The following is a 54552-nucleotide window of genomic DNA, read 5'->3' on the forward strand; positions in this document are numbered from 1 at the left end:
CTGCGCGACGAAGCGCAGTCCGGGCCCCGTGGCCTGTCCAGATCGTCCAAGGAGTCCAGGAACTGATGAAGACCATCGACGAACTTCTCGCCGAAGGGGTCGCGGGCAAGCGGGTATTCGTCCGCGCCGATCTCAATGTGCCGCTCTCCGGCACCACCATCACCGACGACGGCCGGATCCGCGCCGTCCAGCCGACCGTGGCCAAGCTCGCGGAGGCCGGCGCGCGTGTCGTCGTCGCCTCGCACCTGGGCCGCCCGAAGGGCGCCCCCGACCCGGCGTTCTCGCTCGCCCCCGCCGCGGCGCGCCTCGGTGAACTCCTCGGCGCCGACGTCGCGTTCGCCACCGACACGGTCGGCGATTCCGCCAGGGCCACGGTGGCCGCCCTCGCCGACGGCCAGGTCGCCGTCATCGAGAACCTCCGCTTCAACGCCGGTGAGACCTCGAAGGACGACGCCGAGCGCGGCGCCTTCGCCGATCAGCTCGCGGAGCTGGCCGACCTCTACGTCGGTGACGGCTTCGGCGCCGTGCACCGCAAGCACGCCTCGGTCTATGACCTCCCGGCGCGCCTGCCGCACGCCGCCGGCTACCTCATCGCCACCGAGGTCGCCGTACTCAAGAAGCTGACGTCCGACGTCAAGCGCCCGTACGCCGTGGTACTCGGCGGCGCCAAGGTCTCCGACAAGCTCGGCGTCATCGACCACCTCCTGGAGCGCGCCGACCGCATCCTCATCGGCGGCGGCATGGCGTACACCTTCCTCAAGGCCCAGGGCCACGAGGTCGGCAGCTCCCTCCTCCAGGAGGACCAGATCCCGGTGGTCCAGGAGTATCTGGAGCGCGCCAAGGCCAAGGGCGTGGAGTTCGTGCTCCCCGTCGACGTCGTGGTCTCCGCGCAGTTCCCCGACCTCAAGGCCAAGGAGCCGACGCACCCCGAGACCGTTCCGGCGGACGCGATCCCGGCCGGGCAGATGGGCCTGGACAACGGCCCCGAGACCAACAAGCTCTACGCATCGAAGCTCGCCGACGCGGCCACCGTCTTCTGGAACGGCCCGATGGGCGTCTTCGAGCACCCCGACTACGCCGACGGCACCCGCGCCGTCGCGCAGGCGCTCCTCGACAGCCCTGCCTTCACGGTCGTCGGCGGCGGCGACTCCGCCGCCGCGGTCCGTATTCTGGGCTTCGACGAGAACAAGTTCGGACACATCTCGACCGGTGGCGGCGCCAGCCTCGAATACCTCGAAGGCAAGACGCTTCCCGGCCTCGCCGCACTGGAGAACTGACAAACCTCATGACACAGACCCGCACCCCGCTGATGGCGGGCAACTGGAAGATGAACCTCAACCACCTGGAGGCCATCGCCCACGTCCAGAAGCTCTCCTTCGCGCTCTCCGACAAGGACTACGACGCCGTCGAGGTGGCGGTCCTGCCGCCCTTCGTCGACCTGCGCTCCGTCCAGACCCTCGTCGACGGCGACAAGCTGAAGATCAAGTACGGCGCCCAGGACATCTCGGCGCACGACTCCGGTGCCTACACCGGTGAGGTCTCCGGGCCGATGCTGGCCAAGCTGAAGTGCTCCTACGTGGCCGTCGGGCACAGCGAGCGCCGCCAGTACCACGCCGAGACCGACGAGGTCTGCAACGCCAAGGTGAAGGCCGCCTACAAGCACGGCATCACCCCGATCCTCTGCGTCGGCGAGGGCCTGGACATCCGCAAGGCCGGCCAGCAGGTCGCGTACACGCTCAGCCAGCTCGACGGCGGGCTCAAGGACGTCCCGGCCGACGACGCCGAGTCGGTCGTGATCGCGTACGAGCCGGTGTGGGCCATCGGGACCGGCGAGGTCGCCACCCCCGAGGACGCCCAGGAGGTCTGCGGGGCGATCCGCGGCCGGCTGGCCGAGCTGTACTCGCAGGAGCTGGCCGACAAGGTCCGCATCCAGTACGGCGGCTCCGTCAAGTCCGGGAACGTCGCCGCGATCATGGCGCAGCCCGATGTGGACGGTGCGCTGATCGGCGGCGCCGCCCTCGACGCCGACGAGTTCGTCAAGATCGTCCGCTTCCGCGACCAGTGAGTATGCGCTAGCGCGGATCCGTCGTACCCTTGCGGGGCCGAGACGGCTGGCAGCAGCCGTCCGGCCCCTTCGTCCGTTATGAGTTCCGAGGAAGTTGGTCCAGCCGTGATTCTGGGGTTCTCGATCGCCCTGATCGTCTTCAGCCTGCTGCTGATGCTGCTGGTGCTGATGCACAAGGGGAAGGGCGGCGGCCTCTCCGACATGTTCGGTGGCGGCATGCAGTCGTCCGTCGGCGGCTCCTCGGTCGCCGAGCGCAACCTCGACCGCATCACCGTGGTGCTCGCCCTGCTCTGGTTCGCGTGCATCGTCGTGCTCGGTCTGCTGATGAAGCTCAAGAACTGACCCTCGGTGTCCGCGCACTCCCCGCGTGTCGCCGGCGATTCGGTGCGGGGTGTAACTCCAATCACTGGACGCGCGTTGGGCCTTACGTAGACTGGGGCACCTTCGAGCACCATCACGCAGGGAGTTACGACCGTGGCAAGTGGCAACGCGATCCGGGGAAGCCGGGTCGGAGCGGGGCCGATGGGGGAGGCCGAGCGGGGCGAGTCCGCACCGCGGCTGCGCATCTCCTTCTGGTGCTCGAACGGGCACGAGACGCAGCCGAGCTTCGCCCACGACGCACAGGTCCCGGAGACCTGGGACTGCCCGCGCTGCGGGTTCCCGGCAGGTCAGGACAGCGACAACCCCCCGGACCCACCGCGCACCGAGCCGTACAAGACCCACCTCGCGTATGTGCGCGAGCGCCGCAGCGACGAGGACGGCGAGGCGATCCTCGCCGAGGCCCTGGCGAAGCTGCGGGGCGAGATCTAGCACCGTGATATTCCGGCCGGAACCCACTCGGGTGTCCGGCCGGACTGCGTAGCGCCACCGGCCCGTGCGCCCGAGAGCGCTGGTCGCCGCACTCGTCCGCCCGATCAATTAGGTTGGACGGAGCGGGGCATGTACGCAGGTACGAGAAGAATGGACTGATGTCCGAGATGAACGCAGCAGGCCGTACCAGGCTCAACCAGATGCCCGAGTGGACCGCTCTGGGCAAGCACCGGGAGCAGCTGGGCGACACGCGCCTCAGGGAGCTGTTCGACCGGGACCCGGAGCGGGGGAGCAGCTACACGCTCCGGGCCGGCGATCTGTATCTGGACTACTCCAAGCATCTGGTGACCGACGAGACGCTCGGCCTGCTCCGTGAGCTGGCCGACGCCGCCGGGGTGGCCGGGCTGCGCGACGCCATGTTCCGCGGCGAGAAGATCAACACCACCGAGGACCGCGCGGTGCTGCACACCGCGCTCCGCGCCCCGCGCGGAGCGGTCATCGAGGTGGACGGGGAGAACGTCGTGCCCGCCGTGCACGCCGTGCTCGACAAGATGGCCGCCTTCTCCGGCAAGGTCAGGTCGGGGGAGTGGACCGGCCACACCGGCAAGCGCATCAAGAACGTCGTCAACATCGGTATCGGCGGCTCCGATCTGGGCCCGGCGATGGCGTACGAGGCGCTGCGCTCCTTCACCGACCGCGAGCTGACGGTCCGCTTCGTCTCCAATGTCGACGGGGCCGATCTGCACGAGGCCGTAAGGGACTTGGACCCGGCGGAGACGCTCTTCATCATCGCCTCCAAGACCTTCACCACCATCGAGACCATCACCAACGCGACCTCCGCGCGCAATTGGCTGCTGACCGGCCTGAGGGCCGGTCAGGACGCCGTGGCCAAGCACTTCGTGGCGCTGTCGACGAATGCCGAGAAGGTCGAGGACTTCGGTATCGACACGGCCAACATGTTCGAGTTCTGGGACTGGGTCGGCGGCCGCTACTCCTACGACTCGGCGATCGGCCTCTCGCTGATGATCGCGATCGGCCCGGAACGCTTCCGCGAGATGCTCGACGGCTTCCACCTGATCGACGAGCACTTCCGCACCGCGCCGCCCGAGGAGAACATCCCGCTCCTGCTCGGCCTGCTGGGCGTCTGGTACGGCGCGTTCTTCGACGCCCAGTCGCACGCGGTCCTGCCGTACTCGCACTACCTCTCCAAGTTCACCGCGTACCTCCAGCAGCTGGACATGGAGTCCAACGGCAAGTCCGTCGACCGTGACGGCAATCCGGTCGACTGGCAGACGGGCCCGGTCGTCTGGGGGACGCCCGGCACCAACGGCCAGCACGCGTACTACCAGTTGCTGCACCAGGGCACCAAGGTCGTCCCGGCGGACTTCATCGGCTTCGCCAGGCCCGTCGAGGACCTGACGGCCGGTCTGGAGGCCCAGCACGACCTGCTGATGGCGAACTTCTTCGCCCAGACCCAGGCCCTGGCCTTCGGTAAGACACCCGACGAGGTACGGGCCGAGGGCGTCGCCGAAGAGCTGGTCCCGCACAAGACGTTCCGGGGCAACCACCCGACGTCCACGATCCTCGCCGGCACGCTCACCCCGTCCGTGCTGGGACAGCTGATCGCGCTCTACGAGCACAAGGTCTTCGTCCAGGGCGCCATCTGGAACATCGACTCCTTCGACCAGTGGGGCGTGGAGCTCGGCAAGGTGCTCGCCAAGAAGATCGAGCCGCTCCTCACCGGCGGCCGGGACGGCGCCGACCTGGACAGCTCCACCGCCACGCTGATCGACACCTACCGCACGCTGCGGGCCAGGCAGTAGCGGTACGGGGACAGAAGAGGACCGGCCCGCACTCCCTGCCGAGGGGGTGCGAGCCGGTCCTGTTCCGTGCGGTGCCGTACGGTCAGGCGGTGGCCGGCCGGTAGAGCTGCGGCGGCAGCTGAGAGGCGGCCGCCGTGTCCAGCAGCCACAGCGTCCTGCTGAGGCCCCGGGCGCCCGCAGCGGGCGCCTGGATCTCCCCGGTCCCGGAGAGGGCGAGAGCGGCGGCCCCCGCCTTGTCCTCGCCGGCCGCGAGCAGCCACACCTCGTGTGCGGCCCGGATCGCGGGCAGCGTCAGCGACAGCCGGACGGGGGGCGGCTTGGGCGCGCCGTGCACACCGACGACGGTGCGTACGGTCTCCCGTACGCCCGGCAGCTCGGGGAAGAGCGAGGCCACATGGGCGTCCGGGCCCACCCCCAGCATCAGCACGTCGAACGACGGCACATCGCCGTGGTCCCCGGGCCCCGCGGCTGCGGCGAGTTCCGCCGCGTACGCGGCCGCGGCCGCCTCCACGTCGTTGCCGTGCGGGCCGTCCGAAGCGGCCATGGCGTGCACCCGCTCGGGGGCCACACCCACCGAGTCGAGCAGCGCCGCCCGTGCCTGGGTGACGTTCCGCTCGGGATCGCCCTCCGGCAGGAAGCGCTCGTCGCCCCACCACAGATCGATCCGCGACCAGTCGACGGCGTCCCGGGCGGGGGCCTGGGCGAGGGCCGCGAGCAGCCCGTTGCCGTTGCGCCCGCCGGTGAGCACCACCGAAGCGGAGCCGCGGGCCGCCTGGGCGTCCACGATCCTTGTGATCAGCCGGGCCGCCGCGGCCTCGGCCATCAGCTCCTTGTCGCGGTGGACGACGAGCTGCGGAGCACTCACTTCGATGCCGCCTTCTTCGCGGGTGCCTTCTTCGCGGTGGCCTTTCCGGACTCGTCCGCGGAGTCCGCGGTGTCACCCGAGCCGGAGGCCGCCCCGTTCTCCGGCTTCTTCTGCGCGGGGGTGACCAGCCGGTCCACGCCGAACTTCAGCGAGGCGGCGTAGGTGTCGTCCGGGTCCAGCCTGCGCAGCTCCTCGGCGAGCAGCTCCGAGGTCTCCCGGCGCTTCAGGGCCACCGCGCGGTCCGGCTGGCCCTCCATGCAGAGCGTGGCCAGCGAACCGTCGGGGCGGTCCAGCACGATGTCGCCGTGGTCGGTCTGCATCCGTACGGCCGTGAGACCGGGCCCGGACGAGATCGAACGGGTCACCGGTACGTCCAGCCGGTCGGCGAGCCACATGGCGAGCAGCTCACAGCTCGGATTGAACTCCTCGCCCTCCACCTCGGCGCCCTTCACCCGGCTCGGCACCTGGTCCAGGGCCGCGGCGAGCATCGAACGCCAGGGGGTGATGCGCGACCACGAGAGGTCCGTGTCGCCCGGTGAGTAGGCGGAGGCGCGGGCGGTCAGCTCCGCGATGGGCTGCTCGGCCGCGTACGAGTCGGTGACCCGGCGCTGGCCCAGCGCGCCCAGCGGGTCCTTCGCCGGGTCGAGCGGCGCGTTCACCGGCCACCAGACCACCACGGGGGCGTCCGGCAGCAGCAGCGGCAGCACCACCGACTGGGCGTGGTGCAGCACCTCGCCGTACATCCGCAGGACGACGGTCTCGCCGCTGCCCGCGTCCGTGCCGACCCGGATCTCCGCGTCGAGCCGGGCCGTGGCCCGGTCGCGCGGGGAGCGGGAGACCCGCTTGACGACCACGAGGGTGCGTGAGGGGTGCTCGCGCGATGCCTCGTTGGCGGCCTTGAGCGCGTCGTAGGCGTTCTCCTCGTCGGTCACGATGACGAGGGTCAGCACCATGCCGACGGCGGGGGTGCCGACGGCGCGGCGCCCTTCCACCAGTGCCTTGTTGACCTTGCTGGCTGTGGTTTCCGTCAGATCGATTTTCATGGCCGGCGCCAGCTCCGTCCTTCTCGTGCGAGCATTTCGTCCGCCTCGGCCGGTCCCCAGGTGCCCGACTCGTACTGCGCGGGCTTTCCGTGGGTGTCCCAGTAGTGCTCGATCGGGTCGAGGATCCGCCAGGACTGCTCGACCTCCTCCAGACGCGGGAAGAGGTTCGAGTCGCCGAGCAGCACATCGAGGATGAGCCGCTCGTACGCCTCGGGGCTGGACTCGGTGAAGGACTCGCCGTACGCGAAGTCCATCGACACGTCCCGGATCTCCATCGAGGTGCCGGGCACCTTGGAGCCGAACCGCATGGTGATGCCCTCGTCGGGCTGGACGCGGATGACGATCGCGTTCTGGCCCAGCTCCTCCGTCGCCGTGTGGTCGAAGGGGGAGTGCGGGGCGCGCTGGAAGACGACGGCGATCTCGGTGACGCGGCGGCCCAGACGCTTGCCGGTGCGGAGGTAGAAGGGGACGCCCGCCCAGCGGCGGTTGTCGATCTCCAGCCGCACCGCGGCGTAGGTGTCGGTCGTCGACTTGGGGTCGATGCCGTCTTCCTGGAGGTAGCCGACGGCCTGCTCGCCGCCCTGCCAGCCCGCGGCGTACTGGCCGCGCACGGTCTCCTTGCCGAGGTCCTTGGGCAGCCTGACGGCGCCCAGCACCTTGGTCTTCTCGGCCACCAGCGCGGTGGCGTCGAAGGAGGCGGGCTCCTCCATCGCGGTCAGCGCGAGCAGCTGGAGCAGGTGGTTCTGGATGACGTCACGGGCGGCGCCGATGCCGTCGTAGTAACCGGCCCGGCCGCCGATGCCGATGTCCTCGGCCATGGTGATCTGGACATGGTCGACGTACGACCGGTTCCAGATCGGCTCGAAGAGGGTGTTGGCGAAGCGGAGCGCCAGGATGTTCTGGACGGTCTCCTTGCCGAGGTAGTGGTCGATCCGGAAGACCTCGTTCGGCGGGAAGACCTCGTGCACGACCTGGTTGAGCTCCTGGGCGCTCTTCAGGTCGTGGCCGAACGGCTTCTCGATGACCGCACGGCGCCAGGAGCCGTTCTGCTGGTCGGCGAGTCCGTGCTTCTTGAGCTGCTGGACGACCTTGGGGAAGAACTTGGGCGGGACCGACAGGTAGAAGGCGAAGTTGCCTCCCGTGCCCTGCTGCTTGTCCAGCTCCTCGATGGTCGCCTTGAGGGTGGCGAAGGCCGTGTCGTCGTCGAAGTCGCCCTGGACGAAGCGCATGCCCTGGATGAGCTGCTGCCAGACCTCCTCACGGAACTGCGTCCGCGCGTGCTCCTTGACGGAGTCGTGGACGACCTGGGCGAAGTCCTCGTCCTCCCAGTCGCGGCGTGCGAATCCGATGAGCGAGAAGCCCGGCGGAAGCAGGCCGCGGTTGGCCAGGTCGTAGACAGCGGGCATCAGCTTTTTACGGGACAAATCACCCGTGACGCCAAAGATGACCAGGCCCGACGGCCCCGCGATACGCGGGAGCCGTCGGTCCGCAGCGTCACGCAGCGGGTTGCTGCTTGACAAGGTTTCAGCCCTCCGACGGGGCGAGGCGCTTGAGCTCTGCCTCAGTGGACTTGAGCAGGTCGGTCCAGGAGGTCGCGAACTTCTCGACTCCCTCGTCCTCAAGGACCTGTACGACGTCGTCGTACGAGATCCCGAGCTTCTCCACGGCATCGAGGTCGGCGCGTGCCTGCTCGTAGGTGCCGGAGACCGCGTCGCCGGTCACCTCGCCGTGGTCGGCCGTGGCGTCGAGCGTCGCCTCCGGCATGGTGTTCACCGTGTTGGGCGCGACCAGGTCCACGACGTACATCGTGTCGCGGTAGGCCGGGTCCTTGACACCGGTCGACGCCCAGAGCGGGCGCTGCTTGTTGGCGTGCGCCTTGTCGAGCGCGGCCCAGCGGTCGGAGGAGAAGACCTCCTCGTACGCCTGGTAGGCGAGGCGCGCGTTGGCGACGGCGGCCTTGCCCTTGAGCGCCTTGGCCTCGTCGGTGCCCAGGCCGTCGAGACGCTTGTCGATCTCGGTGTCCACCCGGGACACGAAGAAGGAGGCGACCGAGTGGATCTTGGAGAGGTCCAGGCCCGCGGCCTTGGCCTTCTCCAGGCCCGCCAGGAAGGCGTCCATGACCGCGCGGTAGCGCTCCAGCGAGAAGATCAGCGTGACGTTGACGCTGATGCCCCGGCCGATGGTCTCGGTGATGGCGGGCAGGCCGGCCTCGGTCGCCGGGATCTTGATGAGCGTGTTCGGCCGGTCCACCAGCCAGGCGAGCTGCTTGGCCTCGGCGGCGGTGGCCTTGGTGTTGTGGGCGAGCCGCGGGTCGACCTCGATCGAGACCCGGCCGTCCTGGCCGTCCGTCGCGTCGAAGACCGGGCGCAGGATGTCGGCGGCGTCACGTACGTCCGCCGTCGTGATCATGCGGACGGCCTCCTCGACGGAGACCCGCCGGGCCGCGAGGTCGGACAGCTGCTGGTCGTAGCCGTCGCCCTGGGAGATCGCCTTCTGGAAGATCGACGGGTTGGTGGTGACACCCACCACGTGCTGCTGGTCGATCAGCTCCGCGAGGTTGCCGGATGTGATGCGCTTGCGCGAAAGGTCGTCGAGCCAGATCGCGACGCCTTCGTCGGAGAGGCGCTTGAGTGCGTCCGTCATGAGAATTACATCTCCTACTTGTCTGTATGTAAGCGTCAGCGCGCGACGGCTTCGAGCGATTCCCGGGCGGCGGCGGCGACCGCGTCGGCGGTGAAGCCGAACTCGCGGAAGAGGAGTTTTCCGTCGGCGGAGGCACCGAAGTGCTCCAGCGAGACGATCCGCCCCGCGTCACCCACGAAGCGGTGCCAGGTCAGACCGATACCGGCCTCGACGGCCACCCGCGCCCTGACGGACGGCGGCAGCACCGAGTCGCGGTACGCCTGGTCCTGCTCCTCGAACCACTCGACGCACGGCATCGAGACCACCCGGGTCGGCACGCCGGCGGCCTGGAGCTGCTCACGCGCCTCCACGGCCAGCTGGACCTCGGAACCGGTGCCGATGAGGACGACCTCGGGCGCGCCGCCCTCGGCATCGAACAGGACATAGCCGCCCTTGGCCACGTCGTCGTTCGCCTCGTACACCGGCACACCCTGACGGGTGAGCGCGAAGCCGTGCGGGGCGCCCTTGCCGAACACCTTGGTGTAGCGCTGGAGGACCTCGCGCCAGGCGATGACCGTCTCGTTGGCGTCCGCCGGGCGGATCAGGTTCAGACCCGGGATGGCGCGCAGCGCGGCCAGGTGCTCCACCGGCTGGTGGGTCGGACCGTCCTCGCCGACACCGACCGAGTCATGCGTCCACACATAGGTGACCGGCAGGTGCATCAGCGCCGAGAGCCGGACGGCGTTGCGCATGTAGTCGGAGAACACCAGGAAGGTGCCGCCGTAGATACGGGTGTTGCCGTGCAGCGCGATGCCGTTCATCTCCGCGGCCATGGCGTGCTCACGGATACCGAAGTGGACCGTGCGGCCGTACGGGTCGGCGCCCGGCAGCGGGTTGCCCTCGGGCAGGAACGACGACGTCTTGTCGATCGTCGTGTTGTTCGACCCGGCGAGGTCGGCCGAGCCGCCCCACAGCTCCGGGATGGCACCGCCCAGCGCTTCGAGCACCTTGCCGGAAGCGGCGCGGGTGGCCAGGGAGGTCCCGGTCTCGAAGACGGGAAGCTCCTTCGTCCAGCCCTCGGGCAGCTCGCCCGCCCTGACCCGGTCGAAGCGGGCGGCGTGCTCCGGGTTGGCGGTGCGCCAGGCGGCGAAGCCCTTCTCCCAGACGGCCTTGGCCTCACGGCCGCGGTCCAGCGCGGCGCGGGTGTGCGCCAGGACCTCGTCTGCCACGTCGAAGGACTTCTCCGGGTCGAAGCCCAGGATCCTCTTGGTCGCGGCGACCTCTTCGTCGCCGAGTGCCGAGCCGTGCGCGGCGCCGGTGTTCTGGGCGTTCGGCGCGGGCCAGGCGATGATCGAGCGCATCGCGATGAACGACGGGCGCCCGGTCTCGGCCCTGGCGGCCTGGAGCGCCTCGTACAGCGCCTCCGGGTCGAGGTCGCCGTCCGCCTTCGGGGCCACCCGCTGGACGTGCCAGCCGTACGCCTCGTAGCGCGCGCAGGTGTCCTCGGACACCGCGGTCTCGGTGTCGCCCTCGATCGAGATGTGGTTGTCGTCCCACAGCAGGACGAGGTTGCCGAGCTTCTGGTGGCCCGCGAGCGACGAGGCCTCGGAGGAGATGCCCTCCTGGAGGCAGCCGTCGCCGGCGATCGCGTAGATGAAGTGGTCGAACGGGGAGGTGCCGGGGGCCGCCTCCGGGTCGAAGAGACCGCGCTCGTACCGCGCCGCCATGGCCATGCCGACCGCGTTGGCGACACCCTGGCCCAGCGGCCCTGTCGTGGTCTCCACACCGGCGGTGTGCCCGTACTCCGGGTGCCCCGGGGTCTTCGAGCCCCAGGTGCGGAACGCCTCCAGGTCCGCCAGCTCCAGACCGAAGCCGGCCAGGTAGAGCTGGGTGTAGAGGGTCAGCGAGGAGTGGCCGGCCGAGAGGACGAACCGGTCACGGCCGGTCCACTCGGGGTCCGCCGGGTCGTGCCGCATCACCTTCTGGAAGAGGGTGTACGCGGCCGGGGCCAGGCTCATGGCCGTACCGGGATGGCCGTTGCCGACCTTCTGTACGGCGTCCGCGGCCAGCACGCGGGCGGTGTCGACGGCCCGCTGGTCCAATTCGGTCCACGCGAGATCAGTGGTGGTCGGCTTGGTACTCACCCTGGGTCAGGGCTCCTCTCCACATATGTAATCCCGGTTACGTTCGGTGCACCGGGCGTTGTCGAGCCTACCCCCGCCGCAACGCCCGTCTTTTCGACTTCCCGCCGGTGGCAGACAGACACTTCCCAGGGTGCGGTCACGGCCGCCGATCCGCCCGTCGAAGGGCGCGACCGCGCTCGCATGAGCGGCCTTCCGGGCCCGTGCCGACAGGGCCAACACGACCGCACCCCCGGGGATGGCGGCGTAGGGGCAACGTCTAGAGTGGCGTGGTACGCGCAAGTCCTTACCGGCTCTTCACGGCCGGAACTTGCTGGGAAATTCTCTGTCAGGGGTGTACGTGACGGCCGTCGAGTCCCGACCCGCAGGGGTCGTCCTGACTCCCAGCCCGGGGGCCCACCGGCCGTTCGGGGCCCGTGTCAAGGGTTTTGTGGCGCTCACCAAGCCGCGGATCATCGAACTGCTGCTGATCACCACCGTTCCGGTGATGTTCCTGGCGAAGCAGGGCGTGCCCAATCTGTGGCTGGTCCTGGCGACCTGCCTCGGCGGTTACCTCTCCGCCGGCGGTGCCAACGCGTTCAACATGTACATCGACCGCGACATCGACGCGGTGATGGACCGGACCTCGCAGCGCCCGCTGGTCACCGGCATGGTCTCGCCCCGCGAATGCCTGGTCTTCGCCTTCGCGCTGGCCACGGTCTCCACGCTCTGGTTCGGGCTGCTCGTCAACTGGCTCTCGGCGGCGCTCTCGCTGGGCGCTCTCCTCTTCTACGTGGTCGTCTACACGATGATCCTCAAGCGCCGGACCTCGCAGAACATCGTCTGGGGCGGTATCGCGGGCTGTATGCCGGTGCTCATCGGCTGGTCGTCGGTCACGGACTCCATGTCCTGGGCCCCGGTCATCCTCTTCCTGGTGATGTTCTTCTGGACGCCGCCCCACTACTGGCCGCTGTCGATGCGGGTCAAGGACGACTACGCCCGCGTCGGGGTCCCGATGCTGCCGGTCATCGCCACCAACCAGGTCGTGGCCAAGCAGATCGTCATCTACAGCTGGGCGATGGTCGTCGTCTCGCTGCTGCTGACCCCGCTGGGCTACACGGGCTGGTTCTACACGGTGGTCGCCGTGCTGTCCGGCGCCTTCTGGCTGCGGGAGGCCCACGCGCTGCGGGGCCGGGCCAAGAAGGGGGTGACGGGCGCCAAGCTCAAGGAGATGCGCCTGTTCCACTGGTCCATCACCTATGTGTCGCTGCTCTTCGTGGCGGTCGCTGTGGACCCCTTCCTGCGCTGACGCCGGGACGAGGCCGGTCCCCGTTCACACCTCCTGCCGACGGGCGGGCGCAGTGGTTCACGCCACTGCGCCCGCCCGTCGCGCGTGGTGCTACCCGCTAGTAGCATGCGGCCATGGCAGACACGCAGGTTGACGTTGACGAGAAGCGGGACGCCGGGGCCGACCGGAAGGCGGCCCGGCTGGCCCGGCGTACGGCCAGGCTCGCCGGGCAGATCAAGGCGTTCGGCCGGGAGCACGGCGGCGCCGAGGCGCAGCTCGCGTACATCGGTGAGCGCGGGGCCCGCATCGTGCTGGTGGGCGAGGACGGCGGCTGGGGCGACCTGGTGGCGCCCTCGTACGCCATGGCGCAGAGCGCGGCCGAGCAGGCCGGGGTCACCGTCCAGGAGTCCTTCGACGGCGAACTCGCGGCCAGGGTCCGCACCGGGCCCTACGAGTGGAAGCGGATGGCGGGCATCCAGCTCGGCGGCGGCCGGGCCGGCGCGGACGGCTGAGGGCAACACCTGGGGGCCGGTTTCCCCGTTAGGGCTTGCGTAACAGCCCGAAGCGGAGGCCCGGATGATCGAGACACCCTGTCTGGTGGACCAGTACTGCCACGGTGTGCTCCGTACCGAGCTCGGCCTCGGGACCTTCGAGGCGCACCTCGGCAGGGCCCCCGGGCCGCCGGCCCCCGGCACCACCTTCTTCGACACCCAGACCGGTTTCGCGGTGCGCCGCTGGTGCCCGCCGCTGCTCGGTCTCGAACCGCACTGCGCCCCCGCCCGCTATCTCGCCCGCCGCCGGGAGCTGGGCGTCCTCGAAGTGGGCAGACGGCTGCTGCGGGGCAGCGGGATCACCACGTATCTGGTGGACACCGGGCTGCCCGGCGACCTCACGGGACCCGCCGAGATCGCGGCGGCCGGCGGCGCCGACGCCCATGAGATCGTCCGGCTCGAACTCCTCGCCGAGCAGGTCGCCGACACCTCGGGCACCGTCGACTCCTTCCTCGCCAATCTGGCCGAGGCGGTGCACGGAGCGGCCGGCTCGGCCGTGGCCTTCAGCTCGGTCGCCTCCTTACGGCAGGGGCCCGCTCTCGCACCCGACCCGCCGGGCGCCGGCGAGGTGCGCGGCGCCGCCGGCCGGTGGCTCGCGGACCGCCGGGTCGGCGGCAGCCTCACCGATCCGGTGCTGCTGCGCCATCTGCTGTGGAACGCGGTGGCGTCCGGGCGCCCGCTCCAGCTGCATATCGGGGCCTGCGACCCGCTGCTGCTGACCGACTTCGTAGCGGCGGCGACCGGACTCGGCACCGATCTGGTGCTGCTGCACGGCTATCCGTACCACCGGCAGGCCGCGCAGCTGGCCGGCGTCCACCCGCATGTGTACGCGGACCTGGGCCCGGCCCTGGCGCACACCGGGGCACGGGCCGCCACCGTGCTCGCGGAGATCCTGGAGCTGGCGCCCTTCGGGAAGCTGCTGTTCTCCAGCGGCGCCCGGGGGCTTCCGGAGCTGCATGTGGTGCGGGCGCGGGTGTTCCGCGAGGCGCTGGCCAGGACGCTGGGCGGCTGGGTCGACGAAGGTGTCTGTTCGCACCGGGACGCCACCCGGGTCGCCGGGATGATCGCGGCGGGAAACGCGCGGCGCGTCTACGGACTCGAAGGCGCGTCCACGGACCCGGCGGAGCGGGTCAGACCGTCGTGAGCGCCGCGTCCTCGGTCTGTGCGGGGATCTCCGCGCCGGTGAGCGGCCGTTCGCGGAGCGAGAGCAGCACCCGCATCACGCCGATCCACACCAGCGTCGCACCGAACATGTGCAGCCCGACCAGGATCTCGGGGGTGTGGGTGAAGTACTGGACATAGCCGATCACGCCCTGGGCCATCAGGATCAGGAAGAGGTCACGGGCCCGGTGCAGCGGCCCGACGGGCGCGTCGACCGCCTTCAGTACGAACCAGAGGGCCGCCGTGAGCGCGACCACGACCCAGGCGAAGTCGGCGTGCAGCTGCGCGATCATCGACCAGTCGACCGGGATGCGCTCCACCTCGCTGGAGTCGCCCGCGTGCCGTCCCGCACCGGAGACGACCGTGCCGACCGCGATCAGGGCCCCGGCCGCCACCACGAGCAGCCAGGTCAGCTGGACGACCGCCCGGCCCACCAGGGGACGCGGGGCCGCGTCGCCCTCGCGGGTCCGCTGCCAGGTCAGCGCCGCGACCGTGATCAGCGCGGTGGACAGCAGGAAGTGCGCGGCCACGGTGTACGGGTTGAGCCCGACCAGGACCACGATGCCGCCCAGCACCGCGTTGCCCATGACGACCCAGAACTGCGCCCAGCCGAGCCGGGTCACCGAGCGGCGCCAGGGCTTCGCCGAGCGGGCCGCGATGATCGCCCAGCCGACCGCGGCGCACAGCACGTACGTGAGCATCCGGTTGGAGAACTCGATAGCGCCGTGGAAGCCCATCTCGCTGGTCGCGGTGAGGCTCTGGTCGGTGCACTTGGGCCAGGTCGGGCAGCCGAGCCCGGAGCTGGTCAGTCTGACCGCGCCGCCGGTGACGACGATGACGACCGACATCACCAGCGCGGCGAGCGCCGCGCGCCGGACGGTCCGGGGCTGCGGAGTCCAGCGGGCGGCGATGAAGGCGAGCGGATTGCGCACAGCGCCAACGGCTTCGGCGCGGGTCAGTTTCGGCACGGGGACATCGTAGGCCGGGCGCTTGTGCGTACTTTCACGAGGGGCGCCCTTTTCGCGGGTGGGCGCTTTCCAGCCGGACCGGGCGAACTGGACGGCCTGCCCGGTCACCGCTCCCGGCCGCTCACTCCCAGCGGCCGCTCGCTCCTCCCGGCCGCTCACTCCCAGCGGAAGAACCGGCCGGCCGCGCCGAGGCCCAGCACCGCCCACACCGCGACGATCCCCAGATCTCCCCACGGCATCGCCGCGCCGTGCTGCAGGACGTCCCGCAGCCCGTCGGAGAGCGCCGAGACCGGCAGCAGCTCCAGTACGGACCTGACACCGCCGGGGAACTTGTCCATCGGGACGATCACCCCGCCGCCGACGAGCAGCAGCAGGAAGACCAGATTGGCCGCCGCCAGGGTGGCCTCCGCCTTGAGCGTCCCCGCCATCAGCAGACCGAGACCCGAGAAGGCCGCCGTACCGAGGACGAGCAGCAGCAGAACGGCGAACGGGCTGCCGTGGGGCGACCAGCCCAGCAGCAGCGCGATCACGGTCAGCAGGGCGATCTGCAGGATCTCGGTGACGATCACGGACAGCGTCTTCGACGTCATCAGCGCCCAGCGCGGGAGTGGTGAGGCGCCGAGCCGCTTGAGCACCCCGTACCTGCGCTCGAAACCGGTCGCGATGGCCTGGCCGGTGAAGGCCGTGGACATCACGGCGAGCGCCAGGATGCCCGGGGCCAGGAAGTCCACCGACCTGCCGGCGCCCGTGTCGACGATGTCGACGGCGGAGAAGAGGACCAGCAGCAGCGACGGGATGATCACGGTCAGCAGCAGCTGCTCACCGTTGCGCAGCAGCATCCTGGTCTCGAAGGCGGTCTGCGCGGCGATCATGCGCGACAGCGGGGCGGCGCCCGGCCGGGGGGTGTACGTACCGGCGCTCATGCGCGCAGCTCCTTGCCGGTCAGTTCCAGGAAGACGTCTTCGAGGGTGTGGCGCTCGACCGCGATACGGTCCGGCATCACCCCGTGCTGGGCGCACCAGGAGGTGACGGTGGCGAGCAGCTGGGGGTCGACGGTACCGGTGATCCGGTAGCTGCCCGGGGTCGGTTCGGTGGCGGCCGAGCCGTCCGGGAGCGCCTTCAGCAGCGAGCCGACGTCGAGCCCCGGCCGTCCGCCGAAGCGCAGGGTGTTCTCGGCGCCGCCCCGGCACAGCTCCTCGGGGGAGCCGTGCACGACGGCGCGGCCCGCGTCGATGATCGCCACCTCGTCGGCGAGCTGCTCGGCCTCGTCCATGAAGTGGGTGGTGAGCACCGTCGTCACGCCGTCCGCGCGCAGTTCCCGTACGAGGTCCCAGGTGGACCTGCGGGCCTGCGGGTCGAGCCCGGCGGTCGGCTCGTCCAGGAAGACCAGCTCGGGACGGCCCACCACGGCCATCGCGAGGGAGAGCCGCTGCTGCTGTCCGCCGGAGAGCCTGCGGTACGTCGTACGGCCGCAGCTCTCCAGGCCGAGCCGCTCGATCAGCGTGCCGACGTCGAGCGGGTGCGCGTGCAGCTTCGCCATGTGGCGGAGCATCTCGTCGGCGCGGGCGCCGGAGTAGATGCCGCCGGACTGGAGCATGACCCCGATCCTGGGGCGCAGCCGGGCGGCGTCGGCCATGGGGTCGAGGCCCAGGACCCGGACCGTGCCGCCGTCGGCCCTGCGGTACCCCTCGCAGGTCTCGACGGTGGTGGTCTTGCCTGCGCCGTTGGGCCCGAGTACGGCGGTGACGGTGCCCGCACCGACCGTGAGGTCCAGCCCGTCCACCGCGGTCTTGGCGCCGTACCGCTTGACGAGGCCGCGGACCTCAACGGCGGGATCTGTACTCATACGGGGGAGTCTACGAAGCGTGCGTGGCGCGGATCCTCCAGGGGGCGGAGCCCTTGCGGGGACGGGCATCCGGCCCTGTTTAGGTAACCCTAAGTGATCGAGGACACCGCTGAGGGTCCCGATCTTTACTTGTCGCAGGCCGGTGAATTACGCAACAATGGCGTTGTGAAAAACGTTGGCGAGGCTCCCCAGGAGGAACTCGCGACCGGTGAGCGCTCCACGCGCAACCGGGTCGCGCGCTCCATCCTGGACCACGGCCCGTCCACCGTCACCGAGCTGGCGGGACGCCTGGGGCTCACCCCGGCAGCGGTCCGCCGTCATCTCGACGCCCTGGTCACCGACGATGTGGTCGCCCCCCGTGAGCAGCGGGTGTACGGCGCGCGGACCCGCGGACGCCCCGCGAAGGTCTTCGCGCTGACCGACTGCGGCCGCGACGCCTTCGACCAGTCCTACGACCAGCTCGCCGCCGACGCGCTGCGGTGGATCGCCCGGCGCTCGGGCGACGAGGAGGTCATGGCGTTCGCCCGTGACCGGCTCGCCGCCCAGGCCGAGGAGTACCGCGCGGCCGTCGAGGCCGCGGCGCCCGAGAACCGCGCCGAGGCTCTCGCCAGGGCATTGACCGCCGACGGGTACGCTGCTACAGCGCGAAGCGCCCCGGTCGGCGAGCAGCTCTGCCAGCACCACTGCCCGGTGGCCCATGTCGCCGAACAGTTCCCGCAGCTCTGCGAGGCGGAGACCGAGGTCTTCTCCCGTCTGCTCGGGACCCATGTGCAGCGGCTGGCCACCATCGCCCACGGCGACGGTGTGTGCACGACGTTCATTCCCAAGACCAGCCACCAGACCACCGATTCAGCATCCACCAGCACGGCCGGGAGGAACCCCGCATGACTCTCCCCACGGAGACTGCCCACCCCGAACTTGAGGGCCTGGGCACGTACGAATTCGGCTGGGCCGACTCCGACGTGGCAGGCGCAGCGGCCAAGCGCGGCCTGTCCGAAGCTGTCGTCCGTGACATCTCGGCGAAGAAGAACGAGCCCGAGTGGATGCTGAAGCTGCGTCTCAAGGGGCTCAAGCTCTTCGGCAAGAAGCCCATGCCGAGCTGGGGCTCGGACCTGTCGGGCATCGACTTCGACAACATCAAGTACTTCGTGCGGTCCACCGAGAAGCAGGCGGAGTCCTGGGAGGACCTGCCGGAGGACATCAAGAAGACGTACGACAAGCTCGGCATCCCGGAGGCGGAGAAGCAGCGCCTCGTCGCGGGTGTCGCCGCCCAGTACGAGTCCGAGGTCGTCTACCACCAGATCAACGAGGAGCTGGAGTCGAAGGGTGTCATCTTCATGGACACCGACACCGCTCTGAAGGAGCACCCGGAGCTCTTCCAGGAGTACTTCGGCACCGTCATCCCGGTCGGCGACAACAAGTTCGCCTCGCTGAACTCGGCCGTGTGGTCCGGCGGTTCCTTCATCTACGTGCCGAAGGGCGTGCACGTCGAGATCCCGCTCCAGGCCTACTTCCGTATCAACACGGAGAACATGGGCCAGTTCGAGCGGACGCTGATCATCGTCGACGAGGACGCCTACGTCCACTACGTCGAGGGCTGCACCGCCCCGATCTACTCCTCCGACTCGCTGCACAGCGCGGTCGTCGAGATCATCGTGAAGAAGGGCGGCCGCTGCCGCTACACGACGATCCAGAACTGGTCGAACAACGTCTACAACCTCGTCACCAAGCGTGCCGTGGCGTACGAGGGCGCGACCATGGAGTGGGTCGACGGCAACATCGGCTCCAAGGTCACGATGAAGTACCCGGCCGTCTACCTGATGGGCGAGCAGGCCAAGGGCGAGACGCTGTCGATCGCCTTCGCGGGCGAGGGTCAGCACCAGGACGCGGGCGCCAAGATGGTCCACATGGCCCCGCACACCTCCTCCAACATCGTGTCCAAGTCGGTGGCGCGAGGCGGCGGCCGTACCTCCTACCGCGGTCTGATCGAGATCGGCGAGGGCGCCGAGGGCTCCAAGTCGAACGTCCTCTGTGACGCGCTGCTCGTCGACACGGTCTCCCGCTCGGACACCTATCCCTATGTGGACGTCCGTGAGGACGACGTGTCCATGGGCCACGAGGCGACCGTCTCCAAGGTCTCCGACGACCAGCTCTTCTACCTGATGAGCCGCGGTATGACGGAGTTCGAGGCGATGGCGATGATCGTGCGCGGTTTCGTCGAGCCGATCGCCAAGGAGCTCCCCATGGAGTACGCCCTGGAGCTCAACCGGCTGATCGAGCTGCAGATGGAGGGCTCCGTCGGCTAGCGGCTGCCCCGCGGCCGCCCGACCCTCCCTCGCCCGAACCAGACGTATCCATCAGAAAGCGAGCACGACGACAGCCATGGCTGAGGCTCAGAATTCCCCCAAGGACCTGCGAGAGGCTCCGGTCCAGGGGGGACCCCCCGCGGCGGGTTCCACCACGTCCGGGTCGATCGCGGTGGCTGCCGAGTCCACCGTCGCCACCCGGATGAGCGCGCCGCCCTCCTTCGACGTGGCGGACTTCCCCGTCCCCCACGGGCGTGAGGAGGAGTGGCGGTTCACCCCGCTGGAGCGGCTCAGGGGCCTGCACGACGGCACCGCCGTCGCGACCGGCTCCGGTGTCGGGATCGAGGTGTCGGCGCCCGAGGGCGTCCGCGTCGAGACCGTCGGCCGTGACGACGCCCGTATCGGCCGGGCCGGCACCCCGGTGGACCGGGTCGCCGCCCAGGCGTACTCCTCCTTCGAGAAGGCCTCGGTCGTCTCGGTGCCCAAGGAGACCGTGCTCACCGAGCCGATCCGGATCTCGGTGCACGGCGCGGGCGGCGTCGCCTACGGCCACCAGGTCGTCGAACTCGGCGCCTTCGCCGAGGCCCTCGTGGTCATCGACCACACCGGGGACGCGGTGCTCGCCGCCAACGTGGACTACATCCTGGGCGACGGCGCGAAGCTGACCGTCGTCTCGGTCCAGGACTGGGAGCCGGGCGCCGTCCATGTGGCGCAGCACAACGCGCTGGTGGGCCGGGACGCCTCGCTCAAGTCGGTCGTGGTCACCTTCGGCGGCGACGTCGTACGCCTTCACCCGCGCGTGCAGTACGCGGGCCCCGGCGGCGAGGCCGAGCTTCTCGGGCTCTACTTCACCGACCACGGCCAGCACCAGGAGCACCGCCTGCTGGTCGACCACAACGCGCCGCACTGCAGGTCCAACGTGGCCTACAAGGGCGCGCTCCAGGGCCAGGACGCGCACGCCGTCTGGATCGGTGACGTCCTCATCAGGGCCGCGGCCGAGGGCACCGACTCGTACGAGCTCAACCGCAACCTCGTCCTCACCGACGGCGCGCGGGTCGACTCGGTCCCGAACCTGGAGATCGAGACCGGCGAGATCGCCGGCGCGGGCCACGCGTCGGCCACCGGCCGCTTCGACGACTCGCAGCTCTTCTATCTGCAGTCGCGCGGCATCCCGGAGGCCGAGGCCCGCCGTCTGGTGGTCCGCGGCTTCTTCGCCGAGCTGGTCCAGCAGATCGGTCTGCCGGACGTCGAGCAGCGCCTGCTCGACAAGATCGACGCCGAGCTGCAGGCAGCCGTCTGATGGCCGCCTTCGTCAGGGCCTGTGCGCTGAGCGAGCTGGAGGACGACACCCCGAAGCGGGTGGAGCTCGACGGCACGCCGGTGTCCGTGGTCCGCACGGAGGGCGAGGTGTTCGCGGTCAACGACATCTGCTCGCACGCGAATGTCTCCCTCTCCGAGGGGGAGGTCGAGGACTGCACCATCGAGTGCTGGCTCCACGGCTCCCGCTTCGACCTCCGCACCGGCAAGCCGTCCGGCCTTCCCGCGACGCGCCCCGTGCCCGTTTACCCCGTCAAGATCGAAGGGGACGATGTGCTCGTCTCCGTATCCCAGGAGTCCTGAGTCACCCATGGCAACGCTTGAAATCCGCGACCTGCACGTCTCCGTCGAAACCGAGAACGGTACGAAGGAGATCCTCAAGGGCGTCGACCTGACCGTGAAACAGGGCGAGACCCACGCCATCATGGGCCCCAACGGCTCCGGCAAGTCGACGCTGGCGTACTCCCTCGCGGGGCACCCCAAGTACACGATCACCAGCGGCACCGTCACCCTCGACGGTGAGGACGTGCTGGAGATGACCGTCGACGAGCGGGCCCGCGCCGGTGTCTTCCTCGCCATGCAGTACCCGGTCGAGGTCCCCGGCGTCTCCGTCTCCAACTTCCTGCGTACGTCGGCCACCGCCATCCGCGGCGAGGCGCCGAAGCTCCGTACCTGGGTGAAGGAGGTCAAGACGGCCATGGAGACCCTCCAGATGGACCCGGCCTTCGCCGAGCGCAACGTCAACGAGGGCTTCTCCGGCGGAGAGAAGAAGCGCCACGAGATCCTCCAGCTGGAGCTGCTCAAGCCGAAGATCGCGATCCTCGACGAGACGGACTCCGGTCTGGACGTCGACGCGCTGCGCCAGGTCTCCGACGGCGTCAACCGCGTCCGCGAGGGCGGCGAGGTCGGCACCCTGCTGATCACCCACTACACGCGCATCCTGCGCTACATCAAGCCCGACTTCGTGCATGTCTTCGCCAACGGCCGGATCGCCGAGTCCGGCGGCCCGGAGCTCGCCGACAAGCTGGAGAACGAGGGCTACGAGGCCTACACGAAGGGCGCCCCCGTGAGCGGAGTGAACCCGGAGGAGGACGTCGCGTGACACAGCTGCCGGGCCTCCTGGACACCGACGCGATCCGCAAGGACTTCCCCCTGCTGGATCGGGTGGTCCACGACGGGAAGAAGATCGTCTACCTGGACAACGCGGCGACCTCGCAGAAGCCGCGCCAGGTACTCGACGCGCTGAACGAGTACTACGAGCGGCACAACGCCAACGTCCACCGCGGCGTGCATGTGCTCGCCGAGGAGGCCACGGCGCTGTACGAGGGCGCCCGCGACAAGGTCGCCGCCTTCATCAACGCGCCGAGCCGCGACGAGGTGATCTTCACCAAGAACGCCTCCGAGTCGCTCAACCTCGTGGCCAACATGCTCGGCTGGGCCGATGAGCCGTACCGGGTCGACCACGAGACCGAGATCGTCATCACCGAGATGGAGCACCACTCCAACATCGTGCCGTGGCAGCTGCTCTCGCAGCGCACCGGCGCGAAGCTGAAGTGGTTCGCCCTCACCGACGACGGCCGCCTCGACCTGTCCAACGTCGACGAGATCATCACCGAGAAGACGAAGATCGTCTCCTTCACGCTGGTCTCCAACCTGATGGGCACCGTCAACCCGGTCGAGGCGATCATCCGGCGCGCCCAGGAGGTCGGTGCGCTCGTCTGCATCGACGCCTCCCAGGCAGCACCCCACATGCTGCTCGACGTACAGGCGCTCCAGGCCGACTTCGTGGCCTTCACCGGCCACAAGATGGTCGGCCCGACCGGGATCGGCGTCCTCTGGGGCCGTCAGGAGCTCCTTGAGGACCTCCCGCCGTTCCTCGGCGGCGGCGAGATGATCGAGACCGTCTCGATGCACTCGTCGACCTACGCGCCCGCACCGCACAAGTTCGAGGCCGGTACGCCCCCGATCGCCCAGGCCGTCGGCCTCGGCGCGGCCGTGGACTATCTGTCCTCCATCGGCATGGACAAGATCGCCGCTCATGAGCACGCGCTCACCGAGTACGCGATGAAGCGTCTCGCCGAAATCCCGGACCTGCGGTTCATCGGACCGGCCACGGCCATGGACCGCGGGGCGACGATCTCCTTCACCCTCGGCGACATCCACCCGCACGATGTGGGCCAGGTCCTGGACGAGGAGGGCATCGCGGTCCGGGTCGGCCACCACTGCGCACGGCCGGTCTGTCTGCGGTACGGAATTCCCGCGACGACGCGAGCGTCGTTCTATCTGTACTCGACGCCCGAAGAGGTCGACGCCCTGGCGGACGGGCTTGAGCACGTACGGAATTTCTTCGGCTAGAGCGTTCGTTTGGACCATGCCGGGCCACCGGACCGGCTACACCGGCGACGACATCGGGTAGGGACTGGATCGTGAAGCTGGATTCGATGTACCAGGAAGTGATCCTGGACCACTACAAGCACCCGCACGGGCGCGGTCTCCGTGACGGCGACGCCGAGGTGCACCACGTGAACCCGACCTGTGGTGACGAGATCACGCTGCGGGTGCGGTACGAGGGCGACCGCATCGCGGACGTGTCGTACGAGGGGCAGGGCTGTTCCATCAGCCAGGCCAGCGCGTCCGTCATGAACGAACTGCTGGTCGGCAAGGAGCTGGGCGAGGCCCAGAAGATCCAGTCGGCCTTCCTGGAGCTGATGCAGTCCAGGGGGCAGATCGAGCCGGACGACGCGATGGAGGAGGTGCTGGAGGACGCCGTCGCGTTCGCCGGCGTCTCGAAGTACCCGGCGCGCGTGAAGTGCGCGCTGCTGAGCTGGATGGCGTGGAAGGACGCGACGGCGCAGGCGCTGTCCGAAGGGAAGACCGCATGAGCGAGAACGAGACCGCCACGATGAAGCCGGCCTCCGAGGAGGAGGTCCGCGAGGCGCTGTACGACGTCGTCGACCCCGAGCTGGGGATCGACGTGGTCAACCTCGGCCTGATCTACGGCATTCACGTGGACGACGCCAATATCGCCACACTCGACATGACCCTGACGTCCGCGGCCTGCCCGCTGACCGATGTCATCGAGGACCAGGCGAAGTCGGCCACCGAGGGCATCGTCAACGAGCTGAAGATCAACTGGGTCTGGATGCCGCCGTGGGGCCCGGACAAGATCACCGACGACGGCCGTGAGCAGCTGCGCGCGCTCGGCTTCAACGTCTGACCGGATCAGAGCAGGCCCGATCGGCCGCATCTCCTTATCCTCTACGGCCCCGGTGCTCCCGCGCACCGGGGCCGTATGGTGCTGTTCGCCTTCTGTACGTACGGTGTGCGCGCCCCGTTGGCGCGGAGACCGGAGCCTTCTCGTCGACGACGCGTCCCCGTGATGCCCCCACGACGAGAGGGTTCCCGTGCAGATCCCCGCCATCCCGTTCCGCCGCCCGTCCCGTGCCAGGACCGCCGGGGCGGCCCTGGCCGTGACCGGGCTGTTCTCCCTGGCCCTCACCGGCCTCAACGGCCCCGCGGACGCGGCGGGTTACGGCACACCGACGCTGTCCCTCCAGACCGCCTACCTCTCCGGCGCGGTCGGCGCCACCGGCGACCCCGCCGTCACCGTCACCGTCGGGCAGAGCGGGGCGGACGCCTCCGCGCTCACCGTGGCGGCCTCGGCCAGCTCCAGGTCATCCGTCGCGGGGACCGGCGACGTCTCCGTCACGGGCACCGGAGCGACCCGCCGGGTCACGGTCGCCGCCCGAGCACGGGGCTACACCGATCTCACCCTCAAGGTCACCGGCCTCGGCGGCAAGAGCGCGACCAGGACCCTGCACTACGCCGCGTCCGCCGCGGTCCAGCACAGCGCGGACACCCGGTACTTCACCGGCTCTTCCGACGCCTCGGCCGCAGTCGCGGTCGGCGGCGGCTATGTGCTGGTCGCCGACGACGAGTCCAACACGCTGCGGCTCTACGACGGTTCGGCCTCCGGGGCGCCCGTGCGCACCTGGGACTTCAGCGACGCGCTCGGGGTCAAGAAGGAGATCGACATCGAGGCGGCGGCCCGGGTCGGCTCCACGGTCTACTGGACCGGTTCGCTCGGCAACAACAAGGACGGCGAGTACAAGCCCGACCGCAACCGGATCTTCACCACCGAGGTCACCGGCTCGGGGGCCGGCACCCAGCTGTCCTTCGGCGGCTCGTACGCCGGGCTCCGCGACGACCTGGTCGCCTGGGACAAGGCCAACGGCGACCGCTACGGATTCGCCAAGGGCACCGAGGACGGCCAGGTCCCCAAGCAGATCGACGGATTCAACATCGAGGGCCTCGAATTCGCACCCGGCTCCTCCACCACGGCCTACCTCGGCTTCCGCGCCCCGCTGGTGCCGCCGGAGAACGGCGGCAAGGCGCTGCTCGTGCCGGTCACCAACATGGACAAGGTGGTCACCGGCAAGAAGGCCGCCTTCGGCACACCGGTCGAGCTGGACCTCGGGGGGCTCTCCGTCCGGGACATCCGCAAGAACGCCGCCAACCAGTATCTGATCGTCGCCGGTTCCTGGGCCGCCGACGACAACTCCGATCCGTACGCCCTCTACTCCTGGGACGGTGTCGCCGGGCACGCCCCGGTGAAGCGGGCCGATCTGCCGACCAGCGACCCGGGCGGCTGGGAGGCCGTGGTGGAGGTCCCCGACCTGAACACGGCCGGGGCGCGCGCCCAGCTGATCACCGACGACGGCTCCGCCGACCTCTACGGGGACGGCACGGAGGCGAAGGACCTCACCCACGACGAGTGGAAGAAGTCCCGCGCCACCTGGTTCACCGTGGGGGAGTGACGTCCGAGGGGTGCTGTCCGGTGCTCCCGGCGCCCGCCGCCTCGGCGAGCACCGGACCCAGCTCCTCCGTGCGCATCCGCCGGTCGACGTAGAGCAGCCCCGTCACCAGCTGCGGGAAGGTCACCGAGACGATCTGGCTGAGTGTCTGGCCCAGCAGCGAGAGCGTCAGATAGCCGCCGACCGCGGACAGCAGCTGGGCGGGGCTCGGGTCGGACGAGGAGTCCAGGGTCAGCATCTGGCCGTGGAACATCCCCACCATGGTGAAGGGGAGCTGGACGAAGGAGCCCGCCATGGAGCCGATCGCCAGTGCCAGCAGTGAGATGCCGCAGATCCGCCACCACGCGCCCCGCACCAGCCGGGCCGACCTGCGCAGCGCGCCGACCGGTCCCTGCCGCTCGAACACCACGGCGGCCGGGGCCAGGCTGAAGAGCACCCACAGCCAGACGGCCGGCGGCAGCAGGGCGAGCCCGCCGAGCACCCCCACGATGACCGCCACGGCCGGATTGTGCGCGCTGACCGCGGCGACCACGGCGGCGACCGAAGCCCCCGCGATCAGCAGCAGCGGAACGAGGACGATCAGCCCGCTCAGCAGTACGGTGCCGATCAGCGGAGCCACCCGGGACCAGGCCCGCCGCCAGACGGTCCGGAAGGTCAGCGGCCTGCCGAGCACCGCTTCCTGGAGCACGGTCGCACAGGCCGCGCAGATCACCGCCGTGCAGACCGTGGTCAGCAGCGCGGCGGCCAGCAGGACCCCGGCGAACGCGAGTACCACGGGGCCTGCCTGGTCCCAGCCGACGTCGGACGCCTTCGGCGCGTGGGTGATCCCGTGGATCCGGTCCGAGAGCGACGCGTAGAGGATCGCGAGGGCCGCGACGATGACGGCGGCGGCGCCGCCGTAGACCGCGGCCGCCATACCGAGCAGCTGCTTCCAGTAGCGGCCGACCGTGGATATGGCGCCGCTGAGTATGTCGCTGAGCGACAACGGCTCCAGGGGTATCACGCCCGGCCTGGGCGCCCGGGGCGGAGGCGGACCGCCCCACCCCGGCGGGCCCCCGGGCGGCTGGTTCCAGCCGGGCGGCGGGCCCCAGCCGGGCGGGCCCCCGGGCGGAGGTCCTGCCTGCGGCGGACCTCCGTACGCCCCTGTCCACCCCGAGTCCTGTGCCACCGCTCACTCCGTCCCCCGTGCGTCGCGCGCCCGGATCTCCGTACCGACTTCTGCGTTCCGGTCCTTCTGCGTCCCGGCTTCCACGTACCGGCCTCCACATACCGGACTTCGCGTCCCGGTTTCGCGTACCGGATTCTGCCGGACGGCACACCGTACCCGGCGCTGATGTGTACGGTCGTACGCATGCCCTATGTACTGCTTGCCGCGGCCATCGCCGCAGAGGTCGGCGGGACCACCGCCATGAAGTACAGCGAAGGATTCAGCCGGCTGTGGCCCTCGCTGGCGACGGCCGCCGGATATCTGCTCGCCTTCGTCCTGCTCGCCCAGGTGCTCAAGTCCCTCTCGGTGGGGACCGCTTACGCGATCTGGGCCGGCACCGGCACCGCCGCCATCGCCGCCATCGGCATGGTCTTCCTGGGCGAGTCGGTGAGCCTGGCGAAGCTCGGCGGCATCGCCCTGGTCATCGGCGGGGTCGTGCTGCTCAACCTGGGCGGCTCGCACTGATGGCCCGGCGTTACGACCCCGGCCGCCGGGACCGGATCATCGATGCGGCGATCCGGATCGTCCGCGATCACGGCATCGCCGGGCTGAGCCACCGCTCGGTCGCGGCGGAGGCCGATGTGCCGCTCGGCTCGACGACGTACCACTTCGCCACGCTCGACGAACTGCTGATCGCGGCCCTGCGGAAGGTCAGCGACCATCCGCGGGCCACGGTCGGGGCCTGGGTGCGGGCGCTCGCCGAGCCGGGCGAGGGGCTCGCCGTCCGGCTCACCGCGCTGCTGGAGCGGCTCGTCGCGGGGGACCGGAGCGGGGTGCGGCTGGAGTACGAGCTGTATCTCGCCGCGCTGCGCCGTGAGGCGCTGCGGCCGGTCGCCGCCGAGTGGCTGGACGCCTTTGTGGAGGTCGTCAGGGCCCAGGTCGGCGGGGACGCCGCCACCGCCCGCGCGCTGGTGGCCCTCATCGACGGGCTGCTGATCCAACTCCTGCTGACGGGCCGGGCGTTCGACCCTGAGGAGGTGCGGGAGACGCTGGTACGGATCATCGGAGGGCGGGACGCCCCGGCCCCGGGCGCCGCCGCCCCGGGCGTCAGCGGCTGACCGCGGGACGCGCCGGTCCTCGGCTCTCGGTCCCCGGGGTCAGCGGCTGACCGCGGCGAGCGCCGCCCGCACACTGTCCTCGATGTCCGTGACCGGATACAGCACCTCGCGCACGGTCCGGTCCCGGTCCACCACCAGCGTCAGCCGCTTGAGTCTGCTGACCCCCGCCGTACGGAAGGTCGGCAGCCGCAGCGCGGCCGTCAGCTCAAGACCGGCGTCCGAGAGCAGCGGGAAGCGCAGCCGCTCCTTCTCGGCGAACGCCCGCTGTTCGTCGGGGCGCTGGGTGGAGACCCCGTGCACGGCCGCCCCGGCCGCGGTGAACTCCGCCAGCCGGTCGCGGTACGTGCACGACTCCAGGGTGCAGCCCGAGGCCCCAGGGATCCCGGCCCAGCCGGGCGGGTAGGAGCCACGCTCCGCGAACGCGGCGGGAAAGCAGTACAGGACGGTGCGGTCGGCGGTCGGATCGACCGGGTCGAGCAGGTCTCCGTCCGGGCCGGGGAGCCGGATCCCCGGGACGCGGGTGCCGATCAGGCCGTGCACCCGCTCGGCCTCCTTCGATGCCTCACCGGCGGTCGCCATCGTCGCTCCTTCTCCGAGGATCCAGGTGTCCCCCCAGTCCTGGAGGGCGATCAGCACCGGGAGCAGGGCGCTGCCGCGCGGGGTGAGCCGGTACTCGTACCGCACCGGACGCTCCTGGTACGGCTCGCGCCTCAGCACCCCCGCGTCCACCAGCAGCCGCAGCCGCTCCGTCAGCACCTTGCGGGACATTCCCAGCTCCCGCTGGAGCGCGTCGAAGCGGTGCACCCCGCGCGCGGTGTCCCGCACGATCAGCAGGGTCCACCAGTCGCCCACGACGTCCAGCGCCTGGGCGATGGCGCAGTCCGCGTCGTCGAGGCGGGTGCGCTGGGTCATGTCCGTACCCTCCCGGTCCCCGTCATCCGTCACCTGCCATCCGTCATCCGTGTGCGGGCTCATGCTGCCACAGTGGGTTCCTCATGGGAACTCGATGGGGGCGGCCGGGGACCCGACCACGCCGGCCGAGCGCTGAGACCGGTTCGCCGGTGCGGTGCCCGGCCGGTTAGGTTTTGGTCATGACCGACACGCTCTCGCAGACCCCTGCCCGCTCCACCGGCGCCGTGGCCGCCGGACTTGCCACCGTCACCGCCGACGGCACCGTTCTCGACACCTGGTTCCCCGCCCCCGAGCTCACCGCCGAGCCCGGTCCCGCGGGCACCGAGCGGCTCTCCGCCGAGCGCGCCGCCGAGCTGCTCGGCGAGGCTGCCCCGAAGGCCGTGGGACCCGACCCGCGCCGCGGTGTGGAGGTCGTCGCCGTCCGTACGGTCATCGCCTCGCTCGACGACAAGCCGCTGGACGCGCACGACGTCTACCTGCGTCTGCACCTGCTCTCGCACCGCCTGGTCAAGCCGCACGGCCAGAACCTGGACGGCATGTTCGGCCTGCTCGCCAACGTCGCCTGGACCTCGCTGGGCCCGGTCGCCGTGGACGACATCGAGAAGGCGCGGCTGAACGCCCGCGCCGAGGGCCTGCACCTCCAGGTCACCTCGGTCGACAAGTTCCCGCGGATGACGGACTACGTGGCGCCCAAGGGTGTCCGGATCGCCGACGCCGACCGGGTCCGCCTCGGCGCGCACCTCTCCGACGGTACGACCGTGATGCACGAGGGCTTCGTCAACTTCAACGCGGGCACGCTCGGCACCTCCATGGTCGAGGGCCGGATCTCCGCGGGCGTCGTGGTCGGCGACGGCTCCGACATCGGCGGCGGCGCCTCCACCATGGGCACCCTCTCGGGCGGCGGCAACGTCCGGATCACCATCGGTGAGCGCTGCCTGGTCGGAGCCGAGGCGGGCGTGGGGATCGCGCTCGGCGACGAGTGCGTCGTGGAGGCCGGGCTCTACGTCACCGCGGGGACCCGGGTCACGATGCCCGACGGACAGGTCGTCAAGGCCCGTGAGCTCTCCGGCGCTTCGAACATCCTCTACCGCCGCAACTCGGTCACCGGCACGGTGGAGGCCCGCCCGAACAACGCGGTCTGGGGCGGCCTCAACGAGATCCTGCACAGCCACAACTGAGCCGCCTCTGTCGGCAGTTCGGCCGGCACAGGTCACCGACGAGCGCCCTCCCGCGGCCCCAGGCCGGTCCCGGGAGGGCGCTCATGTGGTGGTCCGGCGTGGCCGGGCCGGCAGGTTGATGTGCCTGTGACAGAACGAAGACGTCGCGGGGAGCGGCCTGTGACTTGCTGCGAGATAGAAATATCTCCTGACCACACGGACCGCACTACTCCTGGGGGAACACATGAAGTACACCCGCATCACCGCTCTCGCCGCCGTAAGCCTCGCCGCCACCCTCTCGCTCACCGCCTGTGACGGCGACGCCTCCAGTAAGGACACGTCGTCCAAGGGCTCCTCGTCCTCGGCCTCCTCGTCCGACTCCTCATCCGGGGCTTCCTCGTCATCGGACGGCGGCTCGAAGACCGAGGGCGGTTCGGGCTCCGGCGGTGCGCAGGACAGCGGCACGAAGGCGGGCTCCGGCAAGGTCACCGAGACAGAGACCACCGCGAACGGCGGATCGGGGAGCAGCGGCAAGGTCACGTTCTGCAAGACGGCGAACCTGGCCATCGACGCCAAGAACGCCTCGCCCACCAAGACCGACGGCGAGATCTACGTGACCATGGTCAACCGTGGTTCGACCACCTGCTCGGCGACGGGCTACGCGGGCGTCGACATCACGGACGCGGACCACACGTCGAGCCCCGCCGACCGCGGCCACGCCGTGCCGCGCATCACCACCCTGAAGCCGGGCGACACCGCGATCTTCAACATCTCCTACAAGATCGACCCCACCGGCAAGAGCTACACGCACCCGACCAACATCCAGGTGACGCCCCCGAACGAGACCCACACCGTGAACCTGAAGTGGCCGGCGGGCGCGGGGCAGGTCAAGGACTCCTACGTCGGCGTCGAGGTCTACCCCACGCACAACAAGTAGCGGTGGGAGAGTGCGCGCGGCCGGCGTCGGTGCCCACTGCCGTGTCCGTGTCCGGCGCCCGTCTCATCCGGCGGCAGGCAGCTCCGCGTACGCCCTGCGCAATCCGTCGACCGCGTCACGGCCCGCGGGCAGCAGGGGTTCACGGACCGGCCCTGACGGGAGTCCGGCCGCGCCGAGGAGGGCCTTGGCGGTCACCGTGCCCGGCAGTCCGGACGCCATCATCAGCTCCACCAGCGGGGTGTTGAGCCGGTTGAGTTGTGCGGCTCCGGCCGGATCCGGGGCATCGTAGGCATCGAGCACCGCCCGCAGCTGTCGCGGCGCCACATTCGCCACCGTACTGACGAAGCCCGAGCCGCCCACCGCGTACAGCGGGAGGTTCAGCTCCTCGCAGCCGGAGTAATAGGCCAGCCCGGTAAGGGAGATGACCTTGGTGGAGCCCAGCACGTCGTACGCACAGTCCTTCACGGCCGCGATCCGCGGGTGCCCGGAGAGCCGCAGCAGCGAGCCGGTCCCGATCCGGGTGCCGGTGCGGCCGGGGATGTCGTACAGCATCACCGGCAGTCCGGTGGCGTCGGCGACCGTACGGAAGTGGGCTTCGACCGCCTCCTGCGGCGGACGGCTGTAGTACGGCGTCACCACCAGCAGGCCGTCCGCGCCCGCGCTCTCGGCCGACCGGGCCAGCTCTACGGTGTGCCGGGTCGACGCGCTGCCCACCCCCGCCACGATGTGTGCCCGGTCTCCGACGGCCTCCGCGACCGCCCGTACCAGCGTGCTCTTCTCCGCGTCGGTGGTGGTCGGGGACTCGCCGGTGGTGCCGCTGAGGACGAGACCGTCGCAGCCCGCGTCCACCAGGTGCGTGGCGAGCCGCTGAGCGCCCTCCGGGTCGAGCTCCCCGGCAGCGGTGAACGGCGTGATCATTGCGCAGAGCGCACGCCCGAAGGGCTGTGAAGGGGTCATGGCGGCAGTCTCGCCCCAGTGGAGAGTGAAGGTCCACTTAGTTCTGCTTCGATTGAATGCGAAGCATGGCTGAACAGTTCTGGTTCTGTTCCGGTTCTGAGCATCGGCTCCGGTCCGTATGCCGGGCCGGGCGCGGGATCAGTAGCCCGAGCCGCTGCTGGCGCTGCTGGAGGGCGAGCTGCTGCCGGAGGGTGAGCTGCTGCCGGAGGGTGAGCTGCTCGCGCTGCTCGAAGGTGAGCTGCTGGCCTTCGGCATGGCGGTGATCTTCTTGCCGTCGGGGCCCACGACGTACCACTTGGCGCCGAACTGGGTGAGGTCCTGACCGTTCATCTCGCCGGGCTTGTGGTCGCCCTGGTAGGTGTAGAGGGGGTGGCCTTTGTACGTGACCTGCTTGCCGCCCGCGCTCCGCATCGACGTGCTGAGCAGCTTGGTCTGCACCCCGCTGCCCGCGGTCGGCTTGTTCTTGACCGCCAGCGGCGGCCACGCCTTGGCGCAGGCGCCCGAGCAGGTCGACTTGTCGGTCTTGTCCGCCTCGAAGAGGTAGAGCGTCCGGCCCTTTCCGTTGACGAGGATCTTGCCCAGCGAGGTCTTCTTGACCATGATCGTCCGCAGTCCGGCGGTGGCCGACGGGCTGCTCGACGCGGACATGCTGCTGGACGCCGTCATGCTGGTGGACGGCGAGGCCTTGGGCCCGCCGGCCTGGGACGATGCGTCCGTGCTGGAACAACCGCTGACCGCGGCGGCGACAAGGCCGGCCGCGGCTACGGCGGCCGCTGTACTGATGCTGCTCCTCATGGGGCTCCTCCGGTCGGCCGCCGGCGGGCGGCGCTGTGGTGGCCGGCCCGGAGCGGGCCGCCGGATCCACTGGACCGCGAGTCACGGAGCCGCACCACCCGGCAGAGCCGTCCGGAGTACGGCCCGGAGCGAGGAGCCCTACGAGCCGCCGGGAGCGTCGGCCCGGCGGGCCGTCTCCTGCGGCGTCCGCCTGCGCCTGCGCCACAGCACCAGGGGAACGGCGCCCAGCAGGCCCGCCGCCGCGGGCGCCGAGGCCGCCGCCGCGCCGAGGCCGGACTGGCCGAAGGTGGCGGGGACCGGAAGGTTGTCCAGCCGGTTGAGCGGCCAGGCGATGACCTCCGCGCGGCCCACGACGTCCTTCACCGGGACGGAGCCGCCGCCCTTCTTGTCCTGGTGGTAGCGGGAGTCGGCCGAGTACTGCCGGTGGTCGCCCATGACCCAGATGTGCCCCTGGGGCACCTTGATCTTGAACTGGCCCTGCGGGTCCGTGCTGCACGGGGTGTTGCCGGGGAAGACGTACGGCTCCTTGAGGGCCTTGCCGTTCACCTTCACCGGGCCGGTGCCCTTGCACTCCACGGTGTCGCCGCCGACCCCGATGACCCGCTTGATCAGGTCCTTCTCATTGGCCGACGGCATCAGCCCGATGAAGCTCAGCCCCTTCTGGACCGGGTTGGGCTTCGCCGCGGGCTCGTCCGCGAGCCAGCCGTCCGGGTCGTGGAAGACGACGACCTCACCGCGGTGCGGCTCCGCGCCGAACCACGGGGTCAGCTTGTCGACGAGCACCCGGTCGCCGGTCTGCAGGGTGTTCTGCATGGAGTCCGAAGGGATGGAGAACGCCTGCAGCAGGAACGTCTTGATCAGCAGCGCGAGTACCAGCGCGATGACGACGAGCAGCGGCAGCTCCTTCCAGAAGGAACGCTGCGTGCTCCTGGTCTTCCTGCCGTCACCCGGATCCCGCGCGTCCGACGCGTCGCTCTCCTGGCCCGACTCCGTGCCGACCGTCACATCCCCCACCCTCACTTCATCCGGGAGCTGGCTCATTGCACCCAGATCTTCGCACGCATCCCGCTCCGTCCGGTGCGTCCCTTTATCCCGTGCTCATCTCCCTCCTGCCGTCCCGGGGGCCTCCCGGTCCTGTGCGTGTCTCCGTCCCGGGCGCTTCCGGTGGCTCCGGGGCGCTCCGGGCGGCCGGCCGGTCACCGGGGACCGGCCGGCCGGCGCGCTACGGACGGAAGCGCAGCACGCTCGGGTCGTGGTCGCTGTTCTGGTCGGCGAACTCGGCGTTGATGTGGACGATGTCCAGCTGGTACCTCCGGACCGAGGGGCTCACCAGGATCTGGTCCAGGATCTGCGAGTTCCCCTCGTAGACGTAGGAGTACCGCTCGTTCGCCGGCAGTGAGTACGCCGTCGCCGAGAGTGCCTTCCCGGCGGTGAGGATCTTCGCGGTGTCGGAGAACTCGAAGTCGTTGAGGTCACCGAGGACCACGACCTCGGCGTCCTTCTGCGCCGAACGGATCTTCCTCACGAAGGTGTTCACGGCCTTGGCCTGCTCGTGCCTGGCCGTCTCGGAGCTGCGGGCGGGCGGCTGGTACTGCGAGTCGATCGCCTGGTCGCCGCCCTTCGACGAGAAGTGGTTGGCGACCAGGAAGACCTTCCTGCCGCGGAAGGTGAACTCCCCGGCGAGCGGCTTGCGGCTGTCCTTCCAGGCGGGGTTGGCGGGGTCGACCCGGCCGGGGGAGTAGGTCAGCGCCGCCTTGCCGCCCTGCGAGACGACACCGGTGGCGTTGGTCGCCGTACCGCCGGGGCGGCTGGTGAAGCCGACGCGGTCCGGGTTGTAGAGGAAGCCCTGGCGGATGTTGCCGCCCGGCTCCCCGCCGTCCGCCAGGTCGACCGGGTCGATGGAGCGCCACTGGTAGTGCGGGCCGCCCGCGGCGACGATCGCGTCGATGAACTTGCCGACCGTCACATCGGCCGCCACCACACCGTCGTTCTTGGCGCCGTCGTTGTCCTGCACCTCCTCGATGGCCACGATGTCGGGCGACGAGAGATGGTCCACGATCCCGGCGGCCAGCTTGTCGAACTTGCTCTGCGGGTCCGTCGGGTCCAGGTTCTCCACGTTGTACGTGGCGACCGCCAGCTCGTCCTTCCTCTGCTTGCGGGTGACCTCCGGCCTGGTCCGGCCGGTCTTGACGGTGCCCAGCTGCCGGGCGGCCACGGTGTACGTACCGGCGAACTGGTTGTAGTCCAGCGGGCCCTCGGTCGTACCGGTCAGCGAGTCCCCGACGTTCGCCGCCGGGAACGCCCCGGCGGACGCGGGGGCCAGCGACTGGACCATCAGCCGTCCGGTGTTCTGCGAGGAGTACCCGTTGTAGAGGGTGCCGCCGCGCGGTGTCGGGCGCTCGTCCGGCTTCACCGTGACCCACAGCTCGCCGTAGGAGTCGGTCGCGCCGGTCACCCGGGAGGTCCCGATCCGGACGTTCATGCCCTCCAGCGACTCGTAGCGGTCGAGTGCGTACCTGTCCGGCCGCAGTGTGAGGCCGTTGATGCTGCCGCCCGCCGCCCTGTCGCCCGTGGGGGCGAACGTGCCGGGTATGTCACGGGAGTCGATGACGGTCGCGGCGGGCAGCGCGTTGCCCGACGAGCCGACCGTGACGGTCGGCTTGCCGATCTCGGTGACCGACTGGTTCCCGGACGCCGCACCGCCCGGTACGTACTCGTCGACCGTGCCGGAGACCGTGACCGCGTCGCCCACCGCGACGGTCGGCACGGAGCTGGTGAAGACGAAGACACCCTCGCTGGTGGCGGGGTCGGAGTCCGGGTGCGGGTCCTGGAACCAGAAGCCCCTGGAGCCGGACGTCCGCACCCCGGTCACGATGCCGGGCACTCCGGTCACCGTCTTCCCGGCCAGCGTGGAGAGCCGGGTCCTGCCCTGGATGTCATGGATCCTGACGCCGGCCGCACCGGCCGACGCGGGGGTGACGGCGAGCAGACCGGCCGCAAGCGCCGCCGTGACGACGGCGGTCACGGCGGCCGGTTTTGTACGGGGGAATGCGGGAAGAGCGCGCATCTACAGAACTCCGGAGGTGAGGGTGGAGTGGAGCGGGGATACGTTCTACGCGCGTCAATCTCTTGTGTGCGGAGGGGAGTTGTCAAGGGTCACGAGGTGGACGAAGGCTGACGGGTACATGAACCAGGTGGCATGGGTCGAAATGCGTCTACGCTGGGGCGCCCGAACCGTATGCCCGAAGACCGCGCCCTGTCGCCGGTCGGTCTCAGTCCCGAGGAGAACCACCGATGTCCGGAGACCGCCCCACCCTGCCGCCGGTGCGGCTGAACTCCGAAGCGGAACTCGCACGTGACGCGCTGGCCGCGCCCCTCCTCACCCGGGCCGTACGGCTGGCCCGCTGGGCCGGTCCCGGCACGCGCGTCGGCGCGGGGGGCGAGCTGGTCGACGACCAGCTGCCCGCGGCCGCCGCCGAGCTCGGTCTCGGAGCGGACGAGGACGGCGCGGCTCTGGCGAGCGAGGCGTGGCGGCTCGCCGTCGACACCGGTCTCGTCGATGTCGAGGAGGCCGAGGACGAGAACGGCGAGGGGACGGCGGCCCCCGGTGAGCAGCTGGCCCTGATCACATCGGGCAGCCCCCAGGAGATCCTGGCGCTCTGGCTCGACGGTCTGGAGACCGTGCACGCCGACGCCATCGCCCCGCAGTTCGACGACTTCGCCGATCTGGTGGGCGACGACGGCGAGATCGACTTCGCGAAGCTGGAGTGGGACCCCGAGGCGGAGGCGGAGTTCCTCGACGGCGTTCTGGGCAACCTCTATCTGCTCACCGTGACGGAGACCGGCGCCGAGGACGCCCCGGTGCCGCTGCCCGCGCTGGCTGCCTCGATGATCGTCCCCGATGACATGGGGGAGCCCACGGACGACGTACTGGAGCAGGTGTCGGAGGCGATGATGCGCCTGGACGACCAGTTCAGCCTGCTCGAACCGATCGGTCTCGTCGAGTACCACCCGGTCGACGAGGCCCTGATGGCCGATGAGGCCGAGGCCGCGGAGGGGCCGGGGGCCCCGGAACGCCCCGTGGACGACGAGGACGTCTCCCGGTACGGCATGGTGCGGCTCACCCCGCTCGGTCTGTACGGGATCAGGGCCCGGATGCTGGAAGCGGGCCTGGACGCGCCCGCCGTCGGTGAGCTGGCGGACAAGGACGCGGGCGCCCTGCTCGACGCCCTCGCGCGCTTCCCGGAGTCAGCGGGCCGCGCCGAGACCGTACTGTGGCTCACCGGCCGTGAACCGGCCGCCGCAGCAAAGGAGTTGCTGTCGGCCGCGCGGGGCGCCGACCGGGGCGCGCCGCTGCGGCGGCTGCACTGTCAGCAGGCGCTCTCGCTGGTGGCCGACGAAGCGGCGGAGCAAGAGGTACGCGAGGTGCTCGACGACGCGGAGCTCGGCGGGCTCGCCCGGGTCTGGCTCGCCGAGCGGGGCGCGGCCGATGTGCCCGCGCCGCCGGAGTCGATGATCTTCTGGCTGGCCATCGACACGCTGGCCGCCCAGCTGGACGCGGACGGTGAGGTCGAGGAGCTCCAGGGGCTCGTGGAGGGACTGACCGGTCAGCACAGCGGCTTCTTCGACGCGGCTTGGCGGGTGGAGCACCCGGCGACGGCTGAGGTGCTGGAGGCGATGGGACGGCTGCACCCGGACCGTAAGGCGGCGAAGGACGCCCGCAAGGCGGCTTTCAAGGCCAGGTCCCGGGCCTGACGACGGCGACGGGTCAGGTGTCCCGGGCCTGACGGTGCCGGGGGCCCGGCAGGGCTGCCTGACAGTGTGCCGGGGCGGAGCGGGGCGTTCGTGGTGTGGGGCCGCGTTCGTGCGGCGGGGGGACCGTAGCGGTGCGGGGGTTCCCGGTGGTGCGGATGAGGCGTGCGGGTGCGGTGCCGCCGCGCCGGGGCGGTCCGGTGAGAGGCCGTGCCCCGGGCGGGGCGGCGGACCCGCCCGGGGACGCTCAAGTCCGCAGGTAGGAGGCTCCGTTGAGGTCGAGTACGGTGCCCGACGACCACTCGGCGGCCGGTGAGGCCAGCCAGAGCACCGCGGCCGCGATCTCGTCCGGCGACGCCACCCGGCCGAACGGGGACTGCGCCCGGATCGCCTCGCCCCCGGCGCCGCTCAGCCGGTCCGCCACCCGCTCGGTCTCGAAGAAGCCGGGCGCGACCGATGCCACCCCGATTCCGTACGGTGCGAGCGAGACGGCCAGCGACTGGCCGAGCGCGTGCACGGCCGCCTTGGTGGCGCCGTAGGCCGGATGGTCGGGCTCCCCGCGGAACGCGCCGCGCGAGCCGATGTTCACGATCCGGCCGCCGTTCCCCGCGTCGATCATGCGGCGTCCGGCGAGATGGCTGAGATGCGCGGTGGCGAGCAGATTGACGCCGACGTGCTGCTGCCAGACGGTCACCCACTCCTCGTACGGAGTCCCGGGCAGCGGATGGCGGACGTTCACGGCGGCGTTGTTCACCAGTACGTCGATGCCGCCGAGGCCGTCGGCCGCGCGCCCGGCGACCTCGGCGGCCACCACCGGGTCCGAGAGGTCGCCGCCGACGAGGACATGGCCGGACCCGGGGAGCGCGGCCAGCGTCTCCCGCGCGTCCTCCTCCCGGGTGCCGAAGTGCACGGCCACCCGGTCTCCGTTGGCGGCGAAAGCACGGGCGACCGCGCGGCCCAGGCCGCGGGAGGCACCAGTGATGAGGACACGACGACCGGTTGCGGGGAATTCCATGCCCTGATCATCGCAGGGAATACCTGTTCGGAAAATCCCGGCCTCCAGCGTCCCACGGCGGGACAGACATGGCGTGAGGCGGTCTCGCGGGCGCATACTGAGCGCAATGACTAAGTCAGCCGGTTCCCGGCGCCACCTGCCCTCCAGTCCCTTCAACCGCCCGGCCCAGGCCGCCGCACCCATCGAGATCTTCGATGTGGGCGACCGTGTTTCGCATGATCAGTTCGGGCTCGGAAGAGTCATCGGAATCGAGGGCGACAATGACGCTGTGCTCATCGACTTCTCCGGGCGTCAGGGGAGGATCCTCAGCCCTTACGCCAAGCTGACCAAGCTCTGAGCCCGGCGGGGACGGCGAGCGCGGCGAGGGCGACCCGGCGGGGCAGCCGTGGACCGGCCGCCGGAACCTGCTGTCAGGGCGGTGTGCGGTGACCCGGAGCCATGCCAGGTCACCGCTCCGTTGACATCGCGGGTGACACCGCGGGGCCGGCCGCCCGGTGTGCCGGGCGGCCAGGACGACAGTGACGGAGACATCCCGGTCCGCGAGGAGCAGCTGATGCCGAAGCCGATGCGGGCCGATGCGCGCCGCAATTACGAACGCCTCCTGAAGGAGGCGGCCCTGGCCTTCACCGAACGCGGCGTGGACGCCTCCCTGGACGACATCGCGAAGCGCGCGGGCGTCGGCTCCGGCACGCTCTACCGTCACTTCCCCACGCGACAGGATCTCCTCGGCGAGGTGTACGCCGACAGCATCGCCGAACTCGCGGACCAGGCAGCCGAGTTCGGCGCGTCGGACCGGACGCCGGGTGCGGCGCTGGCGGAGTGGCTGCAGAAGCTGGCGGAGCAGCTGATCCGTCTGCGGGGCCTCAAGGCGCTGCTCAGCGCCGCGATGGCCGACGGCAGTACACCGGTCGTCTCGGACTGCGGCGGCCGGCTGGGCGGTGCGGCGGGCGATCTGCTCAGGGCCGCACAGCAGTCGGGCGCCGCGCGCGCCGACCTGGAGCCCGCGGAGATGCTGCGGCTGACGCATGCGGTGGCCTGTGCGGCCGAGATCGGCGCGGACGGTGCGCCCGATGTGCGCCGCTATCTCACGCTGCTGATCGAGGGGATCGGCGGCGAGGACCGGCAGGCGATGTCCCGGTGAGCGGAACGGGCACGGTGGACGGCGGACCCGATGAGCTGCCCGGGGTCACGGCCGGGGCCGGGGGTACGGCCGGGAGCGTGGAGGGGACGGCGGACGGGGCCGGATCGGAGGAGTGCGACCGCAGGGTGCTGTGCCGGATGTGCGGCCGGCCGCTGACCGGCCCGGCCTCACGGCGCGCCGGGCTCGGCCCGGCCTGCGACGCGAAACTGCACCCGGCGCGGCCGGACATCCGGACACGCCGGCACGGGGTGGATCAGGATCCGATCCCCGGACTGGAGTGAGACACCGGCTGGTACATCCGGCTGGCTGTGCCTGGGCGGCGCACCTCTGTGGCAGGTCGCGGCAGGCTGTAGTGGCGCAGGCTGTGATTGCTCAGGCGGTAGTGGCTCGGACCGTGGCGGTTCAGGCCGCGGGCTCGATGCCGCCCTGTATCGCGGCGGCCCATTCGAGCAGCAGGACTTCGTAGTCCTCCGATGGCCACTCGCCGTCCGTCGTCTGGGCATCGACGAGCCTGCGGATGGCGTCGTTGGCCTGCGAGGCGGAAGGGGTGGTGGACATACGAACAAGGCTACGGCCTGCCACTGACAGTTAACCCTCATCTGCACGTGGTATCGGTCACGTGTTCCGTATAAGGGCGTGTTGTCCGTCACTCATACCCGGCGGCAGGGGGTTCGACGGCCTTAACGGGCCTTTATGAGGACGGAGTTCGGGACTGCGGGGTTGCCCTCGCGCGGTGCGACCCGGCTCACTCCGGCCCGTGCGCGCCCGCCCCGGCAGATGCCCCCTGCGGCGCGCCGTACGCCACGGTTTCGAGCCGTGCGCGGCCGTCCCGTACCGCTTTGCCGAGCGTGAGGCTGCCGTCGCCGACCGCGATGCAGGTGGTGGCGTCCAGGGTCAGCCGGGCGTCGGGGCGCTCGGCCGGACCGTCGCCGTAGAGCGGCTCGCCGCCGTCGGTGCGGACATGGAACACACCCTCGTCCATCCGGACCTCCACCACCCCGGGACCGAGTCCGAGCCCCGGCAGATGCCGGGCCAGCGGAATGGCGAACCAGTGCGCGCGCAGGGCGTCCGTCGGCCGCCGCTCGGCCAGCGCGGGCGCGCCCCAGTCGGCGAGCGCGGTGAGGACGGGCAGCAGCCCCGCACCCCGTGCGGTGAGCTCGTACACGGAGGCGGGTGCGGGCGGCGGCAGCCTGCGCCGGGTCGCGAGCCCCTCGCGCTCCATGTCCTTGAGCCGGGAGGCGAGCACGTCGGTGCTCACACCCGGCAGGTCGGCGTGGAGGTCGGTGTAGCGGCGCGGGCCCGCCAGGAGTTCGCGGACGATCAGCAGGGTCCAGCGGTCCCCGACGGCGTCGAGCGCGCGGGCGGCTGCGCAGTACTGGTCGTAACTTCGGCGTGGCATGCACCGCAGTCTAGACAGAAAGTTGGACTTTCCAAGCTGCCACTTGGTAAAACCAAGTGAAGCAAGTGAGACCTGGGAGGGCCACGGCATGGAGTTCCGTCAGTCGAACAAACTGAGTGACGTCTGCTACGAGATCCGGGGCCCGGTGATCGACCATGCCAACGCACTGGAAGAGGCCGGGCACAGCGTGCTGCGGCTGAACACCGGCAATCCGGCCCTCTTCGGTTTCGAGGCGCCCGAGGAGATCGTCCAGGACATGATCCGGATGCTGCCCCGGGCGCACGGCTACACCGACTCGCGCGGCATCCTCTCGGCCCGGCGGGCCGTCGCCCAGCGCTATCAGGCGCTCGGGATGCCCGAGGTCACCGTCGACGACGTCTTCCTCGGCAACGGTGTCTCCGAGCTGATCTCGATGGCGGTCCAGGCGCTCCTGGAGGACGGGGACGAGATTCTGGTCCCCGCGCCCGACTATCCGCTCTGGACGGCCGTCACCACGCTGGCCGGCGGGCGGGCGGTGCACTATCTCTGCGACGAGTCGGCCGAGTGGTACCCGGACCTCGGCGACATGGCGTCGAAGATCACCGACCGCACCAGGGCGGTGGTGATCATCAACCCCAACAACCCCACCGGCGCGGTCTATCCGCCCGAGATCATCAAGGGCATCCTCGATCTCGCCCGCCGCCACGGACTGATGGTCTTCGCGGACGAGATCTACGACCAGATCGTCTACGACGACGCCGTCCATCACTCGGCCGCGGCCCTCGCACCCGACCTGGTGGTCCTCACCTTCAGCGGTCTGTCCAAGTCGTACCGTGTCGCGGGCTTCCGGTCCGGCTGGCTGGTCGTCTCCGGACCCAAGCAGCACGCGAAGAGCTATCTGGAGGGGCTGACGATGCTCGCCTCCATGCGGCTGTGCGCCAACGCCCCCGCCCAGTACGCCATCCAGGCCGCACTGGGCGGGCGCCAGTCCATCAGGGATCTGACGGTGCCGGGCGGCCGGCTGCACGAGCAGCGCGACCGGGCGTGGGAGAGGCTCAACGAGATCCCGGGCGTCTCCTGTGTGAAGCCGAAGGGCGCGCTCTACGCCTTTCCCCGGCTGGACCCGGAGGTCCACCGGATCCATGACGACGAGCAGTTCGTCCTGGACCTGCTGCTCCGCGAGAAGATCCAGGTGGTGCAGGGCACCGGCTTCAACTGGCCGCGCCCCGACCACTTCCGGATCCTGACGCTGCCGCACGCCGACGATCTGGACGCGGCGATCAGCCGCATCGGGCGCTTCCTGGCCGGCTACCGCCAGTGACGTCCGGCCGGGCTGCCGCCCTCCGGTGCCCGGCCCGCCGCCCTACAGCGCCTGCGCCGCGGGCTTGACCATGCCCCGGACCGTACGGGACTTCACGAAGTCGCCCACCGCCGTCATCTCCCACTCGCCGGAGAACTGCCTGATCAGCTTGGCCATCAGCACCCCGGTCTGCGCCTCGGTGCGGGTCAGGTCGAAGCGGACCAGCTCCTCCCCGCTCGCCGCGTCGATCAGCCGGCAGTACGCCTTGGAGACCTCGGTGAACTTCTGGCCGGTGAAGGAGTTGACCGTGAAGAACAGGGCGGTGGCCTCGGCGGGGACCTTGCCGAGGTCGACCACGATCACCTCGTCGTCGCCCGCGCCCTCGCCCGTGAGGTTGTCACCGGAGTGCTTGACCGCACCGTCGAGGATCGAGAGCTTGCCGAAGTAGCAGCTGTCGAGGTGGTTGCGCTGCGGGCCGAAGGCCATGACCGAGGCATCGAGGTCGATGTCCTTGCCGCGGAAGGCCGGCTCCCAGCCGAGGCCCATCTTCACCCGGGACAGCAGCGGCTTGCCGCCCTTGACCAGGGAGACCGTCTGGTTCTTCTGGAGGCTGACCCGGCCCTTGTCCAGGTTGATCCGGCCGGAGCCCGCGGGCGGGGTCGGCGGCGCGGCGGCGGGCGGAGCCGCGACGGCGACCCGGGGATCCACCGGCGGTGCGGACGGCATCGGCGGGGCGGGCGGGGCCGCTGGGGCCGCCGCGGGGGCGGGCGCGACAGGTGGCGCCGACGGGGCCGCCGGTACGGGCGGTGCGGCTGGGGCGGGCTCCTCGACCGACACGCCGAAGTCCGTCGCGATACCGGCCAGTCCGTTCGCGTACCCCTGGCCGACGGCGCGCACCTTCCACGCGCCGTTGCGGAGGTAGATCTCCACGATGACCAGTGCGGTCTCGGTGCCCAGCCGGGGCGGGGTGAAGGTGGCGAGGACGCTGCCGTCGTCCGTGGAGCGGACGGTGGCCGTCGGTTCGATGCCCTCGAACGTCTGGCCCGCCGCGTCCGGGCTCGCGGTGATCACGATCTTGTCGATGCCCGCGGGGACGGCGGCCGTGTCCACCACGATCGCGTCCGGCGCGGAGCCGCCGCCGGAGCGGTGGCCGACACCGGGCCCCGACGGCTGGTTGTAGAAGATGAAGTCATCGTCCGAGCGCACCTTGCCGTCGGCGGTGAGCAGCAGGCCCGACACGTCGAGCCGCACCGGAGCCGCCACGTCCACCGCGACGCGGGGGAGCGGGAGCGGGATGTTCGAGCCTGGGGTCATTGCGGTCATGTCCGGAGGAACGAGCGGCGGAGCTTTACGGTTCCTTGAAACTTTCCCGGGACGATGAAGCCACTTCTACCGCCCGTACGCTCGCCGCCCGTAAGCCCGTTCACCCCGCGCCCGCTCCCACGCAAGCGCACCCGCCACCCGTGTCTCCGGCACCCGGTCACTTCCCGGGCAGCACCACGATCTTCCGCCCGATGCCCGCCTTGAAGCGGTCGAGCGCCGCCGGGTAGCTCTCCAGCGGCAGCCGGTCGCTGATGAAGACCCCGGGGTCGAGCACCCCGGCGGCGAACAGCTCGGCCGCCCGCTCGTAGCTGTGCAGCACCGCCATCGAGCCGGTGATCGTGATCTCCTGGTTGTAGATCTTGTACGGGTCGATCGTCGCCCGTGTCGCGTAGTCGGCAACACCGAACTGCAGATACGTCCCGGCCTTCGCCACCCGCCCCAGGGCGTCCTGGATGGCCGCCGCGTTGCCGGTCGCGTCGATGACGACGTCCCAGCCCCGGCCGGCCCGCTCCAGCTCGTCCGCGCCGCTCGCCGCCGATGAGCAGCCCAGGCCGCGGGCGGTGGCCAGCCGTTCCTCGTTGATGTCGACCATGTCCACGCTGGCCGCGCCGGTCCGCTTGGCCAGCTCCAGCATCATCAGCCCCATCGTCCCCGATCCGTAGATCAGCACATGCGAGCCGAGCCTGCTGTTGAGCACGTCGTAACCGCGTACCGCGCAGGACAGCGGCTCGATCAGCGCCGCGTCCTCGGTCCTCACATGGTCCGGCAGTTTCACGCAGTTGGCGGCCGGCGCCACCGCGTACTCGGCCGCGCCGCCCGCGGTGGTCACCCCGATCGCCGCCCACTTCTCGCACATGTTGTTGTGCCCGATACGGCAGTAGCGGCATTCGAAGCAGTACAGGGACGGGTCGACGGCCACCCGGTCGCCCGCGGCCAGCGAGGTGACGTCGGAGCCCAGCGCCACGACCGTGCCGGCGAACTCATGGCCGGGCACCACCGGCAGGGTGGGCGCGAACTCGCCCTGGAGGATGTGCAGATCGGTCCCGCACAGCCCGCAGGCGGCCACTTCGACGATCACGTCGCGCGGTCCGGGGGTGGGGTCGGGCACATCCCCGTACACGACCTTGCCGACGGATTCGACGATGGCTGCCTTCATTTCACGGCTCCGAGCGAAAGGCCCTGGACCAGCTTGTCCTGGGCGGCGAACCCCGCGGCGAGCACCGGCAGGGAGACAACGAGCGACGCGGCGCACACCTTCGCCAGGAACAGGCCCTGGCTGGTGATGAAGCCGGTCAGGAAGACGGGCGCGGTCTCGGCGACGACACCCGTGAGCACCCGGGCGAAGAGCAGCTCGTTCCAGCTGAAGATGAAGCAGATCAGCGCGGTGGCCGCGATCCCGGGCGCGGAGATCGGCGCGACGATCCGGGAGAGGACCACCGGCAGTCTCGCGCCGTCCACCCGCGCCGCCTCGATGACCGCCACCGGCACCTCGGCGAGGAACGACTGCATCATCCACACCGCGATCGGCAGGTTCATCGAGGTGTAGAGGATGACCAGCATCCAGATGTTGTCGAGCATCCCGGTGTTCTTGGCGAACAGATAGATCGGCAGCAGCCCGGCGACCACCGGGAGCATCTTCGTGGAGAGGAAGAAGAAGAGGACGTCCGTCCACTTCTTCACCGGCCGGATGGAGAGCGCGTACGCGGCCGGCAGCGCCAGCACCAGCACACAGAGGGTCGAGACGATGGAGGCCACCGCGGAGTTGGCCAGTGCGGGCCAGGGGCTCGCGCCGCCGCCCGCGCCGAAGAAGTCGCGGTAGCCGTCCAGGGTGAGCGAGGCGGCGAGCGACGGCGGGTTGGTGGCCGCGTCGGTCTCCGCGTGGAAGGAGGTCAGCGCCATCCAGGCGATCGGCAGGAAGAAGAGGATCCCGGCCAGCCAGGCCGCCAGGCCGAGCAGGGTGCCCCCGGTGCGGGCGGCGCCCCGGGGCGCCGCCGTGTCTGCGGACTTCATGCGCGTGATGCCTCCTCGCTGAAGAGGGACGAGACCACGCGGAGCGCGAAGGTCGCGATGATGATCGTGCCGATGACGACGAGGACCCCGGCGGCGGACGCTAGTCCGTTCTCGTGCGCCTGGTAGAAGGCCTGGTAGACGGTGTACGGCAGGTTGGCGGTGCCCAGACCGCCCGAGGTGATGGTGAAGACGGCGTCGAAGTTCTGCACGATGTAGATCGAGCCGAGCAGCGCCCCCAGTTCCAGGTAGCGGCGCAGATGCGGCAGGGTCAGATGGCGGAAGATCTGCCAGTTGCCCGCGCCGTCGATCCGCGCGGCCTCGATCAGCTCCGGTGAGCGGCTCTGCAGACCGGCCAGCAGGATCAGCATCATGAACGGAGTCCACTGCCAGATCAGCGCCGCCTCGACCGCGAGCAGCGGGGTGTTCGACACCCAGTCGGGCTGTGGCGCGCCCCCGCCGCCCACCCAGTGCAGCAGCCCGTTGAAGAGCCCGTACTCGGGGTTGTAGAGCACATGCTTCCAGAGCAGCGCGGCCGCCACGGGGACCAGCAGGAACGGCGCGATGAGCAGCGTACGGACGAATCCCCGGCCCTTGAAGCGGCGGTCGAGGAGCAGGGCGAGTCCGAGTCCGAGCACCAGGCTGACGAGGACCACCGCGACGGTCAGCACCACCGTGGTGAGGACCGACTTGCGCAGGTCCGGATCGGTGAGTACGTCGGAGTAGTTGGCGAACCCGGTGAAGTGCCTGGCCTTCGGGTAGAGCGCGTTCCAGTTGAAGAAGGAGATGACCACCGTCGCCACGAAGGGCAGCTGGGTGACGACGATCATGAAGATCAGGGCGGGCAGCAGCGGTGCCCGGGTGGCCCAGGCGCGCAGCCGGTTGCCCGGCGGGGGTGTCGGGCCGGGAGGGGACACCGCGCGTGGTGCGGTGGGAGCGGTGGTCGCTGTCATCGTCCCTCGTACTCCTTCGCGATCTTCGCAGCGAGCCGCTGGGATGCGGCGATGGCCGAATCGACGGACTGGCGCCCGGCGATGGCCGCGCTGATCTCCTGGGAGACCTTGGTGCCGAGGTCCGTGAACTCGGGGATGCCGACGAACTGGATACCGGGTGCGGGGCGCGGCTGGATCCCGGGGTTGTCGGGCTTGGCGCCCTTGATGGCGTTGAGCGTGACGTCCCCGAAGGCGGCGGACGCCTTCCGGTACGCGGGGTCGGCGTAGGTGGAGGCGCGCTTGCCCGCCGGGGCGTCCGACCAGCCGCTCACCTTCCCGACCAGCTCCTCGTACTGCTTGCTGGACGCCCAGGAGATGAACTTCCAGGCCTTGTCAGGGTTGCGGGACGTCTTCTGGATGCCCCAGGCCCAGGTGTAGAGCCACCCGGAGCTGTCCGTCTTCTCGACCGGCGCGGGTACATAGCCGATCTTGCCCTTGACCGGGGACTTGGCCGACTCCAGCGAACCGGCGGCGGATGTCGCGTCGTACCACATGGCGGTCTTGGACTGGGTGAGGTCGTTGAGGCACTCGGCGAACCCGGACTGCGCGGCCCCGGACTCGCCGTGCTCGCGTACCAGCTTCACGTAGAAGCCGACGGCCTGTCTGAAGGCGGGGGAGTCGAGCCTGGCCTTCCAGTTCTTGTCGAACCAGGTGCCGCCGAAGGTGTTGACCACCGTCGTCAGCGGGGCGGCCAGCTCGCCCCAGCCGGGCAGGCCGCGCAGACAGATGCCCTTCATCCCCGCCTTCGCTCCGTCCGCCTTCGCGGCGAGCGAGGCCACCTGCTGCCAGGTGGGGTGGGCCGGCATGGTCAGATGCTTCTGGGCGAAGACGTCCTTGCGGTACATCAGCATGGACGACTCGCCGTAGAAGGGCTCACCGTAGAGCTTCTTGTCGTCCCCGGTGAGCGACTGCCGCAGCGCGGGCAGGATGTCCTTCTGGTCGAAGGCGGTGTCCTTGGCCGCGTACCGGCCGAGGTCGTGCAGCCAGCCGTTCCTGGCGTAGATCGGGATCTCGTAGTTGGAGAGCGTCGCGACGTCGTACTGGCCCGCCTGGTTGGCGAAGTCCTGGCTGATCTTGTCCCGTACGTCGTTCTCGGGCAGCACGGTGAAGTTCACCTTGATGCCCGTCTCACGGGTGAAGTGGGCCGCGGTGAGCTTCTGCAACTCCGTCATCTGCGGGTTGTTGACCATCAGCACATTGATCGAGTTCCCGCCGGACCCGCTTCCTCCGGCGCCGGTCCAGCAGCCGGACAGGCTGATGAGCAGCGCCCCCGATGCGGCCAGCGCGAGCAGTGCGCGCGGCCTCCGTCGGCTCGGGCTTCGCATGGATCGCTCCTCGTGGTGGTTGGGGGTTTCCGGAACGGCGGGCGGCCGGGCGGCTCAGACCCGGATGACCTGCGGTCCCAGCAGGGAGTAGCGGTGCGCCTCGGGGGCGGGCAGCAGGGTGCTGGTGACGATGGTCTCGAAGTCGCTGACGCCGGCGAACCGGCAGAAGCTCGACGCACCGAACTTGGTGTGGTTCCCGGCGAACACCCGGCGCCTGGCGGCCCTGACCGCCTGCGACTTGACCTCGCCGACCGCCGGGTCGGGTGTGGTCAGACCGTGTTCGCGGGAGATCCCGTTGGCGCCGATGAAGGCCAGGTCGATGACGAAGCCGGAGAGCATCCGGGTCGTCCAGTGGTCGACGGTGGCCAGCGTGCCCGGCCGCAGCCGGCCGCCGAGCAGCAGGACCGTCGTCCGCTCGGCGAGCGCCAGCGCCCCGGCGGTCACCAGGGAGGCGGTGACCACGGTCAGCGGACGGTCGTGCGGCAGGCACTCGGCGATCAGCTGCGGGGTGAACCCCTCGTCGATGAAGACCGTTTCGGCGTCCCCGAGCAGCTGGGCCGCGGCCTCGGCGATCCGGCGCTTCTCCGGCACATGCATCGTCGTACGGAAGTCCAGTGTGGTCTCGAAGCCCGCGCTCTCCACCGGGTAGGCGCCCCCGTGCGTACGCCGGACCAGCCCGTGGTCCTCCAGTGCGCGCAGATCACGGCGGACGGTCTCCTTGGCCACGCCGAGCCGCGCGGACAGCTCGGTGACATCGACCGAGCCCGTCGTGCGGGCGGCCCGGACGATCTCCCGGCGGCGCTCCTCCGCGCTCACTGACACTGGAACTCCTCGGCTTCCGTTGGCTGTGTGGAGAGTTGTACAGCCGTCCGGATGGTGTGAACAGGGCAGGAACGGTCTTGATCATGACCGTTCCTGCCCGTTTCCGGCAGCGTCGGCACCGGCCCGACCTGGTGCGGTGTGCCCGTCCGGGCATGACAAAGGCCCGTCCGGCGTACCGGACGGGCCCGTTCACTGCCCGGATGCGGGCGCCCGAGTGCGGGGACCGGGCGGAGGCCGGTCAGTGCGGCCAGATCGGCGGGTCGGTGAGGAACGGTCCGCCGAGGTGGGAGTGGGCCGGGTCCCGCGGGTCGAGTTCGCCCTGTTCGGCGATGAGCCGCGCCGCGTACGGCTCGGAGTCGTCCTGCGGTTCGTATCCCAGGGCCCGCGCCGACGAGAGGTCCCACCAGATACGGGTGTTGGCAGACGAGCCGTAGACCACCGAGTGGCCGACGCCGTCGGCGGTCAGCGCGGCGTGGAAGAGCCGCGCGCCGTCCCGGGGGCTCATCCAGACCGACAGCATCCGTACCGAGACCGGCTCGGCGAAGCAGGAGCCGATCCGCACGGACACGGTCTCCTGGCCGAACTTGTCCCAGTACAGCTGGGCCAGGTCCTCGCCGAAACACTTGGAGAGCCCGTAGTACGTGTCCGGCCTGCGCGGGGTGTCGATGGGGATCAACGAGTCCGGGGCGGCGGGGACTTGGGGCCCGGGGCTCGGGGTGTAGCCCACCGCGTGGTTGGAGGAGGCGAAGACGATCCGTCCGGTGCCCGCCTCGCGGGCCGCCTCGTAGAGGTTGTACGTGCCCTCGATGTTGGCCCGGAGGATCTTGTCGAAGGACGACTCCAGGGAGATGCCGGCGAGATGGATGACGGCGTCGACGCCCCGTACCGCCTCGCGCAGCGCCTCCCTGTCGGCCAGGTCCGCGGTGATCGCGGAGGGTTCGCCCTCGACCGGTACGGCGTCGAAGAGACGCAGTTCGTATCCGTACGCGGGCAGCAGGTCCCGCATCAGGGTGCCGAGCCCTCCGGCGGCTCCGGTGAGCAGGACGGTGCGGGGAGCGGGCATGGGCGGGTCTCTCCTCGGTGCGTCGGATCAGTGCGTCGGATCGGTACGTCGGACGGGACGGCCACGGCCCGCGGTGGCGGACCGGTCGCGGGGGTCCTGTACGTATTCAGGAGTGGCTGGAATTCACATGTATGGACAAACTAAGGAGCCCTGCCGGGACCGTCAAGTGTGTCGCGCGGAGCTGCGGATTCTGGTTCTGTGGTGGGGTTTCCCGTCTTGACCGCCCTCGTCCTGCTGGCTTAGCGTGGCGGAGTTCAGAGATATAGACACTGATCAGAATGGTGCACGGGGATCGGAACTGTGCACGACTGGACGACCCAGGGAGCGCCCGTGTCCTCAGCCCCGCTCGCCGGCCGGCTCGACGGTCTGCTGTTCTTCCCCGTGACCCCCTACGGGCCGGACGGCGCCGTCGACCTCGATGCCCTCCGCGCGCATGTGCGCAACGGCATCGACGCCGGAGCGGCCGCGGTCTTCGCCTGCTGCGGCACGGGCGAGTTCCACGCGCTCGGCCTGGCGGAGTACGGCGCGGCGGTCGCCGCCGCGGCCGAGGTGAGCGCGGGCCGGGTGCCCGTCGTCGCCGGTGTGGGGTACGGCACCGCCCTCGCCGTCCAGTTCGCGAGGACCGCGCAGGAGGCGGGCGCCGACGGGCTGCTCGCCATGCCGCCGTATCTGGTCAGCGCGGGCCAGGAGGGCCTGGTACGCCACTACACCGCGCTCGCGGCGGCCACCGCGCTCGACGTCATCGTCTACCAGCGGGACAACGCGGTCTTCACCCCCGCGACAGTGGTGGCCCTCGCCCAGGTCGACGGGATCATCGGGCTCAAGGACGGGTACGGCGACCTCGATCTGATGCAGCGCACCATCAGCGCGGTCCGCACCGAACTGCCCGGCCGTGACTTCCTCTACTTCAACGGGCTGCCCACCGCCGAACTCACCGCGCTCTCCTACCGCGCCATCGGCGTCACCCTCTACTCGTCCGCCGCCTTCTGCTTCGCCCCCGACATCGCCCTCGCCTTCTACCGCGCCCTGCGCTCCGGCGACGACACGACCGTGAACCGGCTGCTCGACACCTTCTACCGGCCGCTCGTCGAGCTGCGCAACCAGCGGCCCGGGTACGCGGTGTCGCTGGTCAAGGCGGGGGTGCGGCTCGGCGGCCTGGAGGTCGGGGAGGTCCGCCCGCCGCTCGGTGAGCCGTCCCCCGGGCACATCGCGCAGCTCTCCGCCGTCATCGAGCGGGGCCGGGCAGCGCTGGCCGTCCCGGCGGGCGCTGCGAGGCCGGGGGAGCGGGCATGAGGACCTCGGCCTTCCTCTATCCCTGGGACGTCGTCGGTGACCCGGAAGCCCCGGCCCGTATCGCGGACCTCGGCGTCCAGCAGACCACGCTCGCCTCCGCCTACCACTCCACCCGCGCCCTGACCCCGCGCCACCCCGGCCACCGGATCGTCACCGCGGAGCACGCGTCCGTTCTCTACCCGCCGTCCCCGGAGCGGTGGGCCGGGCGGGAGCTGCGCCCCTACCCGGCCGGGTCCTGGGCGCCTGCCCCCGATCCGTACGGGGAGGCAGCCGCCGCGCTGACCGCGGCCGGTCTCCAGGTCCACACCTGGGTGGTCCTCGCGCACAACTCCCGGCTGGGCGCCGAGCATCCACGGACCTCTGTGGTCAACGCCTATGGGGACCGCTACCCCTGGGCCCCCTGCATCGCCCAGCCCGCCACCCGCGCCTACCTCACCGACCTGGCCGTGGAGGCAGCGGTGCGGCCCGGGTCGCACGGCACCGAACTGGAGTCGCTCGGCTGGTACGGGCTCGCCCATCTGCACGCCCACGACAAGATCGCCGGAGTGGGCCTCGGCGACGCGGGCCAGTATCTGATGTCGCTCTGCTTCTGCCCCGACTGCGCGGCCGGATACGGCGGACTCGGCCTGGACGCCGACGAGTTGGGTGCGACCGTACGCCGGGCGCTGGAGCCGGGGTGGTCCGGCGCACCGGCCGGCGCCGGGGGCGCCGCGATCGGGGAGCTGCTCGGGACGGACACCGCGGCGGCCGTCCTCCAGTGGCGCACCAGGACCGCCAGGACGCTCCAGGAGCAGACCGTCGCCGCGGTGCGGGCCGCGGCCCCGCCGGGCTTCCAGGTGCTGCTGCACGCCGACCCGGCCGCCCACCACTGCGGGGCCAACGCGGGAGTCGACCCCGAGCACATCCTCGGCGTCGCCGACGGTGTGGTCGTGCCCTGCACCAGTGGGCCCGCGCTGCTCGCCCCCTTCGCGGTGCACCGCACCGACCGCACGGTGCTCGCCGCCAACCTCACCGTCGTCTCCGGCATGGGCGGCAGTCCGGGCACCCTGGCGGATGACGCGGCCCGCGCCGCCGGACTCGGCGCGACCGAACTGCGGCTTTACCACGCCGGACTGGCGTCCGACGCCGATCTCGCGCTCGTACGGGCCGCGCTGTCCTGACCCCCGGACGTACGAGGGCCGATGCGGCGGCCGGGGGTGCCCGCCACGAGCGGCGGCGGCAGCGCCGGCGCATCGCGGGAGGCGGCCGTTCCCCGGCTACCGGGCGGGCCCCGGGCCGCCGCGCTCCGGCCGGCGGCGCAGCCTCGCGTCCTCGATCGCGGGGGGTGCGGCCGCGTAGTTGTCCGCCGGGTCCAGATCGGTCCCGGGCGGGACGATCTCGTCGATACGGTCGAGGACCTCGTCCGGAAGATCGAAACCAGCGGCGGGGAGCAGCCCGTCCAGCTGCTCCTGGGTACGGGGGCCGATCAGCACCGAGCTGACCGCCGGGTGCGCACGGACGAAGGCGACCGCGAGCTGCGGCAGCGTCATCCCCGCCTCGTCGGCGAGCACGGTGAGCTCCGCGAGCGCGGCGGACTTCAGCCGGCCGGCCGGGGTGGACGCATCGTAGGCCGATGGCAGGGCGGAGGACATCAGCCTGGCCCGGTGGGTCGACGGCAGATCCGCGCGCCCGGAGAGCCAGCCGCTGTTCAGCGGACTGAAGGTGAGCACACCCATCCCGTGGCGCTGGGCGGTCGGCAGCACGGCCGCCTCCGGCCTGCGGGTGAAGACGGAGTACATGGGCTGCTCGGTGAGGAAGCGGTGGGTGCCCCGGCGCTCCGCCGTCCACTGGGCCTCGACCATCATCTCCGCCGGGAACATGGACGAGCCGAACGCCCGGATCTTGCCCGCCTGTACGAGGTCGGACAGTGCGGAGAGCGTCTCGCCGATCCCGGTCGCGTGGTCGGGCCGGTGGATCTGGTAGAGGTCGATGTGGTCGGTACCGAGCCTGCGGAGGCTGTCCTCGACCGCACGGACGATCCACCTCCGCGAACCGCCCCGCAGATTGGGGTCCTCGCCCATCGGCCGTCCGAACTTGGTCGCGATGACAAGGCCGTCCCTGCGGCCCGCGACGGCCTTGCCGACGATCTCCTCGGACTCGCCCCTGGAGTACACGTCCGCCGTGTCGATGACATTGATTCCGGCATCGAGCGCGGAGTGGATGATACGGATCGCGTCCCGGTGGTCCGCGTTGCCCAGACTCCCGAACATCATCGCGCCGAGCGTGAGTTCGCTGACGGACATTCCGGTCGATCCGAGGGTCCTGCGCTTCATTACGTCATGCCTCCGGCGGCTTCGTCATGCAGATTCCTGCCAGCCCATCACGCGGTTCCGCCCGCCCGGTAGACGTATCCCGCCACCCGCTTGCACGATCCTGCCGACTCTGCTCTTATCGCGCCATGACAGACGACACGGCGCCGCCCACCGGGTCCGCCCCGCGGGCCGCGGAGCTTCTCGCCGAGCTGCGGACGCTGATCGTGCGCCACGCCGGTGGCAGACCGGTGCGGAAGACATGGGTTCTGGACGGTGTGGCCCTCACCTGCGCGAACCGGCCCACGCTCCCGGTGAGCGCGATGTCGGAGCCGTCGCTCGCGGTGGTCGCCCGGGGTGTCAAGCGCACGGTCCTGAACGGTGTCCCCCACGACTACCGCGCCGGGCAGTATCTCGTCGTCCCGGTCGAACTGCCGGTCACCGGCCAGGCGTTGGAGGCCACGGATGACGAGCCCTTCGCCGTCTTCAGCATGACGCTGGACCCGATGGCGATCGCACCGCTGCTCCTGGAGACCCCCGGCACCGCGAAGCCGCCCCTCTCGCCGGGCCTCGTGGTCAGCGACGCCACGTCCGAACTGCTCGATCCGGTCGTCCGGCTGCTGCGTCTGCTGGGGCGCCCCGACGACCTCCGGGTCCTCGCGCCCGGTATCCAGCGGGAGATCCTGTGGCGCCTGATCACCGGTGACCAGGGCGCGCTGGTCCGGCAGATCGGCCTGGCCAACAGTTCCATCGCCCGGGTCTCCCGTACGATCCGCTGGATCCGCCGGCACTACGACGAACCCCTGCGCGTCGCGGACCTCGCGGAGCTGGCCCATATGAGCCCGTCGGCCTTCCACCGGCACTTCCGCGCCGCGACCTCGATGACCCCGGTCCAGTTCCAGAGGCAGATCCGGCTGCGGGAGGCGCACGCCCTGCTCATGGCAGGACCGGTGGAGGTCGCGGAGACCGGCCACCGGGTCGGCTACGGAAGCCCGTCGCAGTTCAGCCGCGAATACCGCAAGGAGTTCGGCGCACCGCCCGGCCGGCACGCGGCCCGGCACACGGCACCGGGCCCGCCGCCCCGGACCGGGCCGACGGACCTCACCCCCGCTCCTCGATCCGGCCCGGACAGACCTTAGGGTCTGTCCGGCCGATCTTCGTGGGCCCGCGACGCCTGGCACTTCCCCAAGTTCTCGGCTGCGCTCGAACAGGGGAGACCCCATTCCTCGCG

54 protein-coding genes are annotated in these 54552 nt (G+C 70.6%); 29 read left to right on the top strand and 25 right to left on the bottom strand.

What is annotated here, in order from left to right; all coding sequences use genetic code 11:
- Positions 1-65 precede the first annotated feature (65 nt).
- From ACWGKJ_RS32320 to pgi, 5 genes are all read left to right on the top strand, one after another.
- Positions 66-1277 carry a phosphoglycerate kinase gene (locus ACWGKJ_RS32320; RefSeq protein WP_453315886.1) on the top strand — a complete coding sequence of 404 codons (1212 nt, stop codon included), beginning with the start codon at positions 66-68 and terminating at the stop codon, positions 1275-1277.
- An 8-nt stretch (positions 1278-1285) separates the two neighbouring features.
- Entirely contained in the window at positions 1286-2065 is a 780-nt protein-coding gene (tpiA, locus tag ACWGKJ_RS32325) for a triose-phosphate isomerase (RefSeq protein ID WP_385033266.1), read from the top strand.
- A gap of 105 nt (positions 2066-2170) precedes the next feature.
- Entirely contained in the window at positions 2171-2407 is a 237-nt protein-coding gene (secG, locus tag ACWGKJ_RS32330) for a preprotein translocase subunit SecG (RefSeq protein ID WP_266858131.1), read from the top strand.
- Positions 2408-2539: 132 nt separating this feature from the next.
- Complete coding sequence (locus ACWGKJ_RS32335; RefSeq protein WP_164263395.1) at positions 2540-2875, top strand: RNA polymerase-binding protein RbpA; 336 nt, start codon at positions 2540-2542, stop codon at positions 2873-2875.
- Between the two features lie 167 nt (positions 2876-3042).
- Positions 3043-4698: a glucose-6-phosphate isomerase gene (pgi, locus tag ACWGKJ_RS32340; protein WP_385033292.1), complete on the top strand. Its 1656-nt coding sequence runs from the start codon at positions 3043-3045 to the stop codon at positions 4696-4698.
- Between the two features lie 82 nt (positions 4699-4780).
- On the opposite strand, the gene pgl is transcribed toward pgi, so the two are convergent.
- From pgl to tkt, 5 genes are read right to left on the bottom strand one after another with little or no spacing between them, the layout of a single operon-like run.
- The gene (gene pgl, locus ACWGKJ_RS32345) at positions 4781-5563 is read right to left on the bottom strand and encodes a 6-phosphogluconolactonase (RefSeq protein WP_385033271.1); all 783 of its coding nucleotides are present in this window, start codon (positions 5561-5563) and stop codon (positions 4781-4783) included.
- Complete coding sequence (gene opcA / locus ACWGKJ_RS32350; RefSeq protein WP_385033274.1) at positions 5560-6606, bottom strand: glucose-6-phosphate dehydrogenase assembly protein OpcA; 1047 nt, start codon at positions 6604-6606, stop codon at positions 5560-5562. Before opcA ends, pgl begins: the two co-directional genes overlap by 4 nt.
- Positions 6603-8126, bottom strand: a complete 1524-nt coding sequence (zwf, locus tag ACWGKJ_RS32355) for a glucose-6-phosphate dehydrogenase (protein ID WP_385033277.1) — start codon at positions 8124-8126, stop codon at positions 6603-6605. The genes opcA and zwf overlap by 4 nt, the downstream gene beginning before the upstream one ends.
- 4 nt (positions 8127-8130) lie before the next feature.
- Positions 8131-9249, bottom strand: coding sequence for a transaldolase (gene tal / locus ACWGKJ_RS32360; protein ID WP_385033280.1), 1119 nt, complete (start codon positions 9247-9249; stop codon positions 8131-8133).
- A 35-nt stretch (positions 9250-9284) separates the two neighbouring features.
- Positions 9285-11372: a transketolase gene (tkt, locus tag ACWGKJ_RS32365; RefSeq protein WP_385033283.1), complete on the bottom strand. Its 2088-nt coding sequence runs from the start codon at positions 11370-11372 to the stop codon at positions 9285-9287.
- 337 nt (positions 11373-11709) lie between these two features.
- Here tkt and ACWGKJ_RS32370 point away from each other — a divergent pair, with 337 nt between their 5' ends.
- The 3 genes from ACWGKJ_RS32370 (at position 11710) to ACWGKJ_RS32380 (ending at position 14331) form a co-directional block, all read left to right on the top strand.
- Positions 11710-12657: a heme o synthase gene (locus ACWGKJ_RS32370; RefSeq protein WP_385033286.1), complete on the top strand. Its 948-nt coding sequence runs from the start codon at positions 11710-11712 to the stop codon at positions 12655-12657.
- 113 nt (positions 12658-12770) lie between these two features.
- Positions 12771-13148, top strand: a complete 378-nt coding sequence (locus ACWGKJ_RS32375; protein WP_385027984.1) for a hypothetical protein — start codon at positions 12771-12773, stop codon at positions 13146-13148.
- 64 nt (positions 13149-13212) lie between these two features.
- Positions 13213-14331, top strand: a complete 1119-nt coding sequence (locus ACWGKJ_RS32380; RefSeq protein WP_385027987.1) for an amidohydrolase family protein — start codon at positions 13213-13215, stop codon at positions 14329-14331.
- Here the strand turns inward: ACWGKJ_RS32380 and ACWGKJ_RS32385 are convergent.
- The 3 genes from ACWGKJ_RS32385 to ACWGKJ_RS32395 form a co-directional block, all read right to left on the bottom strand.
- Positions 14318-15316, bottom strand: coding sequence for a COX15/CtaA family protein (locus ACWGKJ_RS32385; RefSeq protein ID WP_385027989.1), 999 nt, complete (start codon positions 15314-15316; stop codon positions 14318-14320). The genes ACWGKJ_RS32380 and ACWGKJ_RS32385 overlap by 14 nt on opposite strands.
- A gap of 155 nt (positions 15317-15471) precedes the next feature.
- Positions 15472-16239 (bottom strand): ABC transporter permease, encoded by a 768-nt coding sequence (locus ACWGKJ_RS32390; protein WP_385027992.1) that lies wholly within the window; start codon positions 16237-16239, stop codon positions 15472-15474.
- The gene (locus ACWGKJ_RS32395) at positions 16236-17162 is read right to left on the bottom strand and encodes an ABC transporter ATP-binding protein (RefSeq protein WP_385027994.1); all 927 of its coding nucleotides are present in this window, start codon (positions 17160-17162) and stop codon (positions 16236-16238) included. Before ACWGKJ_RS32395 ends, ACWGKJ_RS32390 begins: the two co-directional genes overlap by 4 nt.
- A 165-nt stretch (positions 17163-17327) precedes the next feature.
- Here ACWGKJ_RS32395 and ACWGKJ_RS32400 point away from each other — a divergent pair, with 165 nt between their 5' ends.
- From ACWGKJ_RS32400 to ACWGKJ_RS32440, 9 genes are all read left to right on the top strand, one after another.
- Positions 17328-18050 (top strand): helix-turn-helix transcriptional regulator, encoded by a 723-nt coding sequence (locus ACWGKJ_RS32400; protein WP_385027997.1) that lies wholly within the window; start codon positions 17328-17330, stop codon positions 18048-18050.
- Positions 18047-19468 (top strand): Fe-S cluster assembly protein SufB, encoded by a 1422-nt coding sequence (gene sufB, locus ACWGKJ_RS32405; protein WP_385028000.1) that lies wholly within the window; start codon positions 18047-18049, stop codon positions 19466-19468. Before ACWGKJ_RS32400 ends, sufB begins: the two co-directional genes overlap by 4 nt.
- A 76-nt stretch (positions 19469-19544) precedes the next feature.
- Positions 19545-20768 (top strand): Fe-S cluster assembly protein SufD, encoded by a 1224-nt coding sequence (sufD, locus tag ACWGKJ_RS32410; protein WP_385028003.1) that lies wholly within the window; start codon positions 19545-19547, stop codon positions 20766-20768.
- Complete coding sequence (locus ACWGKJ_RS32415; protein ID WP_385028006.1) at positions 20768-21088, top strand: bifunctional 3-phenylpropionate/cinnamic acid dioxygenase ferredoxin subunit; 321 nt, start codon at positions 20768-20770, stop codon at positions 21086-21088. The genes sufD and ACWGKJ_RS32415 overlap by 1 nt, the downstream gene beginning before the upstream one ends.
- A gap of 7 nt (positions 21089-21095) precedes the next feature.
- The gene (sufC, locus tag ACWGKJ_RS32420) at positions 21096-21887 is read left to right on the top strand and encodes a Fe-S cluster assembly ATPase SufC (protein WP_385028009.1); all 792 of its coding nucleotides are present in this window, start codon (positions 21096-21098) and stop codon (positions 21885-21887) included.
- Positions 21884-23140, top strand: a complete 1257-nt coding sequence (locus ACWGKJ_RS32425; protein WP_385028012.1) for a cysteine desulfurase — start codon at positions 21884-21886, stop codon at positions 23138-23140. Before sufC ends, ACWGKJ_RS32425 begins: the two co-directional genes overlap by 4 nt.
- 71 nt (positions 23141-23211) lie before the next feature.
- Positions 23212-23667 (top strand): Fe-S cluster assembly sulfur transfer protein SufU, encoded by a 456-nt coding sequence (gene sufU, locus ACWGKJ_RS32430; protein WP_385028015.1) that lies wholly within the window; start codon positions 23212-23214, stop codon positions 23665-23667.
- Entirely contained in the window at positions 23664-24002 is a 339-nt protein-coding gene (locus ACWGKJ_RS32435; RefSeq protein ID WP_327298283.1) for a metal-sulfur cluster assembly factor, read from the top strand. The genes sufU and ACWGKJ_RS32435 overlap by 4 nt, the downstream gene beginning before the upstream one ends.
- Before the next feature lie 262 nt (positions 24003-24264).
- Positions 24265-25602 carry a hypothetical protein gene (locus ACWGKJ_RS32440; RefSeq protein ID WP_385028094.1) on the top strand — a complete coding sequence of 446 codons (1338 nt, stop codon included), beginning with the start codon at positions 24265-24267 and terminating at the stop codon, positions 25600-25602.
- Here the strand turns inward: ACWGKJ_RS32440 and ACWGKJ_RS32445 are convergent.
- Positions 25586-26584, bottom strand: a complete 999-nt coding sequence (locus ACWGKJ_RS32445) for a DUF7847 domain-containing protein (RefSeq protein ID WP_385028018.1) — start codon at positions 26582-26584, stop codon at positions 25586-25588. The two genes, ACWGKJ_RS32440 and ACWGKJ_RS32445, sit on opposite strands and share 17 nt — an antisense overlap.
- A 366-nt stretch (positions 26585-26950) precedes the next feature.
- Between ACWGKJ_RS32445 and ACWGKJ_RS32450 the strand changes: the two genes are divergently transcribed.
- Positions 26951-27271, top strand: a complete 321-nt coding sequence (locus ACWGKJ_RS32450) for a DMT family transporter (RefSeq protein WP_385028021.1) — start codon at positions 26951-26953, stop codon at positions 27269-27271.
- Positions 27271-27864: a TetR/AcrR family transcriptional regulator gene (locus tag ACWGKJ_RS32455; RefSeq protein ID WP_385028024.1), complete on the top strand. Its 594-nt coding sequence runs from the start codon at positions 27271-27273 to the stop codon at positions 27862-27864. The genes ACWGKJ_RS32450 and ACWGKJ_RS32455 overlap by 1 nt, the downstream gene beginning before the upstream one ends.
- Before the next feature lie 39 nt (positions 27865-27903).
- On the opposite strand, the gene ACWGKJ_RS32460 is transcribed toward ACWGKJ_RS32455, so the two are convergent.
- Complete coding sequence (locus ACWGKJ_RS32460; protein WP_385028027.1) at positions 27904-28776, bottom strand: winged helix-turn-helix transcriptional regulator; 873 nt, start codon at positions 28774-28776, stop codon at positions 27904-27906.
- Between the two features lie 179 nt (positions 28777-28955).
- Between ACWGKJ_RS32460 and dapD the strand changes: the two genes are divergently transcribed.
- Complete coding sequence (gene dapD / locus ACWGKJ_RS32465; RefSeq protein WP_385028030.1) at positions 28956-29954, top strand: 2,3,4,5-tetrahydropyridine-2,6-dicarboxylate N-succinyltransferase; 999 nt, start codon at positions 28956-28958, stop codon at positions 29952-29954.
- Positions 29955-30177: 223 nt separating this feature from the next.
- Positions 30178-30870 carry a DUF4232 domain-containing protein gene (locus ACWGKJ_RS32470; protein ID WP_385028033.1) on the top strand — a complete coding sequence of 231 codons (693 nt, stop codon included), beginning with the start codon at positions 30178-30180 and terminating at the stop codon, positions 30868-30870.
- 63 nt (positions 30871-30933) lie between these two features.
- Here ACWGKJ_RS32470 and dapA read toward each other — a convergent pair whose 3' ends face one another.
- The 4 genes from dapA to ACWGKJ_RS32490 form a co-directional block, all read right to left on the bottom strand.
- Complete coding sequence (gene dapA, locus ACWGKJ_RS32475; RefSeq protein ID WP_385028036.1) at positions 30934-31827, bottom strand: 4-hydroxy-tetrahydrodipicolinate synthase; 894 nt, start codon at positions 31825-31827, stop codon at positions 30934-30936.
- Between the two features lie 138 nt (positions 31828-31965).
- On the bottom strand, positions 31966-32622 hold the full coding sequence (locus tag ACWGKJ_RS32480) for a COG4315 family predicted lipoprotein (RefSeq protein WP_385028039.1): 657 nt from the start codon (positions 32620-32622) through the stop codon (positions 31966-31968).
- 138 nt (positions 32623-32760) lie between these two features.
- Positions 32761-33663: a signal peptidase I gene (lepB, locus tag ACWGKJ_RS32485; protein WP_385028042.1), complete on the bottom strand. Its 903-nt coding sequence runs from the start codon at positions 33661-33663 to the stop codon at positions 32761-32763.
- A 181-nt stretch (positions 33664-33844) separates the two neighbouring features.
- The gene (locus ACWGKJ_RS32490; RefSeq protein ID WP_385028045.1) at positions 33845-35689 is read right to left on the bottom strand and encodes an endonuclease/exonuclease/phosphatase family protein; all 1845 of its coding nucleotides are present in this window, start codon (positions 35687-35689) and stop codon (positions 33845-33847) included.
- A 227-nt stretch (positions 35690-35916) separates the two neighbouring features.
- Between ACWGKJ_RS32490 and ACWGKJ_RS32495 the strand changes: the two genes are divergently transcribed.
- Positions 35917-37377 (top strand): hypothetical protein, encoded by a 1461-nt coding sequence (locus ACWGKJ_RS32495; protein ID WP_385028048.1) that lies wholly within the window; start codon positions 35917-35919, stop codon positions 37375-37377.
- A gap of 244 nt (positions 37378-37621) precedes the next feature.
- Here the strand turns inward: ACWGKJ_RS32495 and ACWGKJ_RS32500 are convergent, their stop codons facing one another.
- Positions 37622-38389 carry an SDR family NAD(P)-dependent oxidoreductase gene (locus tag ACWGKJ_RS32500; RefSeq protein WP_385028051.1) on the bottom strand — a complete coding sequence of 256 codons (768 nt, stop codon included), beginning with the start codon at positions 38387-38389 and terminating at the stop codon, positions 37622-37624.
- 106 nt (positions 38390-38495) lie between these two features.
- Between ACWGKJ_RS32500 and ACWGKJ_RS32505 the strand changes: the two genes are divergently transcribed.
- The 3 genes from ACWGKJ_RS32505 (at position 38496) to ACWGKJ_RS32515 (ending at position 39811) form a co-directional block, all read left to right on the top strand.
- A complete protein-coding gene (locus ACWGKJ_RS32505; RefSeq protein ID WP_164267523.1) occupies positions 38496-38726 on the top strand; it encodes a CarD family transcriptional regulator in 231 nt (76 codons plus the stop codon).
- Positions 38727-38942: 216 nt separating this feature from the next.
- Positions 38943-39530 (top strand): TetR/AcrR family transcriptional regulator, encoded by a 588-nt coding sequence (locus ACWGKJ_RS32510; protein ID WP_385028055.1) that lies wholly within the window; start codon positions 38943-38945, stop codon positions 39528-39530.
- Positions 39531-39607: 77 nt separating this feature from the next.
- Positions 39608-39811 (top strand): DUF6011 domain-containing protein, encoded by a 204-nt coding sequence (locus ACWGKJ_RS32515; RefSeq protein WP_385028097.1) that lies wholly within the window; start codon positions 39608-39610, stop codon positions 39809-39811.
- Positions 39812-39932: 121 nt separating this feature from the next.
- Here ACWGKJ_RS32515 and ACWGKJ_RS32520 read toward each other — a convergent pair whose 3' ends face one another.
- Entirely contained in the window at positions 39933-40088 is a 156-nt protein-coding gene (locus ACWGKJ_RS32520) for a hypothetical protein (RefSeq protein WP_203600932.1), read from the bottom strand.
- Between the two features lie 187 nt (positions 40089-40275).
- A complete protein-coding gene (locus tag ACWGKJ_RS32525) occupies positions 40276-40929 on the bottom strand; it encodes a winged helix-turn-helix transcriptional regulator (protein WP_385028058.1) in 654 nt (217 codons plus the stop codon).
- 88 nt (positions 40930-41017) lie between these two features.
- Between ACWGKJ_RS32525 and ACWGKJ_RS32530 the strand changes: the two genes are divergently transcribed.
- Positions 41018-42229: a pyridoxal phosphate-dependent aminotransferase gene (locus ACWGKJ_RS32530; RefSeq protein WP_385028061.1), complete on the top strand. Its 1212-nt coding sequence runs from the start codon at positions 41018-41020 to the stop codon at positions 42227-42229.
- A 42-nt stretch (positions 42230-42271) separates the two neighbouring features.
- Here the strand turns inward: ACWGKJ_RS32530 and ACWGKJ_RS32535 are convergent, their stop codons facing one another.
- The 7 genes from ACWGKJ_RS32535 to ACWGKJ_RS32565 form a co-directional block, all read right to left on the bottom strand.
- Positions 42272-43531: a TerD family protein gene (locus ACWGKJ_RS32535; RefSeq protein WP_385028064.1), complete on the bottom strand. Its 1260-nt coding sequence runs from the start codon at positions 43529-43531 to the stop codon at positions 42272-42274.
- A gap of 157 nt (positions 43532-43688) precedes the next feature.
- On the bottom strand, positions 43689-44687 hold the full coding sequence (locus tag ACWGKJ_RS32540) for a zinc-dependent alcohol dehydrogenase family protein (protein WP_385028067.1): 999 nt from the start codon (positions 44685-44687) through the stop codon (positions 43689-43691).
- Positions 44684-45541 (bottom strand): carbohydrate ABC transporter permease, encoded by an 858-nt coding sequence (locus ACWGKJ_RS32545; protein ID WP_385028070.1) that lies wholly within the window; start codon positions 45539-45541, stop codon positions 44684-44686. Before ACWGKJ_RS32545 ends, ACWGKJ_RS32540 begins: the two co-directional genes overlap by 4 nt.
- On the bottom strand, positions 45538-46491 hold the full coding sequence (locus ACWGKJ_RS32550) for a carbohydrate ABC transporter permease (protein WP_385028072.1): 954 nt from the start codon (positions 46489-46491) through the stop codon (positions 45538-45540). The genes ACWGKJ_RS32545 and ACWGKJ_RS32550 overlap by 4 nt, the downstream gene beginning before the upstream one ends.
- Positions 46488-47855, bottom strand: a complete 1368-nt coding sequence (locus ACWGKJ_RS32555; protein WP_385028075.1) for an ABC transporter substrate-binding protein — start codon at positions 47853-47855, stop codon at positions 46488-46490. The genes ACWGKJ_RS32550 and ACWGKJ_RS32555 overlap by 4 nt, the downstream gene beginning before the upstream one ends.
- A 54-nt stretch (positions 47856-47909) precedes the next feature.
- Positions 47910-48677: a DeoR/GlpR family DNA-binding transcription regulator gene (locus tag ACWGKJ_RS32560; protein WP_385028078.1), complete on the bottom strand. Its 768-nt coding sequence runs from the start codon at positions 48675-48677 to the stop codon at positions 47910-47912.
- A 238-nt stretch (positions 48678-48915) separates the two neighbouring features.
- Entirely contained in the window at positions 48916-49740 is an 825-nt protein-coding gene (locus ACWGKJ_RS32565) for an NAD-dependent epimerase/dehydratase family protein (protein ID WP_385028080.1), read from the bottom strand.
- A 330-nt stretch (positions 49741-50070) separates the two neighbouring features.
- Here ACWGKJ_RS32565 and ACWGKJ_RS32570 point away from each other — a divergent pair, with 330 nt between their 5' ends.
- Together ACWGKJ_RS32570 and ACWGKJ_RS32575 are read left to right on the top strand one after the other, a co-directional pair.
- Positions 50071-51033 (top strand): 5-dehydro-4-deoxyglucarate dehydratase, encoded by a 963-nt coding sequence (locus ACWGKJ_RS32570; RefSeq protein ID WP_385028083.1) that lies wholly within the window; start codon positions 50071-50073, stop codon positions 51031-51033.
- On the top strand, positions 51030-52193 hold the full coding sequence (locus tag ACWGKJ_RS32575; RefSeq protein WP_385028086.1) for a hypothetical protein: 1164 nt from the start codon (positions 51030-51032) through the stop codon (positions 52191-52193). Before ACWGKJ_RS32570 ends, ACWGKJ_RS32575 begins: the two co-directional genes overlap by 4 nt.
- A 96-nt stretch (positions 52194-52289) precedes the next feature.
- Here ACWGKJ_RS32575 and ACWGKJ_RS32580 read toward each other — a convergent pair whose 3' ends face one another.
- Positions 52290-53345 (bottom strand): aldo/keto reductase, encoded by a 1056-nt coding sequence (locus ACWGKJ_RS32580; protein ID WP_385028089.1) that lies wholly within the window; start codon positions 53343-53345, stop codon positions 52290-52292.
- Positions 53346-53470: 125 nt separating this feature from the next.
- Between ACWGKJ_RS32580 and ACWGKJ_RS32585 the strand changes: the two genes are divergently transcribed.
- Positions 53471-54460 carry an AraC family transcriptional regulator N-terminal domain-containing protein gene (locus ACWGKJ_RS32585; RefSeq protein WP_453315887.1) on the top strand — a complete coding sequence of 330 codons (990 nt, stop codon included), beginning with the start codon at positions 53471-53473 and terminating at the stop codon, positions 54458-54460.
- Positions 54461-54552 lie beyond the last annotated feature (92 nt).

Source organism: Streptomyces sp. NPDC054757, assembly GCF_053612185.1.

Bases quoted from the DNA above. Each gene is read 5' to 3' on its own strand.
- ACWGKJ_RS32320 (WP_453315886.1), top strand. From the start codon at position 66: ATGAAGACCATCGACGAACTTCTCGCCGAAGGGGTCGCGGGCAAGCGG.
- tpiA (WP_385033266.1), top strand. From the start codon at position 1,286: ATGACACAGACCCGCACCCCGCTGATGGCGGGCAACTGGAAGATGAAC.
- pgi (WP_385033292.1), top strand. From the start codon at position 3,043: ATGAACGCAGCAGGCCGTACCAGGCTCAACCAGATGCCCGAGTGGACC.
- opcA (WP_385033274.1), bottom strand. From the start codon at position 6,606: ATGAAAATCGATCTGACGGAAACCACAGCCAGCAAGGTCAACAAGGCA.
- tal (WP_385033280.1), bottom strand. From the start codon at position 9,249: ATGACGGACGCACTCAAGCGCCTCTCCGACGAAGGCGTCGCGATCTGG.
- ACWGKJ_RS32375 (WP_385027984.1), top strand. From the start codon at position 12,771: ATGGCAGACACGCAGGTTGACGTTGACGAGAAGCGGGACGCCGGGGCC.
- ACWGKJ_RS32380 (WP_385027987.1), top strand. From the start codon at position 13,213: ATGATCGAGACACCCTGTCTGGTGGACCAGTACTGCCACGGTGTGCTC.
- ACWGKJ_RS32390 (WP_385027992.1), bottom strand. From the start codon at position 16,239: ATGAGCGCCGGTACGTACACCCCCCGGCCGGGCGCCGCCCCGCTGTCG.
- ACWGKJ_RS32395 (WP_385027994.1), bottom strand. From the start codon at position 17,162: ATGAGTACAGATCCCGCCGTTGAGGTCCGCGGCCTCGTCAAGCGGTAC.
- sufB (WP_385028000.1), top strand. From the start codon at position 18,047: ATGACTCTCCCCACGGAGACTGCCCACCCCGAACTTGAGGGCCTGGGC.
- sufD (WP_385028003.1), top strand. From the start codon at position 19,545: ATGGCTGAGGCTCAGAATTCCCCCAAGGACCTGCGAGAGGCTCCGGTC.
- ACWGKJ_RS32415 (WP_385028006.1), top strand. From the start codon at position 20,768: ATGGCCGCCTTCGTCAGGGCCTGTGCGCTGAGCGAGCTGGAGGACGAC.
- sufC (WP_385028009.1), top strand. From the start codon at position 21,096: ATGGCAACGCTTGAAATCCGCGACCTGCACGTCTCCGTCGAAACCGAG.
- ACWGKJ_RS32435 (WP_327298283.1), top strand. From the start codon at position 23,664: ATGAGCGAGAACGAGACCGCCACGATGAAGCCGGCCTCCGAGGAGGAG.
- ACWGKJ_RS32450 (WP_385028021.1), top strand. From the start codon at position 26,951: ATGCCCTATGTACTGCTTGCCGCGGCCATCGCCGCAGAGGTCGGCGGG.
- ACWGKJ_RS32455 (WP_385028024.1), top strand. From the start codon at position 27,271: ATGGCCCGGCGTTACGACCCCGGCCGCCGGGACCGGATCATCGATGCG.
- ACWGKJ_RS32460 (WP_385028027.1), bottom strand. From the start codon at position 28,776: ATGACCCAGCGCACCCGCCTCGACGACGCGGACTGCGCCATCGCCCAG.
- dapD (WP_385028030.1), top strand. From the start codon at position 28,956: ATGACCGACACGCTCTCGCAGACCCCTGCCCGCTCCACCGGCGCCGTG.
- ACWGKJ_RS32470 (WP_385028033.1), top strand. From the start codon at position 30,178: ATGAAGTACACCCGCATCACCGCTCTCGCCGCCGTAAGCCTCGCCGCC.
- dapA (WP_385028036.1), bottom strand. From the start codon at position 31,827: ATGACCCCTTCACAGCCCTTCGGGCGTGCGCTCTGCGCAATGATCACG.
- ACWGKJ_RS32480 (WP_385028039.1), bottom strand. From the start codon at position 32,622: ATGAGGAGCAGCATCAGTACAGCGGCCGCCGTAGCCGCGGCCGGCCTT.
- lepB (WP_385028042.1), bottom strand. From the start codon at position 33,663: ATGAGCCAGCTCCCGGATGAAGTGAGGGTGGGGGATGTGACGGTCGGC.
- ACWGKJ_RS32490 (WP_385028045.1), bottom strand. From the start codon at position 35,689: ATGCGCGCTCTTCCCGCATTCCCCCGTACAAAACCGGCCGCCGTGACC.
- ACWGKJ_RS32495 (WP_385028048.1), top strand. From the start codon at position 35,917: ATGTCCGGAGACCGCCCCACCCTGCCGCCGGTGCGGCTGAACTCCGAA.
- ACWGKJ_RS32500 (WP_385028051.1), bottom strand. From the start codon at position 38,389: ATGGAATTCCCCGCAACCGGTCGTCGTGTCCTCATCACTGGTGCCTCC.
- ACWGKJ_RS32505 (WP_164267523.1), top strand. From the start codon at position 38,496: ATGACTAAGTCAGCCGGTTCCCGGCGCCACCTGCCCTCCAGTCCCTTC.
- ACWGKJ_RS32510 (WP_385028055.1), top strand. From the start codon at position 38,943: ATGCCGAAGCCGATGCGGGCCGATGCGCGCCGCAATTACGAACGCCTC.
- ACWGKJ_RS32520 (WP_203600932.1), bottom strand. From the start codon at position 40,088: ATGTCCACCACCCCTTCCGCCTCGCAGGCCAACGACGCCATCCGCAGG.
- ACWGKJ_RS32525 (WP_385028058.1), bottom strand. From the start codon at position 40,929: ATGCCACGCCGAAGTTACGACCAGTACTGCGCAGCCGCCCGCGCGCTC.
- ACWGKJ_RS32530 (WP_385028061.1), top strand. From the start codon at position 41,018: ATGGAGTTCCGTCAGTCGAACAAACTGAGTGACGTCTGCTACGAGATC.
- ACWGKJ_RS32535 (WP_385028064.1), bottom strand. From the start codon at position 43,531: ATGACCGCAATGACCCCAGGCTCGAACATCCCGCTCCCGCTCCCCCGC.
- ACWGKJ_RS32540 (WP_385028067.1), bottom strand. From the start codon at position 44,687: ATGAAGGCAGCCATCGTCGAATCCGTCGGCAAGGTCGTGTACGGGGAT.
- ACWGKJ_RS32545 (WP_385028070.1), bottom strand. From the start codon at position 45,541: ATGAAGTCCGCAGACACGGCGGCGCCCCGGGGCGCCGCCCGCACCGGG.
- ACWGKJ_RS32550 (WP_385028072.1), bottom strand. From the start codon at position 46,491: ATGACAGCGACCACCGCTCCCACCGCACCACGCGCGGTGTCCCCTCCC.
- ACWGKJ_RS32555 (WP_385028075.1), bottom strand. From the start codon at position 47,855: ATGCGAAGCCCGAGCCGACGGAGGCCGCGCGCACTGCTCGCGCTGGCC.
- ACWGKJ_RS32565 (WP_385028080.1), bottom strand. From the start codon at position 49,740: ATGCCCGCTCCCCGCACCGTCCTGCTCACCGGAGCCGCCGGAGGGCTC.
- ACWGKJ_RS32575 (WP_385028086.1), top strand. From the start codon at position 51,030: ATGAGGACCTCGGCCTTCCTCTATCCCTGGGACGTCGTCGGTGACCCG.
- ACWGKJ_RS32580 (WP_385028089.1), bottom strand. From the start codon at position 53,345: ATGAAGCGCAGGACCCTCGGATCGACCGGAATGTCCGTCAGCGAACTC.
- ACWGKJ_RS32585 (WP_453315887.1), top strand. From the start codon at position 53,471: ATGACAGACGACACGGCGCCGCCCACCGGGTCCGCCCCGCGGGCCGCG.